This window comes from Campylobacter sp. RM16704, assembly GCF_000816245.1.
Lineage (GTDB): Bacteria > Campylobacterota > Campylobacteria > Campylobacterales > Campylobacteraceae > Campylobacter_D.
The window spans coordinates 1,494,596-1,552,266 of record NZ_CP007769.1; the positions used below are offsets into that span (position 1 = coordinate 1,494,596).

Here is a 57,671-nt window from a genome sequence, read left to right on the forward strand (position 1 = left end):
TAATTATCTTGTAGTAGCAGATGATGATATACAATTTCAAATTAATATGTATCTGCCTAAAGAACCTCAAAAAGGTAAAAAAACTGATGTTGATGCAAGTGGATTTCAACTCACAAAACATGATAATGGCAAACTTGATATTTCAGGTACAGTTGATAGTGAGGTAGCTAGACCTGGTGATACTATACATATTAAGCTAAAAGATACTAGCGGACAAGAAGAAACAGTCCAAGCCGTAGTTGGAGATGATCAGAAATTTAAAATTATAGGACATACTCCAAGTGTTAATATTTCAACAGCATCAATTGATTCTGCCTATAAATCAGATAGCACTCCTGTAACATTTACTATTTATAACGAAGCAGGAGATCCTGTAAGAACTATGAGTGTTAAAGATATGAGTGCTGGTATGAAGCAAATTGTTTGGGATAGAACAGATGATAGTGGAACCCCTGTTCCATCTGGAAAATATTATGTAAGAGCAAGCTATGTGGGAGAAGATGGCACAACTGTTAATTCAACTTATGGTGCTTACCCAATTACTGGTGTTAAATTTGAAAAAGGTGAAGCCTTAGTTGGTATGGGTGGAAGCTGGGTTAAATGGGAAGATATCAAAGAAATTACAGGATAAAATATGTTTACAGCGTTTTACAATGGAGTCAATGGAGTAAAATCTCAAAGCTATGGTATAGATAATACTGCTCATAATATTAGCAATGTTAATACTGTTGGATTTAAATATTCTGATGTAGCTTTTAAAGATGTATTTTATAGTACCATAACAACGCAATCTTACAATAAAGGACAAGGTGGTTATGGGAGTGTGGTAGGAGCTACAAATGATATTTTTGAGCAAGGACCTTTGATAGCAACTGAAAATGAATTTGATGTAGCAATTGCTGGAAAAGGTTTTTTTGGTGTAAGTAATGGTAATGGAGTTTATTACACTAGAAATGGAGCCTTTAAGCCAGATGCTAATGGAAATTTGGTTGATTCTAATGGAAACTATATACTCGGAACTATGAATCCATCTCTAAAAGAAATTCAACTAAGTGATAGGGTTTCAAATATGTTCGGTCAGCAACTTGGTCAAAAAGTTACAACAGCTTGGACCGGCGCTCCTGGCCAAAATTTTCAAATAGGTGGAGTAAATACACAAGGTCCTATTTCTGTGCCTAAAAACCTTTATTTACCACCTCAACCAACTCAAAATATCACTTGGAGCGGAAATTTAGATACTAGCACGAAAACAGAAGCTGTAAATGTTGATGTTGATAGCTCAAGGTTTAATTTTATAAAAAATGGAGATGGCAGTGTAAAAATTTCAGGTAGCGTTGAAGATGAGCAAATTTATGGTTTAAAACCTGGAGATACTATATATTTTAAAATCAAAGACGAAAGAGGAGCTAGTCAAACATTACAAGCAACTTTAGATGAAAATTTAGCTTTTAGTATTGACAACCAAACACTTAATAAGGTAGATATAGAAACTGCTAGATTGGAATCATCTCATATAAGTGTAGAAAAAGAAGTAGCTGATAGCTCTGAACTTTCTGCAAAATTAATTAATCCTGATGGATCTATTAGCTGGGTAAAAGTGAAATTAGATAGAGTTTTACCTCAAAATGGAACAAATTTAGAGTACAAAGCAGTTGCTCAAGTTTATGATAACAATGGAAACAAAATTGGTGGGACAACTGAAGGTTTAATCACTTTTAACGAAGCAGGAGCTTTGGTTTCAAACACTCTAACTTCAGTTGATAACAACGGGACAAGAGTTAGTATAAATCTTGGATCTTATTATGACCCAAATATACCAAATTCAGGTTATGATGGATTACATGCTTTAAAAAACAAACAGCCTTCAGTACATACAAAAACAGATGGCAAAGGTGAAGGATTTTTAAATAACTACTCTGTTAATTCAGATGGAACCATTATGGCTACATTTACAAATGGAGATCAAATAGCTATAGCAAAACTTGCCCTATATAATTTTATAAACGAACAAGGTTTGGAAAAATTAGGAGAAAATCTCTACGGGCAAACCGGAAATAGTGGCGAGCCAACATTTTTACTTAATACAAATGGAAATTTCAGCACGGCAACCTTTAAAGGTTCTTATTTGGAGCAATCTAATGTAGATTTATCTGTGGCTTTTACCAATTTAATCACTATGCAAAAAGCTTATGACTCTAGCAGTAAAAGTATCACAACAGCTGATCAAATGATACAAAAGGCAATCAATATGAAACGCTAATTATTAGCGTTTTCTATTTGATTGGATATTCTTTGATTTTGCTCTAATATATATTTTATTTCTTGTTCGAAAAATTCATATACTCTAAGTTGCACCAAAGATTCTTCTTCGTTTTTATCTATCAAACGCTCAAACCTATTAAAATTGATTTTCTTTGCATATCTAGGATTTTTCTTCAAAAGTGAAACGATATTTTTTAGCAAAGCATCTAGACTAAGCTCATTTTTTAAAACCCTATCTACGTATTCTTTTGAAGTTTGCACTAAAATTGCTTGCCTGCTTTTATCATTTGGATAAACTTCACTTGCAATATCAGCCAAGACTTGCCAAATTTCAGCTTTTATGTTTTTATTTGCCACGATAATAGCAGCAAAAGATTTTGCTCTAAATTCTAAAGACAAATGACTAGGAACAAAAAATTCTCTAAATTTAGATAAAAAGTTTGCAAATATACTCAACATGTTCACCTCAATGTTTTTTAAGATATTTTAAGATATTATTTCAACTGCCTTCTCTTAGACCTGTGCAATGCTATTTTTAAGCACCGCTTCAGGGTGGGAACACAGCAGAGCACTTAGACTTAGTGTGTGCCGCAGCTATCTGGGAGAGGGTTTAAAGCTTAAAATATTCTTTAATATTCTCGCAAATTTTAATAAAATTTACTCCATTAATAGTCGGATTTGTTTTAAAATACTTATACACTCCATTAAAACCACTTTCTAATTCTTTAGACTTTACTCCATAGCTAATTGATAAAGCCGCCTCTATAAAAGCTGCTAATTTATCACAATACTTTAAAGCTTTTCCATCTATAGCTTTAAAACGATCCTCATTAACCGCATCTAAACTACCACTATAAACACTAGGCTTGTTATTAAAAATGCGATTTTCAAATTCGTTTTTTACAAAAGCACTTTCTCCATTTTGTCCTTCTCTAATACCAAGTATATAACTAAATTCTTCTTTAAAAGAAAGTGGTATAAAAGGTAAAATTTTCTCATTAATAAGCTTCATTTCATATTCATTGATGATTTCATTTAACCCATCTATGCCATATTTTACTGGAGAGATGATATCTCTAGTTAAACTTTCTGGTAAATCATGAAACAAAGCACAATAAAAATTACTCTCTATTCTACCATCACAAGCTTTTATTTCTAAAGAGTAAAAATAAGACAAAATCGCTACTACAAGCATATGTCCCAAAACTGCAGTTTCAGGAATTCTTGGAGTTTGTGCCCATCTTTTTTGAAAACGCAAACGCCCGCTTAAATCGATTATTTTAGAAATTTTTTGATTAAGTGCGATCTTTCTTGCTCCAATTAACTCATAATAATCTTCTAATTCTTCTTCAACCTTAGCCTTAATCTCATCAATATCACTTAAAAACGAGCTAGTTTGATAAACTATATTAAACTCCCACCTTGTCGCAAAATACGAAGCAGCTTTTAAAATAAGCCTTTCTTTTGCATAATCTTTACCTTGTAAAAAAAGCTCATAGCGTTTTAAAAATGCACCATTTTCTATATCTTGAATCATTGGTGCTATTTTACTTAACACCCAAGCACTCACTTGCTCGTTTTTTGCTCGTGTTATCTCATGATATACATCAGGGCGTATATCAGTTACTACAACCCTGCTTAAAAACTCAAAAATTCCTGCTTCTATGATAAAACGCATATTAACATCTTTTTCCATTTTAGCAATAAAATATGCAATGATAAATTTATGTGCTTGTTTATCAAGCTCAACTAAATTTGTCATTCTAGGATAATCATTCCACCTTGATATAGAAGCAGCTTTAAAAATATGCTCTATTAATTCTACACTAATCATTATTTCCCTTTTTTTGTTATGATTTTACTTTATTTTATAATCTTTAGCAAATTTTATGTTTTTTTACTTTATAGTTAATTTTAAAAAATGATAACTTTTTTTGTAGATACAAATAGAGAACTCATAATAAAACCGCATTTAATGATATTGAAAATTTTCCAAAAGACATAAAAGCAGTAATAAAAATTTAAATCCTTTATTTTCTAAATTTTCCTATAAAATTATAAATATCTTCAAATAATTAACAATTTAAAAGTCTTTTATACCATTTAACTCAAGATAAATTTTATCGTTTTTACTAAGCTCTTTATCGTGGTAAATGCTAAAAATATGTCCTTCCAAACTCACACTTAACTCATAAAAATCTCCATAAAACACGCATTCTAAAACGCTAGCTTTTAAAGGAGTTTGTGAAGTTGAAATTTGTATATCATTAGGGCGGAAAATGCCATTTTTATTTTGCAAATATGCTTTAAATTTATCATCTAAAATTGTCTTTGGATCTATAAAAAATGCTTCTCCTAAAAAGCAAGCACTATCTATATTTTTAGGCTTATAAAAAAGCTCTTTGGCACTTCCATAGTCTAAAATTTTCCCATCCTTAATCAAAGCAATATTATCAGATAAATAAAAAGCATCATCTTTATCATGTGTGACAAAAATAGCACTTAATTTATGTTCTTTTAAAATACTCTTAATCTCTTTACGCATTTTCACGCTTAAAGTATGGTTTAAATTAGAAAAAGGTTCATCAAAAAGTATGATTTTTGGTCTTGTGATTATAGTTCTTGCTAGTGCAACTCTTTGGGCTTGCCCTCCGCTTAACTCATTAGGATAACGACATAAAAGCTCATTTAAATTTAAAATATCCAAAAGCTCTTTAAGTCTTTGATTTTGTTCATTTTTACTTAAATGCGAAATCCCAAAACAAATGTTTTCTTTTACATTTAAATGAGGAAACAAAGCATAATCTTGAAACAAAACCCCAACATCTCTTTTTTGAGGTGGTAAATACAATTTTTTTGAAGCAACTAGTTTATCTTGTATATAAATTTCTCCATCACTAATCTCAAAAAAACCAGCAATACACCCAAGCAAAGAACTTTTTCCACAACCACTCTCGCCTAAAATACTTAAAATCTCTCCTTCGTTTAAACTAAACGAAATACCCTTTAACACTTCTACATCTGAAAAAGATTTATATAAATTTTCTACTTTTAACACTTGCATGAATTTTCCTTATGGGTGCTTTTTTCTTGTAAATGATGCATTAAATATGTAGGAATAATACCAAATATAACTATAATCAAAGATGGTAAAGATACATTATAAATTAATTCTGTTTCGCTATACGCAAAAACCAAAGATGAAAGCGTTTGAAAGCCTGATGGTGAAAGTATAGTTGAGATAGGTAATTCTTTTAAAATATCTACACAAATTATCACTACGGCCAAGGCCAAATAATGTTTCATTAAAGGAAAATGAATTTGGGTAAAAATTCTAAATGGACTACTTTTTAATGTTAAATTTGCATAGTCTATATTTTTTGAAATTCGTTCATACCCAGATTGTGTAGCAAAAATTCCAGAAGCTAAAAATCTCACAAAATATCCAAAAAATAATACTAAAAATCCACCTCCAACTGCATATTCAAAAGATAAAAAATCAAAAATAAAATTTAACACACCCAAAATTACTAAAATCCCCACAGCTACAACAGCTCCAGGCAAAGAATACCCCAAAGTTGTAAGCCAAAGGATAAATTTGGAAGTTTTTGTATCGTTTAAACGCACTACAAAACACAGATAAAATGCTACTATTACTATAACAAAAGAACTTACTAAAGCCACGCTAAGACTATAAAATGCCGGTGTTAAGGTATTATATAAATTTTGCATAAAATCAAAACAAGCCCAATAAGCAAGCCAAACAATAGGTACTATAAAAGCTAAAAATGCCACTAAAAAACACCACAAAAATGCCAAAAATGCTTTAAAACCTTTTAACTTATCTTTTGGAGTAGCTATGAAAACATTTTGAGTAAAAGTTTTTCTTCCTCTTTGAATTTTTTCTAAAAGCATTAAAAATGCGATAAAAACAAGTAAAGCCACACTTAAAGCTACAGCACTAACTTCATCACCACCACTTCCCCAAGTTCTAAAAATTCCCGCACTAAAAGTATCTACACCAAAATACGCCACCAAACCATAATCACTTAAAACTTCCATAGCCACTAAAAATAAAGCACCTACTATACCCACACGGCAAAATGGCAAAATAACTTTAAAAAATGTTTTTAAATTTGAAGCTTTGAGTGTTTTTGCACTTAAAATAATATTTCCAAGTCCATAAGCAAAAGTATTTTTAGCAAAAAAATACACATAAGGATAAAGTGCAAAAGATAAAATCACAATCACACCATATGCATTCATAATATCTATACGCTTTTCAACGCCTAAGAAAGTAGGAATTAAACCTTTAAATTCAAACAAATCAATCCAAACAAAACCCATTACATAAGAAGGTATAGCCAAAGGAAGTATCAAAAACCATTCAAAAAATTTGGAACCAAAAAATTTATAAAAGGCGATTAAATAAGCACTTACTAAACCTATAATCAAACAAAGCACTAAAGTACCAAATAATATAAATGCACTGCCAAAAATATAACGCGGTAAGACATTTTTACTTAAATGCTTTAAAGTAGTAAGATCTATAAAAGGCAAGTGTAAGACTACAGCAAGTATAGGTAGTATAATCAAACTACAGAAAAAAAAGGTGGCAAAAGACCACCTTAAACTTAAAAATCTCAAACTATATTTTTCCTTGAATTATTTCCATTTAACTTCATCAAAAATCATCAAAGCTTCTTTAGCATTACCCCAGTAAGCTTCAAAATTTGGTTTTTCTATTTTAAATTCGCCCCAAGATTGTAAAATTTTAGCAGGTTTTACCTCTTTATTTACCGGATACTCATAATTTTGGTTAGTTAAAATTTCTTGTGCTTCTTTTGAAAGCATAAATTCTATGAATTTAATTGCAGCTTCTTTGTTTTTAGAAGTTTTTAAAACACCTATACCACTTACATTGATATGAGTTCCCCTGTCTTCTTGATTTGGAAAAATCACTTTTACCGAATTAGCTGCTTCTATATCTTGTGGATTTTTAGAATTTGCTAAATGTCCTAAATAGTAGCTATTTGATATAGCCACATCACCTTCTTTAGCATAAATTGCACGAATTTGATCACGATCTCCGCCTTTTGGAGTTCTAGCAAGATTTTCAGCTATACCCTTAGCCCATGCTTTTGCTTTTTCTTTACCTAAAGTATCTATCATAGCACCCAATAAAGAGATGTTATAAACATTATTCGAACTTCTTACTAAAACTTTACCTTTAAATTTAGGATCTGCTAAATCCTCATAAGTTTTAATTTCTCCGTCTTTAATTCTATCTTTTGAAGCAATGATAATCCTAGCTCTAGTTGTAAAAGCATACCATTCGTTATTTTTACCTCTTAGCTCTTTTGGAGAAAGCTTTTCTAATTCAGGTGAGCTAACCGAGACAAAAAGATTATTAGTGCGAACTTGCTCTAAATTTCCAGCATCTGCAGTCATAAATAAATCCGCTTTTGAATTCTTACCTTCAACTTCTAACCTTTTTGCAAGCTCATTAGCTTTAGCTTGAACTACATTTATGCTAATGCCAGTTTTCTCTTGAAATAATTTGAAAATTCCCTTATCAGAATCATAATGACGATGAGAATAAATCGTAAGCTCTTGAGCACTTAAACTCATAGCAGTTAGTAATGATAATAAAACCACTTTTGCTTTCATTTGTAATTTTCCTTTTATTTATTTTGAAATTGATAAGGATTATTATATTAATAATTGTCTTTATACTTGCTTAAAATGATAAGTATAATCATTTAAGATAATTTAACATTAATCAAGATATTTTTTCTCCTTTTTATATATAATTTTTTGGAGTTTTCATTGTAAAAGGAGAAAAAATGACTCAAGAACAAATTCAAATCATCAAAGATTGCGTGCCTATTTTGCAAAAAAATGGTGAAGTTTTAACTAAAGAGTTTTATAAAATAATGTTTGAAGAATATCCTGAGGTAAAACCTATGTTTAATATGAAAAAACAAGCTTCAGGCGAACAACCAAAGGCTTTAGCTATGGCTATTTTAATGGCAGCTAAAAATGTAGAAAATTTAGAAAATATGAGATCTTTTGTAGATAAAGTTGCTATCACTCATACAAAATTAAATGTCAAAGAAGAACACTACCCTATAGTTGGTGCTTGTCTTTTAAAAGCTATCAAAGTAGTGTTAAATGCAAATGAGGCTACACTAAAAGCTTGGGAAGAAGCTTATAAGGCTATCGCACAATTTTATATAGATATTGAAAAAGAAATTTATGCAAAAGCTAAGTGACAATAGGCTTTGATTTTCAAAGCCTATTTTAAAAACAAAAGTCCTGCTTTAGCTATTTTTACATCCTCATCTAAGTGTGCTCCACCCACACCTATACCACCAACAACAACACCATCTATAAAAATCGGCACCCCACCAGGCATAATAGAAAAATTATCATCTAAATAACGAATATCCTCAGGTATTTTACCCTCTTTTACACCTTTAAAAATAATCGCTGTTTCTCTTTTTTGCGAAGTGGCTGTGTAAGCTTTTTTATAACTAGCATTAATCGTATGTACACCTGCTTTTTCATCTCTTAACACAGCTAAAATTTGACCGGATTTATCCACTATGGTTATGCTTACATGAAAACCATTTTTTCTTGCTTCTTTTTTAGCCAAATCCAAAATCCCTTCAGCCATTTGCGTAGTCAAAATAGGCTCTTTCACAAGCTCAAAAGATTTTGCCATCAAACTTACTCCTAAAAATAAACATAAAAATATAATTTTTTTCATTTTTTTCCTTTAAAATTTTTCAACCACATTTTTAGCTAATTCTTTTATATCGCCTTTTAATTCACAAATTTCACCATTTTGTGCAAGTAAAATTCTATCAGCTATATCAAAATACACATCATCATGGGTAATTGCAAATATAGTAATACCTTTTTGCTTTAAAAGTGGTAAAAGCTTAGTATAAAAAAATTTTCTAAACATAGGATCTTGATCAGCTGCCCACTCATCTAAGATTAAAATATCTCTTTTTTCAAGTAAAGCATTAAGCATAGCAAGACGCTTTTTTTGTCCTGCTGAAAGTTTTATGGTGCTAAAAGTATTTCCTACAAGTTCTACTTTTTCGCTTAATTCTAAAAGCTCAAGCCAATAAGCTAAGTCCTTTTTGCTAAATTTATCATCTTCTAAAACATGCTCAAACAAATGAAAATCACTAAAAATAGCACTAATTAAGCTTCTATACTCATAAATATTTTCTGCTGTAATTTTTTCATCATCTAAAAAAATCTCCCCTTTAAAATCCGTAAAAAGCCCTGCTAAAATCATAGAAAAAGTAGATTTTCCACTACCATTTTTTCCTATTAAAAATACACATTCACCTTTTTCAAGCTCAAAATTTACAGGTTTTAGAGCAAATTTTTCATTATATGCAAAAGACACATCTTTAAAGCAGAGTTTTTGCCAAGCTTTTTTGTTTTGATTAAACTTAAATTCATGAGTATAGTTTTCTAAGTTTAAATTTGAAATTTTATCTAAAGCTATTTTTGCCATTAAAAGCGTAGGAAAACTTCCTATCATAGTAGCCAATGGTGCTCTTAAAAAAAGCACACTTAAAGCAATGGTTGTAGCATTTTGCAAACTTGCAAGTTCGTATCTTAATGCAAGAAAAAATTCAACTCCTACTAAAGCTAGCATAGCACTATTGCTCCAATTGTTTGACAAAATATGCAAGATATTTCCCATAGTAGAACTTTTTTTCTTTTTTAGAGCATTTTTTTCAAATTCATTTTCATAGTAATGCTTTGCCCTTAAAGGATTAAGTATTAATTCCTTATGACCTTGTAAAATATTTTGATAGTTTTTTTGTAAAGCATCATCATTTTCCCTAGCATTTTTAAAATAAAAATACACCTTACCCATTAAAAAATTATCCACTATAAAAACACAAATTATCCATACCACACATAAAAAGAAAATTTCTAACGAAAGATAAGCTATATAAGCACTTACGCAAACAATCAAAACACTTGATTGTATAAATTCAGGAAGTCTTAAAAGCCCAAAAGAAATACTACGCACATCATTATTTAAAGAGGCTAAAATCTTTGCTTTTGTGGTATTTAAAATGCTTAAAACACTAGTATCTAAAATTTGTTTTACAACTCTTCTTTGCATTTTAAAAATAAAACTTTGCCCAAAAGCACTTAAAACAATCTCCACGCAAGAAGAACTAGCAAAAAACAAAAACAATAAAAGCACAAAATAAACAATAACACTAGAATTTTCAAGACTAGACTTTAGTAAAAACTCGTTGATAAAAACTAAAGTTAAAACCCCTAATATACTTGTCAATATACTAAAAATCAAAAAAACTATAATTTTAAATTTATTTTCTTTAAATAAAACCAACAAAAAAGCCACAAAACACCTTTCAAATTTAAACGGCTTAGATTTATAAATATTATAACTAATTTTCAAATCCTTATTTATTAGTCATTATATTTACTCCATAAAAGCGATATTAATTCACTATCAATCATTCCTAAGCTTAAATTTATAAACATAATATTAACATTTCCTAATATAAACTATTAATTAGTTATTATTATTAATACTATTAATAATTTATATAATTACAAACATAAACACACAACAATAAATATTTTTTGAAAGGACTTTTTCAATGAATACAAATTTATCTAAAAAATACTCTATGGGGGGGGGGAACGATAGTTTTCGTTTTAGCCTAACTTCTTTACATTATAAAAAATCCAATCTTTTAAAACTTTCTTTATTAACCATTCTTTCAATCAATTCTTTATATGCAGCTACCCAAGCAAATTATGATAAAACTTTAAATGCTTATGTAATTAAAAAACATAGTTTTAATAATGAAAGTGTATATGATTATACTAATAATACTTATAAATTTTTAAATGGTATAAATTATTATGGTCAAATGGCTACTAATAAAAACCTTTCTAATATTACTTTAATTTATGATAATCCTAAATCTGCAAAAAACAATAATATAAGTGATATGATATTAAAACAAGAAATCCTTACTCCAAGTATTAAAGAAGATATATTTGTAGTTAATGGCTTTCATGGAGCATATTCTATTAATGATATTATTAGTCAAGTAAGCTATATACCTTTTTTAGTTTCTGCTTATGTATTTAATGCTAAAGCTAATAATAATACTTTAATGTTAAAAACAGGAGAGCTTTCTTCAGTATATTATTTAAAACCTAGCAATAAAGATATAATGAATCCTAAAGCTAGTGGATATGATAATAAATATAATTTCTTAATCACTCCAGCTATAGCTAGAAAGGGTGAAGCTAATAATAATACTTTAATTTACTCCAAAGATACCTATGTTAATATGGGTGTTGAAAACACCTATACTCTTCCTTTAAATGGTGCTCCTTATGTAGTAGGTGCTTTTGGTATTGATGCTAATGTAAATTATAATAGTGTTATACTCAATAAAGGAGCAAAACTAGACTTTCATGCTACCCCCTATAAGCAAAACATCTTAGGTGATAATGTATTTGATGAGAGAATGACTCATATAGTAGGTGCTATGACTTATAATGGGAATGCTAAAAATAATAAAGTTGTATTAGATGGAGCTACTTTAATTATCCATGGACCAAGTGGATCTTATTCAACATCAGCTGCTACTCATTTAGCAGGAGCCTTTGTAGATGTAAATAATAACCAAAACTATGAAGTAAGTAATAATAATGTATTCATTAATGATTTAAAACTAGATTTAAGAGTAGATACTAAAAATACTCCATTAGCTTATAATGCTGTATTAAATGGAGAAGTTTATGGTGGTAAGATAGTTCAAGGTAGCTCTAATAAAAATACTATAGAGATTAAAGACTTACAAACCTTACTTGCTCTTAATACCAATGTAGAAGTAAAAGCACTCTTAGACTTTTATGCAGGTATTACTAAAAATGGTTATGCTAATGATAATAGCATTAATGTTCATCTTAAAAAACCTTTTGAAATTAATGCTAATTTTACAGGTAAGAATGAATTTAATTTTTATGGTGGAGTAGCTACTAAAGGTGCTAATAGAAATAGTATTAATATAAAAGGAGATTTAACTCAAGAAAGTGTAGTAGAAAACTACCAAGATAAAATTCAAATCACAGCAGCTACTACAGCTAGTGGTAAAGCAAATAATAATAAAATTACTCTAAGCTCTTCTAATATCTCTATGCCTTTATATTTATATGGAGTAGCTAAAACTACTTTAGACAATAAAGACTATTATGCAAATAGTGCTAATGCTAATAGTATAACTTTAGATAATGTAAAATCAGGTAGAAATCTAACTACTATTATAGAAGCTGATAATTTAGAAAAAAATACTATACATTATAATTTAGTCCAATCTTTATCTAATGCTTCAAGTATAGATAAAGGCTCTAAAATCATTTTAAGAGCTAATGAAAATGCAAATGAAAATATTTTTAATATAAAAGATTATTCTAGTGCAGCTCATGATAATGTATATATTATTAGAGCTTATAACGAAAGTGCTAATAATAAAATCATTTTTACAAATATTGCACTAGGAACAGCTTCTGATACAAGAGAAGGAGATATATTAATTAGTGCTGGTATTGCTAAAAATACTCATGATAATTATACTCATATAACTAATTTAAATATAGATGAGTATAAAAACAATTCTACTATTTTTATAACTGCTTCTGGTATATATAATCAAGATGATAAAAGTTATAATAATAGCTTATACTTAAGTGGAACTACTAATATTTATAAAAATACTAATATAGATGTATTAGCAGGTAGCTTTTTAAGAGAAAAAACCAATGATAATACTTATATCTCAAAAGCACTTACTCATAAAAGTGGAACTAATAATCATCTTTATTTAAATACTAATATTAATGCTAAATTAGTAAATTACTTTGATCATTATAGCTTTATACTAAAAGATAATACTAAAAATTATTTAAATACTAAAGAAGCTATTTATCTAAGTGAAAAAACTTCTATTAATGTTTATACCAATAATACTTTAAAAAATAAAAGTTTTATTCTAATGCAAAGTGAAAAAGGCTTTGTAGATGAAAACAATAAACACTTAGATAAAAAAGATTTACAAAAACTATTAAATCAAATACATAAAAATCAAAAAGCCTTAGATAAAAACATTAAAGAAAAGGTTCAAAGAGCTACTTATACTTTAAGTATTAGTGATGATGCTAAAAGTATCATAGTAAATTTAAATTAAAACTACAAAAGGAGCAAATATGAAAACAACAAAACTAACTCATCATATTATACTTTCAGGTATAACAGTATCTTTACTTTTTTCTCCACTAATGGCTTTACCTAGTGGAGGTAAATTTACTCATGGAACAACAGGAACTATAAACATTAATGGTAATACTATGAATATTAATGGTCATAAAGTTAGTTCTGTCATTCAATGGGGTGGTGGATTTAGTATTAATCAAGGTGAGAGTGTAAATTTTGGAGGAAGCAATAAAAACTATCTAAACATTGCTCATGGAACAAGTAAATCTACTATAGCTGGTTTATTAAATGCTAATGGTAATAATGTATTTTTAATCAATCCTAATGGAGTAATCATTACTAAAACAGGAACTATCAATGCTAATCGCTTTGTGGCTTCTACTTCATCTATGGATAATACAACTATGCAAAACTTTGCTAATATGAATAATTTCAATGATGGTTTAAGCTTTTCACCTGTATTTAAACCTAATAAATTAGGTAATGTGGTTAATATGGGTAATATTAATGCTAATAAAGTATTGCTTATAGGCAATAAAGTAGATATACAAGGTGGTAAGCTAGGTAATGCTAATTCTACTACACATTTAGTAGGAAATAATGTATATATAGATGCAGATAGTGCTAATTTAAATTCAACTATAAATGTAACAGCTACACAAAATGGTTACATACAAAGACAAATGAATAAATTTGCTAATGATAATTATAATTTTGGAAATAACACCAATATACAAAATACAAACTACACAGAAACTAACGGACAAACTCATAATGGAAGTAATAACTTCAAAAAAGTCCTAACTATAGGCAATATGGAAAATGAAAAAGCCAATGCTACAGAATGGTTTTACTTTGCTAAAGGGTGGAATGAAAACAGAGGCGATACACAAAGTGTTGATGAGTTTAGATTAGTAGGGAATGTGGATTTTAGTGGTAACAAAGGACAAGGAGTAGAAGGTAGAGACTGGCAAAACTATGCTAATTATTGTTTAAGTGCAGGTAATTGTACTAATATGATAGTAGGATTTAGCGACAAAACTATATTTACAAAAACCTTTGATGGACAAGGTTATACTTTAAAAAATATTAATATAGATATAACTAAATTAAGTGATGAGCTTAGATATATTGGATTATTTGGTGCTGTGCGAGATACTATTAAAAATATTAATGTAGATTATATGGGCGGTGGGATAAAGACTGATATTAAGCATTTTTATATTGGTGGTTTTGCTGGCTATACTGACTACGGAACTTTAACAAATATTTCTTTAAAAAATATAGGTAGTATTAATGGTGGTCATTATACTGGTGGCTTTATTGGTGGTACTCATTATAAAGGAAATTTATCTAATATTTCTTTAGATAATATAGGAGATATTAGTAGTAAAAATGGTAGTGCCGGTGGTTTTGCTGGTAGTGCTGGTGGAACCTATAGTAATATTTCTTTAAATAATATAGGGAATATTAGTAGTTATAGTAAAGCTGGTGGTTTTGCTGGTCATGTTGAAAGAGGAATTTTTACTGATATTTCTTTAAATCATATAGGAAATATTACTAGCAAAAACAATGGAACTGGTAGTTATGTTGGTGGTTTTGCTGGTTATGTTAATGCTTGGTATGATGATGGTTTAGAAGCCAATATTTTTACAAATATTTCTTTAAATAATATAGGAGATATGAGTAGTCGTGCTAGTAATTACACTCGTTCTGGTGGTTTTGCTGGCTGGATTAGAATAGGGACTTTTTCTAATATTTCTTTAAATAATATAGGCAATATTTATAGTGGTAGTGATAATAGTGCTACTGGAGGTTTTGCTGGTCAGATTGGTAGAGGAAATTTTACTAATATTTCTATAAATGACTTAGGAAAGATTACTGGTGATCCAAGATGGCCTTTTGGTGGTTTTGTTGGTGATATTGATTATGGAACTTTCAAAAATATCTACATATATTTTAATCCAAATATGAGTATAGGTGAATATTCAAAATTAGCAGGCTTATTCTTTGGATATGGAATTAGTGGAAATGGTCATGTTAGCTTTGACAATGTCCATATCTACCATAAATATGGAGAATTAGCTAATGCAAATAAAGATCAAAAACACTGGAATGATTTTAACCAAAACGGCTATAAGCAAGATAAAATAAACATTCATACTTATACAGATGAAACTCAAGAGAGTTTTTATCAAGACTTTTTATCTAAAGCAAACACTATAGAAAAACCTAATATAACACCACCATCTAAACCAACAAATCCAACTGATTCAGAAGTTATCTTAGGTAGTGATGATTTATATTCTGATATTATTATGGAATGGATTATCAATGAAATAAGAAATGAAAAATATACTATAAGTATTGAAAAGCTAGTTGGCTTGATTAATGTTTTTAAGGGATTAAGCAAAAATTCTAGCGAGGATGAGATTAAAGCTATTGTAAAAACACATTTAGATATAAAAGATGATGATAAAGCTTTAAGTATGGCTCAAGGTATTAGCTTTTTACTAAACTATAAAGAACACAATTTTGATAAAAGATTAAATAATGAAGCCTTAGTTACTTATAATGGTATTATTAGACCTAATGTTAGCAATACTTTAGAGATAATCTCATACTTAGATAAAAATAAAAATGAACTCCAAAAACAATATGATGATTATCTACAAATTAAAGATAATTTTAACAAAGCTTATCAAGCTTATAAAAATGCAGAAGCTGAATTTAATAAATTATTAGATTTAGTCAATAAAGGCGAATTAAAATACAATGATCCTAAATTCACTCAAGCTTTTGATAATTGGACTAAGGCTTATAATGATTACAATGCTTTGTCAAATGATATTACTAAGCTTAATGATAATGTTTTAAATATTGCTAGTGCTATTACAGATAAAGATAATGGTTTAGGTTATACAAATTTTAGTTTTGCTAAATTTGATGATATTACTAAGATTGATTTGATTAAACCAGAACTTCCTGATATAGATAATTCTCAAGGTGGAGATTTGCCTGTATTCGAACAAACAGCCTCACTTAATCTAATAGGTGATAATGCTTTAGAAGATGATGATGAAAAAGAAGAAGTAGAAGAAGCTTCTATGAAACAAAAATCAATAACTTGCATAGTAAGTGATAATTATAAAACTATGAATCCTTGTGTAGTAGGGGGAATGTAACTATGAAAACAACAAAACTAACTCATCATATTATACTTTCAGGTATAACAGTATCTTTACTTTTTTCTCCACTAATGGCTTTACCTAGTGGAGGTAAATTTACTCATGGAACAACAGGAACTATAAACATTAATGGTAATACTATGAATATTAATGGTCATAAAGTTAGTTCTGTCATTCAATGGGGTGGTGGATTTAGTATTAATCAAGGTGAGAGTGTAAATTTTGGAGGAAGCAATAAAAACTATCTAAACATTGCTCATGGAACAAGTAAATCTACTATAGCTGGTTTATTAAATGCTAATGGTAATAATGTATTTTTAATCAATCCTAATGGAGTAATCATTACTAAAACAGGAACTATCAATGCTAATCGCTTTGTGGCTTCTACTTCATCTATGGATAATACAACTATGCAAAACTTTGCTAATATGAATAATTTCAATGATGGTTTAAGCTTTTCACCTGTATTTAAACCTAATAAATTAGGTAATGTGGTTAATATGGGTAATATTAATGCTAATAAAGTATTGCTTATAGGTAATAAAGTTTTATTACAAAGTTCTTTTAATACAAAGAATAAAACTTTCAATCAAATCAAAGCTTCAAATATACATTTAGTAGGTAATGAAATACATGCTGATATTGCTACTTTAAAAGATATAAATAAATTATATATCACAGCTAAAGATAAAGGCTCACTTTACTTAAATGCTACTGGATATTATTATAATCCATCTTCATTTAGTCATTTTAATAATTATGAAAGTAAAGCTTATAATGGTATAAATCATAATAATACTAATTTTTCTAATATGCGATATGTAGGTATAGGTTCTGATGTAGATTGGTGGCATTTTGCTAAAGGGTGGAATGAAAACAAGGCAGGATTTAGAACTAGTGCTAGTGAATATAAACTAACTAATGATATAGATTTTAAAGGTAACAAAGGACAGGGGGTAGAAGGTAGAGACTGGCAAAACTATGCTAATTATTGTTTAAGTACATATAATTGTACTTCTATGATAGTTGGCTTCTCTAATGCTTTTAACAAAACCTTTGATGGACAAGGATATACTTTAAAAAATATCAATATAGATATAACTTCTTTAAGTAATAAACCTGAATATGTTGGTATATTTGGTTCTATTTATGGTGCTACTTTTAAAAATATCAATGTAGATTATATGGGTGGTGGGATAAAGGCTAATGATGTTGGTGATTATTTCCGTGTTGGTGGTTTTGTTGGTTGGGCTTATGGTGGAACCCATAGCAATATTTCTTTGAATAATATAGGCAATATTAGTACTAGTGGTGGTGGTTATGGTAGAATTTATGTCGGTGGTTTTGCTGGTTATGTTGAAAGAGAAACTTTTAGTAATATTTCTTTAAATAATATAGGGGATATTAGTAGTAGTGGTATTAGTAGTAGTTCTGCCTCTGCTGGTGGTTTTGCTGGTGGTGCTATTCGTGGAACCTTTAGCAATATTTCTTTAAATAATATAGGTAATATTAGTAGTAGTGGTAGTTCTGCCTCTGCTGGTGGTTTTGCTGGTAGTGCTGGTGGAACCTATAGTAATATTTCTTTAAATAATATAGGCAATATTAGTGCTAGTGGTGGTTATAATGATAGCCAAGCTGGTGGTTTTGCTGGTGTTGTTCTTGGAACCTTTAGTAATATTTCTTTAAATAATATAGGTAATATTAGTAGTAGTGGTGGTAGTAGATATACTAGAAGCCAAGCTGGTGGTTTTGCTGGTAATGCTGGTTATGGAACCTTTAGCAATATTTCTTTAAATAATATAGGCAATATTAGTGCTAGTGTTGATAATAATTTTGTCTCTGCTGCTGGTTTTGCTGGTATCATTACTGTTAATTCTACCTTCAAAAACATTTATATATTTTTTAATCCTAATATGAGTATAAGTGCAAGTGGTAATTGGCAAAATTATATAGGTAAATTCTTTGGTTATATAAATGGAAGTCCTAATCTTACCTTTGACAATGTCCATATCTATCATCATACAAATGATTTAGCTAATGCAACATACGATCAAAATTACTGGGGTAGTAGCAATGATAAAATCCAAATTCACACCTACAACAACTCAAACCAAGAAAATGTCTATCAAGACTTTTTATCTAAAGCAAATACTATAAGCAGACCTACCCCACCAACTAACCCATCTAACCCTGATGTAATCTTAGGTAGTGATGATGTAATTAGTGCAAATGATTTAAATACTTGGTTAGGAGAAATTCTTGCAGGTAATTACTGGATAGATATAAATGATCTTAGTTCAATCAAAGGAATAAGTGAAGAACTAAAACAAAGTATATCTTTCCTAGAAGCCTTATATGGTCAAGAAGGTATGAAAGAAATACTAGAAGGTTTTAGCAATGACTATAAAATAAATTATAGAAATTATCAAAGATTTGCTACAAATAAAGCAAATCTTTTAGCCTTTATCAATGATAAATTAAAACCTTTAGTCAAACAATCTAACAAAGCCTTTATAGATCTAAAAACAGCTCAAGAACAATTAAAAACAGCTATAGCTAAATATAATGACTATGTTAAAAAAGTCAATGAAAATCCTAGCTTAAAAAATGATGCAACTTTAAATTCTTTAAAAGCTGAAGTAGATAGATTAAACAATCTTAGTAAAGAACTTTTTGCTAGTATAAATGATAATCAAGAATTATTACAAACTTGGCAAAGCAAAACAAGCACTGATTCAAATAATCACTTTAAAATAAAAGGTGAGTTTAAAAACTTAGCCTTACTTACACCTAATTTAGATGAAGTAATAGTTAATGGTAATGAAAATGAAGACTATAAAAAAGTATCACGCCAAGTAGCTAATGCTCAAAAACAAACACCTACTTTTGAATATGAAGAAAACGAAAAAGAAGAAGTAGAAGAAACAGCCCTAATGCAAAAAGGAAAGATTTGTATAGTAAGTGATAATTTTAAAACTATGAATCCTTGTGTTACTGGAAGTTTTTAAAAACAATCTATATAAACTACTAATTTTTAGTAGTTTATATAATTAAAAACAAATAAATAAAAAAAACAAAAACTCTTAACTTTAAAATAAAAGATTAATTAAAATAAAGGAAAAAACCAATATGAAAAAACTTTTACTTAGCACCATAGCAATTAGTTCTTTAGTTTATGCTAATAATGGAAGTATCACTATAACTAAAAATGATATAGGAAAAATTATAGAATTATCCCCTGATAAAAACATCCCTCAAAACAAAGCTATCAAAGAAAATCTAAAAACCCAAGATGATTATAAAAAAAGCCAAGAAGCTAAAAAAGACTTTGAAGAAAAAAAACAAGAATTAGAAGAAAAATTTAAACAAGAAGATGAAAAAGCTAAATCATCTACTAATAACTTAAACAATCAAACTAATACCAACCCAACCACTAATACAAACAATAATAAAACTAATACTAATTCTAATACAAAAGATAAAACTAATTCTAATACTACTAATAAAACCAATACTACCAAAGAAAATAATACTAATATAAATAATAATACTAATACTTCAAACAATAAAGTTAATAATACTACTAATAATACTAATTTAACCAATACTACTACTAATAAAAAAATACTCACTCAATATAAATTTGTTCTTACTAATGAAAACACTAGCTTTGAAAAACTAGGTATTAAAGAAGAAGATTTACAAAGCTTAGTGAGTGAGTTTAAAACAAGAAGATTTAGCTTACAAGATTTACAAGATATATCTAATATCATTGCTTATTATTTTCAAGTAAATGGTTATCCTGCAGCAACAGCTTATATTCCTCAACAAGAATTTGATGGAAAAAACATTCAAGTTAATATTTCTTTAGGAGTATTAGGTAAGTATATAATAAAAAATAAAACTACTATAAAAGATCATTTTTTAGAAAGTAAGCTCAATCAAAGAATCAAAGGTAAAATCATTTCTACTAAATTAATAGAAGATAGTGTATATAAAGTCAATGAAATGTATGGACTTCAAACCTTAGCAGGTTTACAAGCAGGAGAGAATGTAGGTGAAACTGATATTCTTATAGAAGTAGAACCTGATACTAAGGCTAATGTATTAATATATAGTGATAATTATGGTATTAAGAGTGCAGGAGAATATAGAGCTGGTATTAGTATGGGATTTAATTCTATACTTAATATGGGAGATTATTATAATTTTTACTTACAATCTAGTGATGAAAAACAAATCAATTATGGAGCCAGTTATACTTTCTTTGTAGGTAATTTAAAAATTACTCCTAGTATATCTCAAGGAACTTATTATTTAGGAAGAGAATATGAGGGTTTAGGTTTTAGTGGTACTTCTAGGAATTTTGGTATAGATTTTTCTTATCCTATATGGATTAATACTAATTCATCTTTTTATATAACTTCTAGTATATATCATAAAATACTTAGTGATGTAACCTTAGATCTTTTAACCTTTGATAAAAGTTCTAATGTAGGAAGTATGGGTTTAGAAGGTTTATTTAGAGGCTTTGAAAACAATACCTTAAGTTATAGTGCTAAAATAAGCATAGGTAAGGTAAAAGATGATGGAACTACTATATTTGGAGATACATCTAAAAGTGGTGGTAATGGCTTTGGTTGGTTTAGAAAACTCAATGCTAGTTTGAATAATTATTATAGTTTTAATGAGTATATTACTCATACTATTAATATAAACTATCAAAAGGTATTAGGGAATTTTGAGCTTGATTCTTCTGAAAGTTCATCTTTGGGTGGAGCTTATGGAGTAAGAGCTTATGATAATGGAGAAGGTGATGGAGATAATACCATAGTAGCTAACTTTGGTATAAGAATAAATATACCAAATACTAATTTTTATTTTACTCCCTTTTATGATATAGGTTATGCTTGGTATGAAAAAGATTCAGGTAATAGATTAGTAGATGATCATTTCTTAGATGCACTAGGCTTACAAATACTTTATAATAAAGCTAATGAGTATTATATAAAACTTGATGGAGCAAGAGCATTACACAAATACAAATTAGATGATGATCATAGAATGAAATTATATTTAAGTGGTGGGGTGTATTTTTAGGAGGTTAAAAAATACACCCTAGTTGCTAAGTCTTTAAAAGTTTTAGAGTGAATTAAATTTTGGCAAGATTTGGATTTTGAAGTGCTTGTAAATTCACTCTCACTTAAAGACTTTAAAACCTCATCAAGTTGGGTTTTTATACTTTGATTTTTAGGATTTTTTGTTAGCTGATTTTTTAAATTTGCTATATTTTCTATTTTACTTTTTTGCGAAGCATCTGGTGCAAAAGCTAAAAGTAAAACACTTTCTTTATCTACAAAAAATACTTTAAAACACTGCTCATCATTACCCACACTAAAATCAAGTTCTTTGGTAGCATTTTGCAATGAAGATAAATCTTCATTTTTAACATTGGCTACATTACTCATCAACGCTATACTTGAAAGACTTTCGTTTTTTAAAACATAAGCATTAATATCGCTAATAAAAATTTTAAGATTACCTAATGCTTGAGTTGTACTAGCTTCATCTTTGCTAGAGCTAAATTTAGGCAAAGCTATAGCTGCCAAAACTCCAAGTATAATCACAACAAACACAAGTTCTATAATAGTAAATGCCTTTTTCATAATCTGCCTTGTAAATTTTTTACCTTAGGGTTTATAAGATCATCTTCAATACTTACAAATTCTTTACGCTTATAAGCTTCACAAGCTGCTCTTGCTATCATCAAAGCATTATCAGAGCAATACTCAAATGGTGCAAGTAAAAGCTCGCATTTATAGTTTTGACATAAATGTTCTATTTTACTTCTTAAGCTCAAATTTGCACTTGCACCGCCTACTATGCCAAAGCGTTTAAAATTATACTCTTTAAAAATTTTTTCAAGTTTATTCATAATATGAGCAATAGCTGCTTTTTGAAAAGCAAAAGCAATTTCACTTTTTCGCTCGTTTGTGAGTTCTTGTTTTAAAATTTCTAAACGGACTTGATTTTTAAGTCCTGAAAAACTATAAGCTAATTCTTTAGAATGAAGCAAAGGTATGCTAAATTCTAAATCACTTTCCTTTGCATTTTTAGCTAAATTTTCTATGATAGCTCCACCTGGATAACCTAAATTCATCATCTTTGCTACTTTATCAAAACTTTCTCCAAAACTATCATCATTTGTTCTTGCTAGTTCTGTGATTTGCCCTTGTTTATCAATAAAAAGCACCATAGTATGTCCGCCACTTACTAGCAATACCCCCATATCAAATTTTGCTTTTTTATCTAAAAACATAGAGTAAATATGCCCTTTTAGATGATTAATTGCAATAAGTGGCAAATTTAAACTAATAGCGAGCATTTTTGCCATAGCCACCCCACCTACCAAACTCACACTAAGACCAGGTTCATTAGTAACTGCTATAGCACAAAGTTTGTCAAAATACTTTTTGCATTTTTCTAAAATTTTTGGCAAAGCTTCACTATGTAATCTTGCTGCAAGTTCAGGCACTACTCCACCATAAGGACTATGTGCATTTTCTTGAGAAATTTTTGTATGAAAGATACATTTAAAATCATCTTTATTTATAATAGCAATGGAACTATCATCGCAAGAGCTTTCTATAGCAAGAATTAAGTTTTTCATTGAAATTCCACTAATATCATACCAATAAATTTATCTTTCTTTTCCGCTTTTTCTATATCTTTTACGGATATATTTACTTTTTTAATTTCCTTAATATCAGTTTTCTTTTCCAAGATTTGTTCGGTTAAATTGGCATTTTTTAACTCATAAAATTCCACTCTATAAATCTTTCTTTTTTTATCTATAGAATATTTTGTTTGCATTTGGTTTTTACTAATTAAAATATCACTTTCATCTAAACCTCTATCAAAACCTATAACATTTACTCTAACACCTGCAATAGAAGGAATTTCAAAATTTTTATTTACTAGAATTTTTTGTGCAAAATTTGTTTGCATATTTTTACCATCAACTATTATTTCAACACTATCTAGTGCATTTGAAAATTCAAAATATTCAGGATAAAGTCTAGTTTGCAAACGATTTCCATAATTTATAGAAAAAGAATTTGCTTTTGAAACAATTGCAGTAATTTCATTGCTTGCTTCATAATTTAAAGCTTGATTAATAGGAAAAGGTAAAAATTTTATAGCATTGGCAGGTTTATCAAGATAGAGCAAAATTTTATCATTAAAAAGTCTTACTTCTAAAGGTTTTTCAATAGCTCTATAAACTCCATTTGGAGTTAAATCAAATGTTCTACTAAATTCTATATTTGCTTTTTTTAAATAATACTCCACCGCTAAAAGATGATAATATACCCTTAAATGTGTTGGTAAATTTTTACTTGCTTCATTTGCAAAAGCTGCTTTGTGATTTGAAACAACAAAATAAGTTAAAGCTTTTAACATGTCTTTATCATTAGTTTCTTGAGTTTTAGTATTTTTCAAATGATACTGATGTTCTTCTTTAATTAAAGCTTTGTTGATATTTTCCACTGCTTCTTTGGCTATATTTTCTAAATCTGCATATTTAGTAGAATTTACTTCACTTTGATCAATAATGCTAGTATTGCCCCAGCGATTTGGATTTTTATCTTTGTTTTCATATTTTGGTCTATAAAATCCACTTCCATCGTGCAAATTTATAACCATATTTACTTCAGGATCTAAAATAAGTTTTTTAATGCGTTCTATGGTTTGAAAATCAGGATCACTTTCATCTATATGAGCAAATTTTCTATTTAAATCTCCAAAATTACCTCTATTTCTAGCGATAATACTTTCAAAAGCAAGGTTTGGTGCAACGATAATTTTACCTTTAGTAATATTATAATCACTCAAAAGCAAACTAGCAGCATGAAATCCCCCTGGCTCATCTCCTTGAATTCCTCCAAGAATTAAGACCGTGTTGTTATCATCTAAACTTTTACCATTTTCTTTAACACTAAATTCCAAAGCAAATATTACATTTGTAAAAAACAAAATACTTAAAAAAAATTTCATAACATTTCCTTACTTAAATAAAGCCTTACTTGTTTATCATACTCAAAAATATCTTCAATTTGGTTAATTTTAGGAACCCCAAAATGATCTAATGCTTTAAAAATTCCTTTAGCTATGTCTAAAAATTGTGCCTTTTGAGCTAAAAATTTATATACCATATACTCATTTGCACTATTTATAATCACGCCCAAATCAGGTTCATTTAACAAATCTTTTTTAAGTGAAAATATAGGATATTTTTTTAAACTAATTTTTTCAAATTTTAAACTTGGCATAGATAAAAGATCTAAATTCTTTATGAAACTTTGATTATGTGTATTTAAAATTGCTTGAGCTATAGATAAACGCATATTTGCATTAGATATATACGCACTCATACCACCATCTTTAAATTCACACAAAGCATGCACTAAAGACTTTCTTTCTATCAAAGCATCTATTTGCTTAATGCCATATAAATGATAAGCTTCGATGATTTCAAAAAGCTTATTACACATACTCGCACTATCTATGGTGATTTTAGCCCCCATAGACCAGTTAGGGTGCTTGAGAGCTTCTTTTACACTAACATTTTTTAAATCTTTGATTTTATATTTATAAAAGGCTCCACCACTTGCTGTAATAAAAAGTTTTTTTATATCTTTTCTTTTATCTATTAAACACTTTAGTGCTGCGTGTTCGCTATCTATAGCTTTTATTTTAGATGTATCAAAAAATTTCCCTGCAACTACTAGACTTTCTTTGTTTGCCAAAGCTAAAGTTTTACCAAGTTTTTGTGCTTTTAAACTTGAATTTAATCCTGCAAAACCTACTATAGCATTTACCACCAAAGGACTTTTACATTCAGTTATCATCGTTTTTAAGCCATCTTGACCACAAAAAACCTTATCATGATTAACTAAAGCTTTATTTTTTTCATCTTGAATGCATACAAATTTAGGCTTAAAAAGAGCTATTTGCTCATTTAAAAGCTTGATATTTTTACCGCAAGATAAGGCTTCTATTGGTTTATTTTTTTTCTTGGCAATAAAAAGAGTATTAACCCCTATACTTCCTGTGCTTCCAAGGACAATCATACCAAAGTTGCCATTGCAAATGCTGCAATGATAACAGCATCAATTCTATCTAAAATTCCCCCATGTCCTGGAATTAAATTACTACTATCTTTGATACCTGCTTGTCTTTTAAAATAACTCTCAAGTAAATCACCTATCACAGCAAAAACAGCTACAATCAAAGATATATAAATACTTTTTATCACACCAAATTCAAAAGTCCCTACTATGGTTCCTATAATACCTGCACAAGCCACTCCACCTACAACCCCTTCTAAAGTTTTATTTGGACTTGTTGGAGAAAAAGCTCGCTCACCAATTAGCTTTCCTATAAAATACGCCCCACTATCACAAGCAACTACAATCACAATAAGCCAAAACAATACAAACATACCCTCATAACTCAACACTTGATAAAGCATTAAAACAGGCAAAGTTGGATATATATAAGGCATAAGTTCATTTAAATTTTCACTTTTTTTATAAACTAAAAATCCCAAAATCAAAATTAAAGCCATAATACCTATAAAAAAAGGTTTGTCTAAAAAAGCTCCTATGATTAAAATACATACTCCGATAAAAGCATTTGCGTATTTGCTTTTAAACATAGCTTTTGCTTCATTAAAAGCTAAAAACAATAAAATAGCAAAAATAGCAAGATTTATAATAAAATTATTTATCAAAGCAATTATAATAATTGCTACTATCATTGCAATAGCACTAATAATTCTTGTTTTTGAAAACATTTTAATCCTTTTATATACTTAAATCCAGCAAGTGAGAATTTTTTTTAGGAAATTCTTCTTGTGTTTGTTGTTGCTCTTCTTCATCTTCACTAGCTTGTGCTTCTTGATGTTGTTTAGAGTGTTTTTTTTCCTCTTCTTGTCTTTCTTTTACCTCATCGCTTACTTCATGAGTTTGATTGACTTTTTCAAGTTTTTCAACTGCTTTTTCTTTTGCTTGAAATTCACTCATATTTACCAAAGTTGCAAAAGAATCTTTTGCAAGTTCATTACTTACTTGTGCTGAATGTACCGGCGCATTTTGATTGACATAATTTACGCCACCTATGGGACTTATAGGCATATTCACTCCTTTAAAATGCTTATAGTCTTGTAATTTGTATAATTTACATAAGCTTTTTCTTTAATTTTTACAAAATTCTTACTTGTATAATCGACCAAATAAACCCCTGAGCTTAGCTTAGAAAATTCAACACAAAGTTTTGCAGCAAATTCTAACACCACTTGACTTATTTTTAATTTATTTGAAGTAATAATCACATGTGCACTAGGATAATCTTTTACATGCAACCATATATCATCTTTTTTTGCTGTTTTTAACAAATACTCATTAGCTTTTTCATTACGGCCTACACAGATTTTAAACTCATCAAAGTAAAAACTACTTACCCCTGCGTTTAATTCTTCTTTTTTAGCATTTTTGGTTTTTTTAGGCATTAAAATTTCAAGTTCCCTTAATGAAGTGCTTTTAAAAATCAAATCTTTCAAATTCATTAAAAAATCAAGTTTTTCATTCAAAACATCCCGTTCTATGTTAATATTCTTTGCTTTTTGTTTCAATTTTTTAGCCATTTTATAAAATTCATTAGCACTATTTTTAGGAGTATCTTCGAGTTTAAAAACAAGTTCTTTAGTGTCAAAATCTTGCAAAACAAACTTCCTTTGATACTCTTTTAATGTACTTAAATTCGCAAACAGCACATCTGCTTTTTGACTTAAATTTTGTGCTTTTTTTAATAAAAAATCCTCTTGCTCTAAATCCTTTATGCTTTCTTCTAAGTTAGTAATTTTTTTATTTATATTTAAAAGCTTATTTTCTTTGATTTCTTTTAAACGATTTTGTTGTAATTTTTTAGCAATTTCTTTAAAATAAACACTAAAATCATCAATTTTTATAAATTCTTCCTTAATATCATAAGCTTTTAAAGCTTGTAATTTTTCGCCTATTTTTACAATACGATAGCTTTTATCTATATGGCGTAATGCTTCTATGATAGTATCATTAGTATCTGTGATAATGGCATTAGTATTTTTTCCTGTAAATTCAAAATAAATCTTAGCCTTATAAGCTTTGTAAGATTTTTCGGATAAAGCTTCAAAAGATAAAATTCTGTTATTTTCTAAAATTTCTATGCTTAAAATTTTTGCATTAGAGAAATATTTTTTAAGCATAAAATCAAAAGGTGCATTATATGTTTTTGCTCGAATTTTGTCTTGATAAATTCCACTTTTACCACGCGTTAAATCCACTATGAAGGTATGATGATCTAAACTAAGCTCTAAAACATTATCATCAAGTCTTTTAAGATAGTTTATTCTTTGGAATTGTTTAAAATAATCTTTTATTTGTATTAAATCTGTATATTTCATAAATGTATTATAAAATATTTTGATGAATTTATGAGGTTTTTATGAGTAAAAAAATTCCTTATCCTTGTGTGATTTTATGTGGTGGCAAATCTTCACGTATGGGAGAAGATAAAAGTTTATTACAAGTTGATGATAAAAATTTAACTTTTTACCAATATGAAAAAATGTCAAAAATATTTACTCAAGTTTTTATAAGCACAAAAAAAGATAAATTTCATTGTCAAAAATTACCACTTATTTTAGATGAGAATAACACTTCTTATTCTCCACTTATTGCTCTAAATTCTATATTTAAATCTTTTAAAAATACTTATATATTTATTATTAGCGTAGATACTCCAAACATAAACAAAGAAAGTATTTACAAACTTTTCAATCATCTAAAATCACAAAATATACTCTTAGCAAATACAAAAAATCATAAACATTATTTATGTGGTTTTTACCATAGTAAAAATTATGAAAAATCTTTGCAATTTTTACAAGAAAATAATCATAAACTAGCTCTTTTTTGTGATACAATGAACGCTGAATTTATAAATTTTGAAAATGAAGATGAATTTATAAATTTAAACTATATTGATGATTATAAAAAGTGGCTTCATGAAAAAAACCATACTATTTTTTAGTGCTTTAAGTGTATTAGCAAATGATGATTTGATCAACCAAGCTTTAGAGTATGAAAAGCAAGGCGAATACAAAAAAGCTATGCAAATTTACAAAAATATAGTCTTAAAAAATACAAAAGAAAATATCTCTTTGCAATATTCTTTAAATACTGAGCAAAATACCACAAAAACAACTTACAAAATGGAAGATTTTAATCCTAGAAAAGAAGCTTTAGCAAACTATCTTGGCACAGAAAAATCTTACAATCCTTTTGGTATTAGCACGCATAATCTTAGCTATTTTATGCCTGTTTCTTATAATTTTAACAAGAGAGATTATAAAAGTACAGAAACTAAATTTCAAGTTAGTCTTAAAAAAACTCTTTTTGAAAATCTTTTAGGATTAAACGAAAGTTATAATATAGGATACACTCAGGTTTCTTGGTGGCAATTATATAAGCATTCTTCCCCATTTAGAGAAACTAATTATCAACCTGAATTTTTTATAAATTTTCCAATAAATGGACATGAAATTTTTGAAAATTTAAAAAATGTGCGTGTTGGTTTATTACACGAATCAAATGGACAAGATGATCCAAAATCAAGATCTTGGAATAGAATTTACCTAAGTAATGCATGGTTTTTTGGAGATTTTGTTTTTATACCAAGAGCTTGGGTAAGAATTCCTGAAAAAAGTTCAGAAGATGATAATCCTGATATAGAAAAATACTTAGGAAATTTTGATATTAACCTAGCTTATACTCAAGATAAGTATTTCATTAATATTTTATGGCGTAATAATTTAAATTTTTCTTCTAACCGCGGTGCCATAGAAATAAGTGGTGCTTATAAAATATCTAATAATGGTTTATACCTCTTCACTCAATATTTTAATGGATATGGCGAAAGTCTTATTGAATATAATAAATCTTCAAGCAGACTCTCAAGTGGAATTTTGCTAATGTATTAAAGTAAGCAAAATGCTATAACGCTACCTAAGATAAGTAAGGAACCATTAAAACATAAAAAGGTCGGTATACAAGTATCTTTAATATGATCTCCTTGCTTATCTGCACTAAGCCCCACACTAACCCCTAAAGTCGTTTCACTAGCAGGTGATCCTGCATCACCTAAAGCACCAGCAACACCTATAATAAAAATAATCGCAGCAGATGAAAAACCAAGCTCAAGACAAATTGGACAAAACAAAGCGGCGATAATAGGAATAGTCCCAAAAGAACTTCCTATACCTATGGTAATTAAAAGCCCTATGGCTAACATGATAAAAATAGCTAAAAAGTGACTTTGCTCCATAAAAGGCACACTTGCTTTTACAAGCTCAGCTATACCCCCACTTTGCTTTAAAACCTCTCCATACCCAGAAGCAACAAGCATCACAAAGGCTATATAACCCATGATTTTAAGTCCATCATCAAAAACTAGATTAACTTTGTTATACTCTACTCCACCTAAAATCACCATCAAAACAAAACCTAAAAGCCCCGACAAAGGCAAATTATGTGTTAAAATTTGCAAAATCAAAGTTAAAGTTAAGCCAGCTAAAACACCCCATTCTTTTTTACTCATTTTTAAATTTTCAAAATCCATTTTGGCAATTTGTTCTTCTTGATATTCTCTTGGTTTAGCATAAAATACAAACACAGCCAAAAATAAACCAACTAGCATACAAATAGCCGCAAAAGCCATAGTTTGAGAAACTTCTCCTAAACTAATTTGCACTCCATTTGAATTTAAATTATCTACAAGCAGAGTTTGAAAAATAAGCCCAAAACCTAAAGGCACTACCATATAAGGAGTAGTAAGCCCAAAAGTTAAAGCACAAGCTATAGCTCTACGATCTATTTTTAATTTATTAAAAAGTTTTAACAAAGGTGGGATTAATAAAGGCACAAAGGCCACATGGATAGGGATTAAATTTTGTGAAAAACAAGCAATAAAAGCCAAAGAAAGTATAAGTAAATATTTTTTATGCGAAATATAATGCGATACTATTTTAATCAAATATGCCGTTAAATTAGTTCTAGATATAGCAGCAGCCACCGCTCCAAGTAAAATATAACTTAGTGCTGTTTGCAAATTTCCTTGCATACCATCGATTAAAACTTTCATAGAATCCATCATAGCCTGTGGAAGCTGTGTAAGAAATTCCATCAAAGTTAAATGCTCTACATTCATAAATTTTGACCAAATACCAACAAAAAGTCCAGAAAGCAAAACACTAAGTAAAACATTAAACCTAAAAAAACACAAAAGCGTCATTAAAACAACGCCTATAAAAACCGGATTAGTTAAAAGCATCGCATTCCTTGAATCAAAATAATTTTACATTTTAAGTAATTTTCTTTAAAATACCATTTAAGTTTCAAAAATTTAAGCAAAAATTGCAAAATAAAAGCATAAAATGATAATTTTTACTTTAAAAAGGATTTAAATGAGAAGTGATGCAATCAAAAAAGGACATTTAAAAGCACCAAATCGCTCTTTACTGAGAGCTTGTGGTTTAAATGATGAAGATTTCAATAAACCTTTTATAGGTGTAGCAAATAGCTATATAGATATCATTCCAGGGCATTTTTTCTTAAATGAATATGCGAAAATTATTAAAGATGAAATCCGTAAAAATGGTTGCATTCCTTTTGAATTTAATACTATAGGTGTAGATGATGGTATAGCTATGGGGCATGATGGTATGCTTTATTCTTTACCAAGCCGCGAAATCATCGCAAACTCTATAGAAACGGTTATGAATGCTCATCAACTTGATGCATTAATTTGTATCCCAAATTGTGACAAAATCACTCCAGGTATGCTTATGGGAGCTTTAAGGGTCAATGTACCAACCATTTTTGTTAGTGGTGGACCTATGAGAGCTGGAGTAAATAAACATGGAGAAAAAATCAGCTTAAGTTCTGTTTTTGAAGCAGTGGGGGCCTATGAGGCTAAAAAAATCAATGAAGAGGATTTAAAAGATATAGAATGCAAAGCTTGTCCTAGCGGGGGATCATGCTCAGGTATGTTTACTGCAAATTCTATGAATACTTTATGCGAAGCTATGGGTATAGCACTTGAAGGAAATGGAACTATTTTGGCTCTTAGCAAAGAAAGAGAAGAACTTTTAAGAAAAGCTGCACGTAGAATTTGTGAAATTGCTCTAGATGAGCATTTTAAAATTCGCAATATCATTACTAAAAAGTCTATTAACAATGCTTTAGTTGTAGATATGGCTATGGGTGGAAGCTCAAATACTATCTTACATATGCTTGCTATTGCTTATGAAGCAGGTGTAAATTTAGATATAAAAGAACTCAACCATATCAGTGCTAATGTAGCCCATATAGCTAAAATTGCTCCATCTTTAAACACAATATATATGGAAGATATACACAAAGCAGGCGGGGTAAGTGCAGTAATGGCAGAAATTGCTAAAAAACCTGGCCATATTTTAGAACTTGACACTCTAGATATTAATGGAAAAACTTTAAAAGAACGCATTGAAAATGCTAACATTAAAGATGAAAACATTATAAGAAAAATAGACAATGCCTATTCAAATGTAGGTGGGCTTGCTATACTTTTTGGAAATTTAGCAAAGCAAGGCTGTGTGATAAAAACTGCAGGTATTATGGGTGAGCGTAAATTCAAAGGCAAAGCGGTTTGTTTTAACTCTCAAGAAGAAGCTATAAAAGGTATTATAAAAGGAAAAGTTAAAGAAGGAAATGTATGTGTGATTCGCTATGAAGGACCAAAAGGTGGACCTGGTATGCAAGAAATGCTTAGTCCAACTTCTCTTTTAACAGGTATGGGGCTTGGTGCTAAAGTAGCACTTATAACAGATGGTCGCTTTAGCGGAGCTACAAGAGGACTTAGCATAGGTCATATTTCTCCCGAAGCTGCAGAAGGTGGGCTTATAGCACTTTTAGAAGATGGCGATGAAATAGAAATTGATGTAGATACTTATAGTATTAATGCAAATTTAACTCAAGATGAAATCACCAAACGCAAAGCACAATTTAAAATACCAGATAAACAAGTAAATTCAAGATGGCTTAAAATGTACCAAAAACTTGTAAGTAATGCCAGTAAAGGCGGGGTTTTAGATATAGAATAATTTTCTTAATTTCTTAAAGAAATTAAGAAATATCTTTTTAAATGTGAAAACAAAAATATGAAAATTATGTTAAAGTGGCCGGGAGAAAGGGATTCGAACCCCTGGAGGTGTGACCCTCAACGGTTTTCAAGACCGCCGCTTTCGACCACTCAGCCATCTCCCGAAAAATAATGTAAATATCAAATAATATCGCATTGGAGGCGACATCCGGATTCGAACCGGAGATCAAGGCTTTGCAGGCCCATGCCTTACCGCTTGGCTATGTCGCCTTGAGTTACCAAAAGTGGTGCCCGAGGCCGGACTTGAACCGGCACGGAAGAAAAATTCCGAGGGATTTTAAGTCCCTTGTGTCTACCAATTCCACCACCCGGGCGGGTGATAATGGAGCGGGAAACGAGATTCGAACTCGCGACCCCAACCTTGGCAAGGTTGTGCTCTACCCCTGAGCTATTCCCGCTTATTTAAAATACAATGAGTTGAAATTATACATTTTGAAACTTAAATTTATATAAAAATACTTTCTAAAGGTTGTATTTTTATGTTTTTTTAACTTTATAGTACTATAATAGTCAGTTTAAATCTTAAATAAAGGAAGTTATAATGTTAAAATTCAATAGTCTTTCTGCTAGACTGACAATGATAGTCTGTTTTCTAATAGCTATTATATTGATAGTTGTTAATATAATTAATTATTACGAATCAAAAACTAACACAGCTCATTATTTAGAAGAAATACAAAAAAAGACTATGTTTGATGTAAATGAAGCATATAGTATTTATTCTCTTTCTAAAAGAAATAGCGTTGCTTCTGTTGCATCACTCGTATCAAAAAATCCAAATTTAAGCACTAATGAAATATTTGATTTACTAGAAGTTACAAAAATTTCATCTGGTTTTGATGTGGTTTATATTGGGTTTGAAAAAGATGGCAATTTATATCAGTCAAACAAAATTGTTAGAAGTCCTGAAAAAACAGGATTTGATGCAAGAACTAGACCATGGTATCAAGAAGCTAAAAAAACTGGAAAATTAACAGTAAGCGATCCTTATAAAAGCATAGAAGATGATTCAATAACTATTTCATATACAACTCCAGTTTATCATAATGGTAAATTTATAGCTGTTGTTGGTGGTGATTATAATCTACATACATTTTCTAAAGATGTTTTAGCTATAGGTCACTCTAATAGCTCTTATGCTGCAGTGTATGATAGGGAAGGTGCAATAGTATTCCACGAAGAAAAAGATAGAATGCTTGCTAAAAATGACTTAAGTATTAATATAGCTAATGCAATAAAAGCAAATCCTGATTTAATCGATCCTACTAAAGAAGAAACTTTATTTTACGCAAAAGATGGTCAAGGTAAAACTCAAGTGGTAACTTGTACTCAAAGTTTAAATCCTAAATACATAGTATGTTCTATCACAGAAGAATCTGTATATACTGATGCAGTAAATAAAGTATTATTTCAACAAATCATCATTGCCATTATCGCTATTATTATAGCTTTAATACTAGTAAGATTTGCTATTATTAAAAATTTAAAACCAATAGCAATTATTACTACCGGTCTTAACTCTTTCTTTGATTTTATCAATCATAAAACCAAAGATTCAGCTATGATTAATGTAAATACCAATGATGAACTTGGTGCTATGGCTAAAGCCATCAATGAAAACATCACTAAAACTAAAAATGCATTAGAACAAGATTCTAAAGCAGTAGAACAATCAGTAGAAACTGCTAAAGAAATAGAAAGTGGTAATTTCACAGCAAGAATTACAGCAGTTCCAGCTAATCCTCAATTAATAGAATTAAAAAATGTTTTAAATGAAATGCTTAATGTATTAGAAGCAAAAGTTGGTTCTAATATGAATGAAATTAATAGAGTATTTGATAGCTATAAAGCATTAGACTTTACCACTGAAGTTAAAAATGCTAAAGGTGGTGTTGAAGTAACAACTAATACCCTAGGTAAAGAAATCATTGATATGTTAAAACAATCATCTGAATTTGCTTCTTTATTAGCTGATGAGAGTGGTAAATTACAAAATGCTGTTAAGAACTTAACTGATTCTTCATCTAGCCAAGCTTCTTCTTTAGAAGAAACAGCTGCTGCTTTAGAAGAGATTACTTCTTCTATGCAAAATGTATCTCATAAAACTAGTGAAGTTATAGCTCAAAGTGAAGAGATTAAAAATGTTACTTCTATCATAGGAGATATTGCTGATCAAATCAATCTACTTGCATTAAATGCTGCTATTGAAGCTGCACGTGCAGGTGAGCACGGACGTGGCTTTGCTGTTGTTGCTGATGAAGTAAGAAATCTAGCTGAAAGAACTCAAAAATCTTTAGGTGAAATAGAAGCTAATACTAATATCTTAGTTCAATCTATTAATGAAATGGGTGAAAGTATTAAAGAACAAACTACAGGTATTACTCAAATAAATGATGCTGTAGCTCAAATTGATCATGTAACCCAAGAGAACTTAAAAATAGCAAAAGATAGTGCTGCAATATCTGAGAATGTAAATCAAATTGCTAATGATATCTTAGAAGATGCTAGGAAGAAGAAGTTTTAATAAACAATTAGCAAGCTTTAAGCTTGCTAATTTTAATCATCAAATTTTTGACCTAGAATATTACCTTTAAAATCTGTATAAATTTCCATCATATTACTTGTTCTAAACTTGTAACCATTGATTTTTTTATCTACTTCTACAATAGCTGTATTTGGTTGTGCTGTTTGTACTTTAGCAATAACTTCTTTTGAGATAAATCCTGTTGGAATTGCCTTATATTTTCCATCAACTTCTTTCCAATCTCCATTAATGATAAAATCAATTTCAGTTCCATCAGCTAAATTTACTTCATAAGAATCTACATCTTGCTTTACATAACCTATATTTATTCCTTTAAAATGAGTATTTAAAAACTCTTGAGCCTTTTGAGGTAGAGCATTTGGACTAACAATCATATCCGCAAACATAGAACTAGCACAAACTAAACTTGCCAACATTAATTTCATTTTCATTTTTTCTCCTTTAGATAAAAGTTAAAAGAATGATATTGAATGCTTGTGAAATTTATGTGAATTTAATTTTTAAAACCGACTATCTTATTTTTATCAAAAGAAGATTCTATTTCTTTTTCTATAGTTTGTAAAAAATCATTCATTTTAAAAATGCCATCTTTAGAAATAGCTGCCTTTAACGCAGTATTTTTTACTACCATAACAATCTGTGCTCCACTTAGCTCGTAAGATGCTAGTTTTTCTATATCAACTTCATTATCAAATTTAGCATTTTTAGGTAAAGATTTTTGCCATATCATTAAACGCTGTTCGTAATTTGGCTTTTTAAATTCTATTTTATAGTCAAATCTTCTCGAAAAAGCCACATCTAGACTTTCTAAAAAATTAGTAGTAGCTATAATAACTCCACTAAAACGCTCAATTTGCTCTAAAAAAATATTTTGCATTTGATTATGCATTTTATCAGCACCGCCACTACTTTCTACTCTAGTGCTTAAAAATTGATCAGCTTCATTTAAAAGCAGTATAGGGCTTTGCTTGCTTGTTTGACAAAGCTCTTTATAGGTGTCAAAAATTTTTCTTACATTTTGTTCACTTTCTCCAACATATTTACTTAAAATTTTAGAACAATCAAAACTTAAAATGGATTTTTTCATTGCTTTTGCTAGACTTAAAGCACTCATTGTCTTGCCTGTACCAGCAGGACCATAGAAAATTATTTTTGCTTCTATATTTTTATTTGTTTTTATACCCCACTTGTTTAATCTTTCCAATACTTTTTTATCTTGTTGTTTTAATATACTTTCTAATAAATCTTTAGTGCTTTGAGGCATAATAACATCGTCAATATTAATATTTGGCTCTATAAGTTCAAAAATATCTTGGTTTTTTACTAAATTTTGGAGTTTTATTTTTTTATTTTTTTTAGGCTCCTTAAAATTAATAATTCTTTGCAAAATATCATCACTCAAATAAAATATCTTAGAAATATCCCCTAAAGAATTTATAAACTCATCATATTCTAAAAGATTAGAGCTTAAAAGCTTTGAATCTTCTTCTAATAAAGCTTTGTTTTCTTGTTTTTGTGCTTCATCTTCACTAATTAAATGAAGTAAAAAATCAAAATCTCTATTATAAGAATTTTCAGTATTTAACAAGTATTCTTCTTTTAATAAGCTAATAAATATCAAACACTCTTTTTCATTTAAACCATACTCTTTAAATATATCTTCTACAATATTAGGAATTTTACTTTTTTTTAAACACTCTTTAATGTAAGTTTCAAAAGTATTGATATCTTTTTTAATGCTTTTATTTTGAGAACTTTTAGTAAAAAAACGCAATCTTTGATAAAGTTCAATTTTAAAAAATTCATCTTTTAAATATGCAATATGATCTTCATAGATCTTATCTTGCATAAAATCTTGTATAGTTTTACCTTCTAAAACTTGTAAAAAAACTTCACTTAAACTTACCTCGCATTGCAATAAATTCAAAAATAGATTAGAATTTTTGCTTGCTTTAAAATCAGAATAAATTTGAACAATAAATCCTCTTTCTATAAGATTTTTAAGATCATTTAGGTGATCTAGGTATTCATATTCACTACTTTTAAAAACTTCACTAAGCAAGTTATAAACATTTATATTTGTGTTAGCCTGTAAATAATTTTTACATAGATATTTTAGAATTAAGATTTCATCTTCACTGCATTGTAAGTTTTTATAAATACTGCTCTTAAATGTATCATTTAAAAAAAGTTTTAAATCTTTCATATTTTCCTTTATATTGATTTTATACTAAATTTTATTTTTGATTTTTTATCACTAAAATTTATATTACCATTACAAACTTCATAAAAAATATCATAATTTTTACTTAATAATTTTTGACTAAAACCACAAGAATTTATTTGTTTGTTTTTACCGCTAAAAATAGGCTTTTTAAGGATTATGTCTTGTAAAAAATCATCATAATATTCATAATTAAAAAATCTTTTATTAAAAAGCTTTTTTGTATAACAAACACCGTTGATACAAATTTTATCAGTAATTTTTAATTCAAATAAAGCTTTAGAAGCATTATAAAGCTCTAGTTTAACTGATTTTTGTCTCTCATATAAAAAACCATAATCGGCAAATTTCATTTGAGGGGTTTTTAAAACAACATAAACTCCTTGTGATTGCGGCTTCTTTAAAGTACAAGAGCTAAAAAATACACATAGAAAACATAAAAAAAATATTTGAAATAAATTTTTCATTTGAGATTTTTAAAACTAAGATTAAGCTCTAAATTTAATTCTTTAACTATTTTCATCACATTTTGCAAGTCATCAATTTGTTTACCAACTACTCGAATTTCATTACCTCTAATACTTGAAGTTACTTTTAGCTTACTATCTTTTATAGCTTTATTTATTTTTTTAGCACTATCAGTATCAATGGCATCATTAACTTTCAAATTCAGTTTAAAATTTGCTCCGCTTTCTCTGCTTAGCTCTTTTATGCCATTAGGATTTATCCCTCTTTTAATAAGCTTTGAAATAACAATGTCTTTTAACACTTCAAGCTTTGCTTCACTTGAGCAAGTAAGCTTATAAACACTTTCCTTTTCATTTAGCTCTATTTCGCTTTTAATACCTTTTAAATCATATCTACTATCAAGCTCTTTTTTAGCTTGTTCTAAAGCATTTTTTAACTCTTGTTTATCGATTTCTCCACTTATATCAAAACTATGTTCACTTGCCATTTTCTATAAACTCCTTAAGGTTGTTAAATACAATTTGAATTAAATTTTGTATAGATTCTTTACTTGCCCATGCAACATGCGGGGTAATGATTAAATTTTCTTTATTTTTTATACTAAGTAATGGATGATTTTTAGTCATAGGTTCTATTTCAAGCACATCAAGTCCTACTTTGATATTTTTTTCATTCATAACCTTGGCTAAATCAAACTCATTAACAATACCACCACGACCCACATTAATCAAAATAGCTTCATCTTTTAAAAGCATTAATTCTTTTTTAGATAATAAATTTTTTGTTTTTTCATTTAAAGGTGCATGGATACTAATTATATCGCAAGTTTTTAAAAGCTCTTCAAGGCCTATTTTATCATACTCATCATTAAAATTAGATCCTGAAGTAGAATAATAACAAATTTTAGAACCAAACATTTGCGAAACTTTAGCCACTTCTTTACCTATAGCTCCAAGTCCTATAATTCCGTGTTTTTTGCCTGTTAAAGTATGTAAAGTCCTGCTAAAATCGCAAAACATTTCACTCTCACACCATCTACCCTCTTTGCTCCATTTATCATAATATGGAATTTGGTTTAAAAAAGCAAAAAGTAAAGCAAAAGTATGACTTAAAACACTTTTAGTAGAATAACTAGCTGCATTTTTTACCACTATGCCTTTAGAATTTGCATACTCTACATCTATGTTATTTACCCCTGTGCCAAGCTGCAAAATAAGCTTTAGGTTAGTTTTATCTATCACTTCTTTATCGATGATGATTTTATTAATCATCACAACTTGTGCATTAGCTATTCTTGCAATAACATCGCTTTTAGAAGTTAAATCATAACTTACAAACTCGCCAAAACTTTTAAAAATAGATAAATCCACCCCACCCAAAGTAGCAGCATCTAAACATACTATTTTCATTAATTTTTTATCATATGTCCTACAAATTTAGAATAATTATCAAGCACTAAGCCACCTTTTCTAAAGCCCAAGCCACAACCCTCATAAGCAAAGAAAACTCCTGCTTGATAATAATCATTTTCATTTTGATTAAACTCGGCAAATTCTTGATATACAAAACGATTATTTTGATAATCTCCATCTGTTTTAAAGCTTACATCTCCATTAGCTTCTATAATAGAAATATTTGCCCCTTCTCTACCAAAAACTGGCTTTTTGACACATTTTTTACCTATTAAAGGCTCATCACTTGCTTCTAGCAATAAAGGATGATTTGGATAAAGCTCCCATAAAATCTTCATTATACCTTTGCTTTGAAAAAGTAAAGTATAAGCAGGGTTTAAAATGATTGCTTTTTGATTTTGCATAATTTGAGTTAAAAGCATAGCAAGTTCACCTTCTTCTATAGCTATACTCTCCCAAGGAATGAGTTTGAAAAAATACTCAAAATTTACTTCATTTTTAAAAATACCTTCAGGTGAAAATTCTACCTCATCTATAAAAGAAAACTCACTTTCAAAACCAGCTTCACTTGCAATATGTGCTAGAAATTTTGTTGTGATCATATCCTCATCACTACCCGCAATTGAAGAAAACAATATCTTCCAACCTTCATAATATTTTTCAAATCCACTCACATCCTCTTCTAAGGTAATAAGTCTTTTAAAATTATCTCTTAAAGCCTCATAAATATTGTTAAATTGCGAACTTTCATCTAGATTATTTTGTTTTAAAATAGCCCATTGCAAAATAGCACTCTCAAATAAAGAAGTTGGAGTATCAGCATTAAATTCGATTAGTTTTATAGGTTTACCATCAAGCCCACCTGCTAAATCAAATCTACCATATAAATGCCAATGAACATCATTTTCCCAGCTCATCTTAATAGCTTCAACTAAATTAAAAGGAATTCCAAGCTCATCAAAGCGGTTATTTTCAATCACTTCTTGTGCAGCAGCTGTATACATATCATAAAGCTCATTTACTGCTTCATAATAAGCATTTGCTTCACTTTCTTTAACACAAACCAAATTAGAATCTAAATAATCACTTCCATCATTATCTGTATGCCATGAAAAACCAATTTTCTCTAAATATGCTTTCTCTAAAGGATTTACTTTTAAAAATTTCATTTTTTTTCCTAATCTTAAGACCCAAAAGAACCAGAAGAATTTGAAACAGCTTTGGAGCCACCACCAAAAAATCCTGATTTTTTAGCATTTGATCCAGAAGTTGCACTTGTCCCTGCTTTATTAAAGCTATTTACGCTTCTTTGATAAGCACTTTGATTTGAAAAAGCTCCTCTTTGTTGGTTAGCGAAATTTTGATTATTAAAAAGTTTTGACCCTATCCAGCTTCCCAAAATGGCTCCAGCTGCACTTGCAAGCAATGTTTCACCCAAAGAAAGTCCACCACTACTCATTTGAGCATTGTTTGGATTTGTTAAATTTGAAGTTCCATTGTCTATTTTAGCAGCTTCTTCTTGGATTAATTTATCCATTTCTTCTTTGCTTAAAACTCTTTCTGTGCCATCAAGCTGCTTTAAAACAACCCTAGTTTCATCACTTGGAAATTGATCTTTAATTTTATATTGATTTGGTGCAGTTTCTTCAATAATAACAAAAGCACCTTGAGTATTTGCAGCTTGGCTTAAAGCATTATTAGAATCATTTGTATTATTACTACAAGCACTCAAAGCACCACCGCTTATAGCAGCAATACCACTTATCATACTAAGTTTAAGTATAGTTTTAATATGTTTCATAATCTTTCCTAAAATTACAAGTTTAATTAATGAGATTTTAACAAAATAAATATTAATAAAAATTAATTGCTTTAATTCATTATAGTCATTAAATTATTACTTAAAACAAACACAGCAAAAGCAAAAAATATAAAAGCGCTTAAATAATCAATCGATTTTGTATTTTTTTCATAAATTCTTGTCATAAATGGCTTAGAAAACAACAAAGAAATCAAAGAAAAATAAATAATAGTTTCAAAAATCAAAACAAAAATCAAAACTGTCAATATTTTAGTGTTTTGTATAAAATTAAAATTCGCAAATACACTGGCAAAATAAAAAATTGCTTTTGGATTGGATAAATTAGTAATTATTCCACTTAAAAATGCAGATATACGAGTATTTTGCGTTTTTAATTTACCATTTTTTGCGTTTTTATAAATTATAAAAGACAAATACAAAAGATAAGATGCTCCAAAACTTGATAAAATAATTTGCAAAAACGGGAACTGGTAAAAAATAACACTCAAACCAAGTATAGAAAGTATAATCCACACACTCATAGCCAAACTTACACCCAAGCTTGCTTTCAAAGCACTCTTAATCCCTTCTCTTAGTGCATATGAGCTTACTAAGAAAAAATCAGGTCCTGGTAAAATAAGTCCAAAAAAATGAATGATTAAAATCCAAAGAAACATAACGATTAGCGAAGAAAAGCCGATTTCTCGGCTTTTTTGGTATTAGAGTCTTGACTCATAGCGTCTAAGCATATAGAGTCTTTTAAGCATTTTTTTACGAGCTGAAATTTTTTGTTTTTTACGAATTTCAGTCATAGGCTCAAAAAATCTTCTTGCGCGAACTTCAGTAACAACTAGATTTCTATCCACTTGTTTTTTGAATTTTCTATATGCTTCATCAAAAGACTCGTTAGGATGTACCTTAATTCCTGGCACGACCCTCACCACCTTTCTTTTTTAGAATAGAATTTTTATTGTAACATAATTTTATTGAAAATAAAATTTATTTTTAGGTAATTACATAAACAAAAAATAAACAATTAATTATTAATTAAGACTAAATTTGGTTTAATTTTCAAAAGCATGACTTAAATTTTTTATCTTTTAAAGGAAACAAAATGGGTGCCTGTATTACTAGTTATACTAAAAAGAGATATATTGCTTATACCATATCTATGATAGTATTTGTTATATTGCCTTTTATAAAAATTAACGGAAATCATTTCTTCTTATTAAGTTTTGATCACAAAAAGCTCAATTTATTTTTTATAGCTTTTGATACTCAAGAGCTTTATTTGATGCCTTTTGTTATCATGGGTATGTTTTTAACTATACTTTTTGTTACTACACTAGCTGGTAGAATTTGGTGTGCATGGACTTGCCCTCAAACTATAGCTAGAGTAATATATAGGGATTTTTTACAAACAAAAATTTTTAAAATTAACAAAAGCACCGCTAATAAGCAAAAATACACCGATGGGTTGTTTATCCAAAAAATTTTAAGTATTTTGGTTTTTTATATTTTTTCATTATTAATGATGAGTGCATTTTTATGGTATTTTGTACCACCTGAAGATTTTTTTGTGTATATCCAAAATCCTGAAGATCATTTATTACTTTTAGGAATTTTATTTTGTGCTTCTTTGGCTTTTACTTTTGATATAGTTTATTTGGGTGAAAAATTTTGTGTTTATGTATGTCCTTATGCAAGAATTCAATCTGTAATGTTTGATAATAATACTATTCAAGTTATTTATGATGATAAAAGAGGTGGAATAATTTATGATGGACACACAAAGCTTTATCAAAAACCACCACAAGGTGAATGTATAGGATGTGAAGCCTGTGTAAAAATTTGCCCAACACATATAGATATACGTCAAGGTATGCAACTTGAATGTATCAATTGTCTTGAGTGTGCTGATGCATGTTCGAAGATTCAAGCTAAATTTAATCGTCCTAGTTTGATTAATTGGACAAGTGCAAAAGCTATTGAAACTAGAGAAAAGGTAAAATATTTTAGGTTTAGAACTATTGGTTATTTGGTAGTTTTATGTGGGGTGCTTACCGCTTTAGTTTTAGTAGGAAGCAAAAAAGAAAATATGCTTTTAAATATTAATCGCTCTAGTGAGCTTTATCAAGTTAGAAAAACACACGATGGGGAATTATTAATTACAAATGCTTATGTATTTTTGTTTCAAAACACTGACAATAAAACTCATGAATATTATTTTGATATACAATTACAAGGTATTGAAAATGGTTTAGAAATCATTAGACCTAAAAAACCTTTTAAACTAAAAGCTGGTGAAAAAGATAAACAAATTGTTGTCTTAAAAGCCAACAAACAACTAGCAAACAACAATAGAAAAGACACGGTAATCCCTTTAAAAATCAAAGCTTATGCCTTAGATGATAAAAATATTATTGTAGAAAGAGAAAGTAATTTTGTGTATCCAAAAAACTCTGTTTTAGAGCGAAAAAATGAAAAATGAAAAAAAGCTTTCTTCAAAGTCTCAAACGAGACTTGATAAGATCAAACAAATTGCTACGGAGTCGTTTTTAGAAAATGGCTACGAAGCAACTAATCTTAAAGATATCATTAAACAAGCAGGTGGATCTTTTTCTTGTGTATATGAACATTTTGAAAGCAAAGAGGGGTTGTTTGAAACTATACTCAATGATTTTGCAGAAAATCATTTTCTAGCTTCCTTAAAAAGAAATATACATTCTTCAGATGATATTGATTTAAAAGAATTTTTATATCAATTTGCCCTAGCGTATTTAAAAATTTTTAATAACAAAAAAACCATTGCCATAGTGAGACTTTTATATTCTCAAATTTATAATGATAAATTTGATTTTGCATCATGGTTTAAAGGTAATAGTCGAAAAGAAGTAGAATACGTACTTCAAAAAAAATTTGAAAAGGAAAATGATTACTTAGCTACAAATGCCGAATTTCTAAGTGTTACTTTTTGTGCTATGTTAAGAGGAACTTTTTTTATGCAAAGTATTTTTGGAAATAAAGTATTAATGAATAAAAAAGAACAAGAAAAGCACGCACAAAAAATTGTTAAACTTTTTACAAATGGAATTATTAACTTTAATTAACTATATATTGATAGAATGATTATTTAAAAAATTTTGTAATACAAATTACTTTTTTATTTAGCCAAATAAAATTATTTAAGGAAAACAATGAAAACAAAAATTTTAACTCTAGCTTGTGCCTCTTTGATTTTTACTGCCTGCTTTGATGATAAAAATACACAGGTTAAAGAACTCCCTCCACAGCCTGTTAGTGTTATGACTATGCAAAGTGCTGATTTACCTTTAGAATTTACCTACCCTGCAAGACTAAGCACTCAATTAGATGTTATAATCAAACCTAAAGTCAGTGGCGAAATTAAGCAAAAATACTTTATAAGTGGTCAAGCAGTTAAAAAAGGAGATAAACTTTTTCTTATTGAACCTGATAAGTATCAAGCTAATGTAAATATAGCCTATGGTGAAGCTTTAGTCGCAAGAGCAAACTTCGATGATGCGGAAAAAAATTTTAAAAGAGATAGTATTTTAATAGAAAAAAAAGCTATTTCTCAAAAAGAATTTGATGCAAGTTTGGCTAAATTTAATTCCTCGAAAGCTAATTTAGAAAGTGCAAGAGCAAAACTTGCCAATGCAAGATTAGATTTAAAATATACCATGGTAAGTGCCCCGTTTGATGGAATTTTAGGTGATGCATTGATGGATATAGGTGATTATGTTAATGCCTCAAATACTGAACTTGTCCGTATTACTAACATTAATCCGATTTTTGCAGATTTTTATATTTCAGATGTTGATAAAATCAATATGAATAAAAATATAAAAGATGGAAATTGGCAACTTGAAAATATCCAAGTACAAGCTAATGTTGGTGGTGAACTTTATAATGGAAAATTATATTTTATAGATAGTGTAATTGATACTCATAGTGGTGGCGTAAAAGCAAAAGCTATTTTTGACAATAATGCTTCAAATTTAATGCCTGGATCGTTTGCTAATGTTCATGTTGGTGGTTTTGTACAAAAAGATGGTTTTGAAATTCCACAAATTGCACTTTTACAAGGTGATAATACTACTTATGTTTATACTCTAGTAGATGGAAAAGTGGTTAAAAATAATGTTAATGTTATTTATCAAACTGCAGATACTGCCATAATCAACCAAGGATTAAAAAATGGAGATAAAGTAATTTTAAATAATTTTAAAAAAATCCGTCCTGGTTCAAGTGTTAGTATAATGGAGAATAAATAATGTTTTCTAAATTTTTTATAGAAAGACCCGTATTTGCATCAGTTGTTGCAATTATTATTTCTTTATCTGGCATTATAGGACTTTATTCTTTACCTGTAGAGCAATATCCTTCTCTAACTCCACCAGTTGTTAAAGTAAGTGCAAATTATTCTGGTGCTGATGCTCAAACCGTAGCTCAAACCGTAGCAATTCCTCTTGAAGACGCAATCAATGGGGTTGAAAATATGATTTATATGGATTCAACTTCAAGTTCTTCAGGAGATATGAGTTTAAGTGTATATTTTAATATAGGAACTGATCCTGATCAAGCAACAGTTGATGTCAATAATAGAATTTCAGCTGCTATGGCAAGGCTACCTGAAGATGTTAAAAAAACTGGTGTTAGTGTTAGAAAAACCGGTTCGAGCATACTTGAGGTTGCTACTTTATATTCTCCTAATGGCTCTATGAATGCTTTAGAAGTATATAATTATGCTGCATTAAATATTCTAGATGACCTTGCTAGAGTTCCAGGTGTAGGAAATGCTGTTGCTATTGGTTCAAAAAATTATTCTATGAGAATTTGGCTCAATCCTGACTTGTTAAATAAGTATCAAGTTACAACCACTGATGTAATTGCAGCGGTTAGCGAACAAAATGCTCAATATGCTACTGGTAAAATAGGTCAAGAACCTGTAGTAGAACGATCTCCTTATGTGTATTCAGTAATTATGCAAGGAAGATTAAAAAATACCAAAGAATTTGAAAATATCATTATAAGAACAAATAATGATGGCTCCTTTTTAAGATTAAAAGATGTAGCAGAAGTTTCGCTGGGAGCAAGAGAATATACTTTCAATGGTAGATTAAATGGAAACAATGCTACACCTATTTTAGTTTTTTTACAAACTGGAGCAAATGCTGTAAGCACAGCTGAATTAGTGCAGAAAAAATTTGAAGAACTTTCTAAAAGCTTTCCAGAAGGCTTAACTTATAAAGTACCTTATGATACAACTTTGTTTATTAAAGCATCTATTAAAGAAGTTGTAAAGACTTTTTTTGAGGCTTTAATTTTAGTTGTAATTGTAATGTATTTATTCTTAAAAAATTTCCGCTCTACTATTATACCTATGATTGCCGTTCCTGTTTCCATTTTAGGAACTTTTGCAGGCTTATATGTTTTAGGTTTTAGTATTAACTTGCTTACTCTTTTTGCACTGGTATTAGCTATTGGTATTGTTGTTGATGATGCAATTATTGTGGTAGAAAATATCGATAGAATTATGCATGAAGATCCAAATATAAGCATAAAAGATGCAGCCATTAAAGCTATGGATGAAGTTGCTGCTCCTGTTGTTTCCATCGTTCTTGTACTTTGTGCAGTTTTTATACCAGTTTCATTTATATCCGGCTTTGTAGGTGAAATTCAAAGACAATTTGCTATTACATTAGCAATTTCGGTTGTAATTTCAGGTTTTGTAGCTTTAACTTTAACTCCTTCTTTATGTGCAATTTTCTTAAGAAGAAATGAAAGTGAGCCATTTTATTTAGTTAAAAAATTTAATAATATTTTTGATTGGTCTACTGAGGTTTTTGGAGCCGGTGTTGCTTATATACTAAAAAGAACCATACGTTTTGTAATTATTTTTGTTATATTTTTAGTTGGATTATACGGGTTATTCAAAATAGTACCAAATTCTTTAGTTCCTAATGAAGATCAAGGAAGTTTTTTATCGGTTGTAAATTTACCATCAGCTTCATCTTTAAATCGAACAACACAAACCATGGATGCCATGGCAGAAGAAATTATAAAAAATGAAAATATTACAGATGTAGTTGGCTTAATAGGATATGATCTTTTCACAGGATCTTTAAAAGAAAACGCTGGGGCAATGTTTGTAAATTTAAAAAACTGGAATGATAGAGATATGAGTAGCTTTGATTTAACAAGAATGTATAATCAAAAGCATTTTCTTGATCCTAACTCTCAAACTTTCTTTGTTAATCCACCTCCAATTCAGGGTTTGAGTTTAACAGGTGGCTTTGAAATGTATGCACAAAATCGAGGTGGTAAAAACTACGATGAAATTCAAATAGATGTAAATAAGCTAGTAGAAGCGGCAAATAAACGTCCTGAACTTAGCAATGTAAGAACAACTCTTGATACTAACTTTCCTCAGCTAAAGTTAGAAATTGATCGTGATAAAGTGAAACTTTATGGCTTAAATTTAGCTGATGTGTTTAGTACACTTAATGCAACTATAGGAACTTATTATATTAATGATTTTTCAATGCTTGGAAAAAATTATCGTGTTAATATTAGCGCAATTGGTGATTTTAGAAATACCCAAAATGCATTAAAAAATATTTTTGTTCGATCAAAAGATGGCTCTATGATAGCATTAGATAGTGTTTTAACACTTTCTAGAAGCGTTGGACCTGATGATGTTAAACGTTTTAATATGTTTCCATCTGCTTTAGTGCAAGGAGATCCTGCACCTGGATTTACTTCTGGTCAAGCTATTGATGCAATTGCACAAGTTGCAAAAGAAACCTTAGGAGAAGATTATTCTATTGCATGGTCTGGATCGGCCTATCAAGAAGTTACAAGTAGTGGATCTGGAACAATAGCATTTGTCTTAGGACTTTTATTTGTATTTTTAATATTAGCCGCACAGTATGAAAGGTGGCTTATGCCATTAGCAGTAATTACTGCTGTACCTTTTGCTGTATTTGGCTCTTTGCTTTTTGTATGGCTTAGAGGAATAGAAAATGATATATATTTTCAAACCGGACTTTTACTTCTTATAGGGCTTTCTGCAAAAAATGCAATTTTAATTGTAGAATTTGCAATGGAAGAACATCTTAAAAAAGGAAAAAGCATTTTTGATGCCTCTATTAGTGCAGCAAAATTAAGATTTAGACCTATTGTAATGACTTCATTAGCATTTATTTGCGGTATTTTACCACTTTTCTTTGCTTATGGAGCAGGAAGTGCGAGTCGCCATGCAATAGGTACAGGTGTTATAGGTGGAATGATAGCTGCTTCTACTATAGCCATTTTCTTTGTGCCTTTATTTTTCTATCTTTTAGAAAGTTTTAATAAATGGCTTGATGAAAAAAGAGGTAAAAAACATGCATAAACTAACAATATTTGCAATTTGCTTTTTTATAGCAGGTTGTAGCTTGAAACCAAATTTAGAAATAAAAGATATAAACTATACTAAAAGTTTGGATCAAAATATTAGTATTGATAAAAAGTGGTGGAAAGCTTTTGATGATAATTATTTAAATACTTTGGTTGATCAGGCTTTGAAAAATAACAATGATTTACAAATTGCATATATAAATTTGCAAAAGGCCTACGAAGCTTTAGGTATAGCAAGAAGCGATTTGCTTCCTAAGCTTGATGGCAGTGCAAGTGGAGCAAGAGCAAAAACTAGTATTAATGCACCAGGTAATAAAGGAGATGAATTTATTTATGGAAATGATTTTAATCTAGGTTTAAATTTAAGCTATGAAATTGATTTATGGGGCAAATATAGAGATGCCTATAATGCTTCAAAAGCAAAATTACATGCAAGTGAATTTGACTATGAAAGTGCTAGACTTAGTTTAATTTCTAATGTTATAAAAACATATTTTAATCTTGCAAGTTTAAGCGAACAGGTAAAAATTTTAGAAGAAACCACTCAAAGCTATCAAAAAACATATGAATTAAAACTAGAGCATTTTGAACTCGGAGTAATTAGCGGCTATGAACTAAATAAATTTAAAGCTGAACTTGAAAATTCAAGAGTTTTACTAACTAATGCCAAAATTCAAAAAGAAGCCAATATAAAGGCATTGAAAATATTAACCTCCAATGATATTGATGATATACTTTATAATAATATAGAATATAAAAAAATAGGACAATATAAACTTAATATACCCGAAGGTATAGGAAGTGAAATTTTACTTCAAAGACCTGATGTACAAGCTAGTTTAAAAGTTCTTGAAGAAAAAAATTATCTTGTTGGAGTAGCTAGAACCGCATTTTTACCAAATATTTCTTTAACTGGACTTTTAGGTTTTCAAAGTAATGATTTAGATCTTTTGGTTAAACATGGTAGTAATACTTGGAATGTAGCAGGAAATTTTGCCATGCCAATTTTTCATTGGGGTGAAATCGTAAATAATGTCAATATTGCAAAACTCACTAAAGATGAAGCTTTTTTACAATATGAAAATACTTTAAAAACAGCTTTTGGAGAGATAAGACTTGCTTTATTTAACCGCCAAAGTTATTACGAAAATGAGCAAAATTATAAAAATTTATTTCTAGCCCAAAGCAAAATCTATGAAATTTCTACTTTAAGATATGAAAATGGAGTAATTAATTTGGCTGATTTTTTACAAGATCAAAGAAATTATTTAAATGCCAAACTTTCCTATACCAACTCTTCTTATGAGCTTGCAAACTCAATTGTAGATGTTATAAAAGCTTTTGGTGGAGGATTTAATACTAAAGAAGAATCTAAAGAAAATATCAAAGCTATGGAAAAAAATTTAAAAGAAAACCTTTACAACAACTAAGTTTTTAAGACTTAGTTGTTAATGCATTTGAATTTGAATTCTTTGGTTAAAATTATTATTTCCTCTATCTTTTGGATTGTTGTGCTCAAAACGATAACGCACGCTACCTGAAACATTAACATCTTGAAAAATTTCATCTAAAGGTGCAGAATTTGACATACTTATAAATCCTAGCAAAAAAATAAAAAATGCTATAAAAATCTTTTTCATTATTAAGCCTTTATAAAAATATGATACAATTATATTCTTTTTTAAACAACTACAAAATAAAAACTAGGAAAACAATGAATTTTTTACAAAACTTAGCTCTTTCTTACTCACACAAGGCTATGCAAAAATCTTTAGAAAATGGTTTTAATGTTAAACTTTTAAAAGAAGGGCAAGAAAAAAAAATTAATCCAAAAAAATCTTATATGTTATATGCCCATATACCATTTTGCCATACTTTTTGTCCTTATTGTAGTTTTCATAAATACTATTATGATGAAAATTTAGCAAAAAGATATTTTGAAAGCTTAAGAGAAGAAATTAAACAAATTAAAGATAAAGGATTTGATTTTACTTCTATGTATGTTGGTGGTGGAACCACTTTAATCAATGAAGAAGAACTTGCCAAAACACTAGAACTTTGTAAAAAACTTTTTAATATCAAAGAAATTTCTTGTGAAACTGATCCAAATCACATTAATCCAAAAAAATTAGATATGTTTAAAGGGCTTATAGATCGTTTAAGTTGTGGTATACAAAGTTTTGATGATGATATATTAAAAAAGGTCGCAAGATATAATAAATTTGGATCAAGTAAAGAATTACAAGAAAAATTATCTAAAGCCATTGGTATACTTCCTATTATGAGTATTGATTTGATTTTTAATTTCCCTTCTCAAACTAAAGAGCAATTACTCAATGATTTAGAAATAGCAAAAAATTTAAAACCTCAACAAATTACTACTTATCCTCTAATGAAATCAAATCTCACAAAAGATAATATTGCTAAAACATTAGGTGTAAGTTTTAAAGATAATGAATTTGAATTTTATAATATCATTACGGATTATTTTAAAGACTATGAAAGAAATAATGCATGGTCTTTTTCATTAGAAAAAAATACTTTTAACGATGAATATGTTAGTTCTCATCATGAGTATCTAGGTGTAGGAAGTGGGGCTTTTAGTTTTTTAGATGGAGAGCTTTTAATTAACGCCTTTAATTTAAACGATTATTCTAAACTCGTAAAAGAAAAACAAAATGCAAATATTGCTAAAGCTAATTTTGGTAAAAAAGAAATTATAAAATATGTTTTTTTAACCGAAATGTTTACAGGAAAGATTGAAATAGATAAATTTAACAAAACCTTAAACTGTAATTTAGAAAAAGATCTTTTCGTCGAACTTTTAGGTCTTAAACTAAGCGGGGCTGTAAAAAAAGAAAATAATACTTTATATACAAGTGAATTTGGGCAGTATTTGTTTATGGTTTTAATGAAAGATTTTTATACGGGTATGGATTTAGTTCGTGCAGTATTTAGAGATGACAAACGCCTTCAAAATAAAGATCATATTAGCATAATGCATGAAAATATAGATCCGCTTAATTTTAAAAGTATGGAATTTAATCAGTAAAAGCTTTAAAAGCTTTTACTGATTTATTAAAATGGTTTTATTATCATCATTATAGCGATAATGATGAATAAAATCGTTGGAACTTCGTTATATGCTCTAAAAAATTTTCCACTTTTTTGATAGTTATTATTTTGAAGCTGTTTATAATAATAATAATTTTGAAAATGATAAAAAACTAACAATAATGCACAGGTTAATTTAACATGCATATATCCACCTATTTTTAACAAATCTACATTAGCTACTATCATTAAAATTCCAGTAATTACAGTAACAACCATTGCAGGGGTTTGAATGTAAAAATATAATTTTTTTTCTTGAATTTTTACCACTTCTACAAAACCTTTATTATCTTTATGTTCTGTATGATAGACAAAAAGTCTCGGTAAATAAAACATTCCAGCCATCCATGAAACAAATGCCAAATAATGCACCATTTTAATCCATAAATACCATTCATTTAAAAAATTTAACATTTTTCTCCTTTATTAAAAATTTCTTTTATTAAAATCAAAGCTACGCTTATATTTATCATCACATCAGCTAAATTAAACACAGCAAATTCAAACCATTTATGCCAAAATACAAAATCCACTACACCTATATGTATGAAACGATCAAGTAAATTTGAACAACCTGCAGAAAGCATAATAGCAAAAGCGATTAAATGTGTTTTAAAAAAATCTTTTTGGTATAACAAATATCCAAATAAAACCAAAATAAAAACAAGCTGTATATATTTTAAATACTCACCTAAAAAGGCAAACATCGAAAAAGCTACACCAGTATTATAAGTTAAAACTAAATCAAAAAATTCACCCCTGTATTCAAGTCCTTGTAAAAATAAATACTTACTAACCTGATCAAGCATGAAAACTATACAAAAAGTTAGATAAAATTTTAAAGATAAAATTTTAAGCATTTAACGCTTTCATAAAAAAGCTTTCCACGGCTTTCATTTCTTTTTCTAAAAGCTTAATGTCTTTTGCTTCCAGCAATAATCTTATCAAATTTTCAGTTCCTGAGTACCTAAACAAACTAGCAATTCCTTTTTTTTCTAAATCTTTTTTCAACTCATCCAAGCCTGCAAGTTTGCTTAAGTCTTTTTTCTCTGAAATTTTAAGATTATGCAAAAGTTGTGGATAAGGCTTAACTTGATTTAAAATTTCACTTGCACTTTTTGCCTCACTAAGCATTAAAGCACTAAATTGCAAAGCAGCTACCAAACCATCTCCAGTTTTTGCATAATCACTAAAAATTATATGCCCACTTTGCTCCCCACCAAAATTTCCACCACATTCTTTGAGTTTTTCAAGAACATATTTATCACCTACATTGCAAGTTTCATGCGTGATTTTATGTTTATTTAAAAACTCTTTTAAAGCACCATTGCTCATTATAGTGCTAACTACGCTTGATTTTAACTTGCCTTGTTTTTTCAAAAATAAAGCTAAAACACCCAAAAGACTATCCCCATGAGCAACTTCGCCTTTTTCATCCACAACAACTAAACGATCTGCATCTCCATCAAAAGCAAAGCCCACATCTGCTCTAAATTTCTTCACTTCCAAAGCTAAATTTAAAGGATGCAAAGCCCCGCAATTTTCATTGATATTTAAACCATTTGGCTTATCATTGATCACGATTACATCTGCACCAAGTTCTTTAAAAACTGTAGGTGCTACTTTATAAGAAGCTCCATGAGCCACATCTAGCACAACGCGTAAAGATTTTAAAGTTAATTCCTTAGGGAAAGAATTTTTAATTGAAACAATATATCTTCCTATAACATCATCAATTCTTTTTGCTTGGCCAATTTGTGACTTTATGGTTCTTGCTTCTTCAATAAGTTTATCATTAAAATAAATTTCTTCTATTTTTGTTTCTGCTTGCTCATCAAGTTTATTTCCATGTGCATCAAAAAACTTAATACCATTATCATAGTAAGGATTGTGTGAAGCTGATATCATAATACCTGCATCACAACGCATATCTTCAGTTAAAAATGCAATAGCAGGTGTTGGCATAGGACCTATTTGTATCACATTATAACCTATAGAAGTAAGCCCTGAAACAATAGCATTTTCTATCATATAACCACTTCTTCTTGTATCTTTTCCCACTAAGATATTATTTGTGACTGCTTTATCTTTAAAATAAATTCCAGCAGCCATAGCTAAACGCATAGCTAAAAATGAATCTAAAAATTCTCCTGCTTTACCACGCACTCCATCAGTTCCAAAAAGTTTCATTTTTTTACCTTTATTTTAAATTATAAAATTATAAGAAAAAAAGTTAAGTAATATATAAATGCAAAAAAGTTATAAGCATTAGTTAGTAATAAAAATATATAATTTTTAAAATTTTACTTAAGGAAAATGAATGAAAAAAATCATTGCAGGAGTTGTTGTATTGGTTTTATTAGTTATGGGATTTTTTACTTCAGCTTTTTATATTAATTCCACAAATGAAAAAATATTTGCTCAAATGAGTCAAGATACAATGTATTATGATGTCGAAGATGCTAATTATACTAAAGGATTTTTAAATTCCAAAGGAAGTTTTATAGCTACGCTTAATGATTTATCTTATAGCTTTAAGATAAATGTTGATTTTTCTAATAATTTTTTCGCAAGCAATAATGCTGTAGTATCTATTATAAATGAAAATGAAGATCTAAAAGGAATTTTTCCAAATGAAGAAATTGCAAAAATTCTCATAGGAATAAAATTTGGAAACAAAACAACAATCAATGCTAAAGTTAATGATATAAATACCACTCGAAATAATGTTAATATCATAATTAATAATTTTAATTTTGTCGCTAATACACAAGATGAATTCATAAAAGATATGTACTTAAATATAAGTCATTTTTTGCTAAAACAGGCTGATGAGAGCTTTGAATTAAAAAATATCAAAATTTCAGAAATTCCTATTGGAAATTTAAATTTTAAAGATATTTTTAACCCGACACGCAGTAGTGAGCAAAAAATTAATATAGAAGCTATTAAATTTATTGATGAATTACTATTAAACAACTGCAACATATATGCAAAAACAATATCAAACACACAAAACAATTATGATAGTATATTGAAAATTAATATTAAAGATTTTCAACTACCAAAACAACAATTAACTTTAAACAACATTATCTTAGATACTAATTTTAATAGCATTTCTAAAGAAGCATATGATGCTTTAGTGCAAAATTCAAACACTGATATTTTTTCTATGATGCTTTTAGCAAGTCAATTTTTAAAAGCAAATCCTGAAATCATTTTAAATACGCTTAGTCTTGAAAAAGAAAACAAAAAGTTTAACGCAAATGGAAAAATTCTCTTTACAGAAAATGTCATAAAATCCCAATTTCATGCAAATACTCAAATACTTCCTAGTCAAATTTGGTCTGAATTTGCAAATTTTGACACATATTTTATAGATAATAATGGTTCATATGTGCTTGATTTTATTTATGATGATTCTAATAAAACAGATGTTAAAACTATCATTAATGGTGAAAACCTTATCATAAATCAACCATGACAAATCTAAGCTTAGTCTTTCGTCCTAAAACTTTAGATGAGGTTTTAGGACAAGAAAATTTAGTAGAAATTTTTAAAAAATTCATACAAGTTTCAAAACTCCCTCATAGTGTATTTTTTGGCCCGGCAGGTTGTGGAAAAACTTCTTTTGCAAGAGCAATAGCATATGAATATAAGCTTAATTTTTATGAATTTGATGGGGGAAATTTTAAGCTTGAAGAACTTAGAAAAATACTAGGTAATTACGAAAATTCGTTATATAAACCTTTAATTTTTATCGATGAAATACATAGACTTTCAAAAACTCAACAAGAAATGCTTTTAATCCCTTTGGAAAATCAAAAATGCCTTTTCATAGGTGCAAGTACTGAAAACCCTTACTTTACTTTAACTTCTGGCATAAGAAGCAGAAGTATGCTTTTTGAATTTAAAGGTTTAGAATATAAAGACTTAGAAAAACTTGCCACAAAGGTGCAAGAAAAATTCCAATGTAAAATTAATGATGATGCAAAAGACTTTTTAATCACTTCTAGTGCAAATGATGCAAGAAGTTTTTTAAATTTATGCGAGTTTGCTTTAGCTTTAGATAGCACTCATATCACACTTGAAACCTTAAAAAAACTAAGAGCAAATGTTTTAAGCGATGGCACTTCAAGTAAAGATACGCATTATAAACTTGCAAGTTCTATGATAAAAAGCTTAAGAGGAAGTGATGTAGATGCAAGTTTGTATTATCTTGCAAGATTGATTGATGGGGGTGAAAGTGCGGATTTCATCGCTAGAAGATTAGTGATATTTGCAAGTGAAGATATCTCAAATGCAAACCCACAAGCACTTAACCTAGCCACAAGCACACTCATAGCAGTAAAAAACATAGGCTATCCTGAAGCTAGGATCATCTTAGCTCAATGTGTGGTATTTTTAGCAAGTTCGCCTAAGTCAAACTCAAGCTATCTTGCTATAAATGAAGCACTAAATTATGTACAAAACAACCCTGCATTAAAAATACTCCCTTATCTTGATAATAACAACCCACAAAGAAAAAACTACCTTTATCCGCACGATTTTGGAGGCTGGGTTAAGCAAAGATACCTAGAAAAAGATTTGAAATTTTATCATAGCAAAGGCATAGGTTTTGAAGCACAGCTAGACTTATGGTTAAAAGATATGAAAAAAACTAAAGGCTAAATTTAAGCACAATGTAAAAATATTTTTATATAATTTTCATTTTTTGGTTCCGTAGCTCAGTTGGTAGAGCACCACCTTGACATGGTGGTGGTCGTTGGTTCAAGTCCAATCGGAGCCACCATTTTTTATTTCTTTCAATCGGATCTATGAATTTAATTTTTTAGTTTATCTTTTATATATTTTTCATACCATTCATCAGCATCCAATTCATCTAAATTAGCTTTATATGCTTCATCAAACAAAGAATAAAGTTCACTATATTTTTTATTATTTTTTATGATATTTTTTAATTCAATTGTTTCCAAAGGTATAATTTTCATTCCTTTAATTTTATTTGTACTATCACAAGTATCATAATATGTAGAATTTTTACGATTTCTAAAATCGCTTAAAACATTTATGTCTAAATGTGTAGTTGAAAAAACACAATAAGAATTTATGTTTCTTGTTGCTAAAAGATGTTGTCCCAAATGTCTTGAAACAGGCTCCATTTCTGCTCTTCGTTGATTTGTTTTATCTGTGAGTGTTGCTTCTAGAAGCAAAGCATGTTGCGGATAAAATTCACTTTCTTCATATTCATAAACAATGTCTGCTTCACCACCACCTGCGTGAGATATGGGAAGAAAATCTGCATCCATAGATAATTTCATATAATCTAAAATTTTACCTTTTCTTTCACTTATTTTGTACCATATAATACCTAATAAATATTCATATATAGTAGGAACATCAGCATTATTTGTAATATATTCTTTTATTACCTTATCTTCTCTTATTTCAAGATTATTTAACAATTCTACAAGTTTTCCATCATTAAATTTTTCATCAATCAACTTGTTAAATCTTTCATATTTTTGCTTTTCATACTCACTCATTGCATCATCAAGTGTTGAAATATTAAGTCCAAACTCACTATTTATAGAATCTATAATAATATTATCATTTGATACAAAAGATGAT

48 protein-coding genes, 5 tRNA genes, 1 other RNA gene and 1 pseudogene (2 of these 55 running past the window's edge) are annotated in these 57,671 nt (G+C 28.9%); 22 read left to right on the top strand and 33 right to left on the bottom strand.

What is annotated here, in order from left to right; translation table 11 throughout:
- Positions 1-631, top strand: partial view of a flagellar hook assembly protein FlgD gene (locus CAQ16704_RS08275; RefSeq protein ID WP_052245039.1) — the 3' portion only. 365 nt of this gene lie to the left of the window's left edge; 631 of the gene's 996 nt are visible here — the last part of the coding sequence; its start codon lies beyond the left edge, outside the window; the stop codon is at positions 629-631.
- Positions 632-634: 3 nt separating this feature from the next.
- Complete coding sequence (locus CAQ16704_RS07610; RefSeq protein ID WP_039667608.1) at positions 635-2,260, top strand: flagellar hook protein FlgE; 1,626 nt, start codon at positions 635-637, stop codon at positions 2,258-2,260.
- On the opposite strand, the gene CAQ16704_RS07615 is transcribed toward CAQ16704_RS07610, so the two are convergent.
- Positions 2,257-2,721: a hypothetical protein gene (locus CAQ16704_RS07615; RefSeq protein WP_052245040.1), complete on the bottom strand. Its 465-nt coding sequence runs from the start codon at positions 2,719-2,721 to the stop codon at positions 2,257-2,259. The two genes, CAQ16704_RS07610 and CAQ16704_RS07615, sit on opposite strands and share 4 nt — an antisense overlap.
- Before the next feature lie 51 nt (positions 2,722-2,772).
- On the opposite strand from CAQ16704_RS07615, the gene ffs reads away from it, so the two are divergent.
- Positions 2,773-2,870: signal recognition particle sRNA small type (gene ffs / locus CAQ16704_RS08095), an RNA gene on the top strand.
- Between the two features lie 2 nt (positions 2,871-2,872).
- On the opposite strand, the gene CAQ16704_RS07620 is transcribed toward ffs, so the two are convergent.
- From CAQ16704_RS07620 to CAQ16704_RS07635, 4 genes are all read right to left on the bottom strand, one after another.
- Entirely contained in the window at positions 2,873-4,096 is a 1,224-nt protein-coding gene (locus CAQ16704_RS07620) for an HD domain-containing protein (protein ID WP_039667609.1), read from the bottom strand.
- A 249-nt stretch (positions 4,097-4,345) separates the two neighbouring features.
- Positions 4,346-5,326 carry an ABC transporter ATP-binding protein gene (locus CAQ16704_RS07625; RefSeq protein ID WP_052245041.1) on the bottom strand — a complete coding sequence of 327 codons (981 nt, stop codon included), beginning with the start codon at positions 5,324-5,326 and terminating at the stop codon, positions 4,346-4,348.
- Positions 5,314-6,909 (bottom strand): ABC transporter permease, encoded by a 1,596-nt coding sequence (locus tag CAQ16704_RS07630; protein WP_052245042.1) that lies wholly within the window; start codon positions 6,907-6,909, stop codon positions 5,314-5,316. Before CAQ16704_RS07630 ends, CAQ16704_RS07625 begins: the two co-directional genes overlap by 13 nt.
- A gap of 18 nt (positions 6,910-6,927) precedes the next feature.
- Positions 6,928-7,932 carry a Fe(3+) ABC transporter substrate-binding protein gene (locus CAQ16704_RS07635; protein WP_039667610.1) on the bottom strand — a complete coding sequence of 335 codons (1,005 nt, stop codon included), beginning with the start codon at positions 7,930-7,932 and terminating at the stop codon, positions 6,928-6,930.
- A gap of 176 nt (positions 7,933-8,108) precedes the next feature.
- On the opposite strand from CAQ16704_RS07635, the gene cgb reads away from it, so the two are divergent.
- Positions 8,109-8,537, top strand: a complete 429-nt coding sequence (cgb, locus tag CAQ16704_RS07640) for a single-domain globin Cgb (RefSeq protein ID WP_039667611.1) — start codon at positions 8,109-8,111, stop codon at positions 8,535-8,537.
- Positions 8,538-8,560: 23 nt separating this feature from the next.
- Here cgb and CAQ16704_RS07645 read toward each other — a convergent pair whose 3' ends face one another.
- Both CAQ16704_RS07645 and CAQ16704_RS07650 read right to left on the bottom strand, forming a co-directional pair.
- The gene (locus CAQ16704_RS07645; protein ID WP_039667612.1) at positions 8,561-9,034 is read right to left on the bottom strand and encodes a GlcG/HbpS family heme-binding protein; all 474 of its coding nucleotides are present in this window, start codon (positions 9,032-9,034) and stop codon (positions 8,561-8,563) included.
- A 9-nt stretch (positions 9,035-9,043) separates the two neighbouring features.
- On the bottom strand, positions 9,044-10,672 hold the full coding sequence (locus tag CAQ16704_RS07650) for a multidrug ABC transporter permease/ATP-binding protein (protein ID WP_039667613.1): 1,629 nt from the start codon (positions 10,670-10,672) through the stop codon (positions 9,044-9,046).
- 262 nt (positions 10,673-10,934) lie between these two features.
- Between CAQ16704_RS07650 and CAQ16704_RS07655 the strand changes: the two genes are divergently transcribed.
- The 4 genes from CAQ16704_RS07655 (at position 10,935) to CAQ16704_RS07670 (ending at position 21,852) form a co-directional block, all read left to right on the top strand.
- Positions 10,935-13,538 carry a hypothetical protein gene (locus CAQ16704_RS07655; RefSeq protein WP_052244977.1) on the top strand — a complete coding sequence of 868 codons (2,604 nt, stop codon included), beginning with the start codon at positions 10,935-10,937 and terminating at the stop codon, positions 13,536-13,538.
- A 19-nt stretch (positions 13,539-13,557) separates the two neighbouring features.
- A complete protein-coding gene (locus tag CAQ16704_RS07660) occupies positions 13,558-16,749 on the top strand; it encodes a two-partner secretion domain-containing protein (protein ID WP_039667614.1) in 3,192 nt (1,063 codons plus the stop codon).
- A 2-nt stretch (positions 16,750-16,751) separates the two neighbouring features.
- The gene (locus CAQ16704_RS07665; protein WP_039667615.1) at positions 16,752-19,760 is read left to right on the top strand and encodes a two-partner secretion domain-containing protein; all 3,009 of its coding nucleotides are present in this window, start codon (positions 16,752-16,754) and stop codon (positions 19,758-19,760) included.
- Positions 19,761-19,881: 121 nt separating this feature from the next.
- Positions 19,882-21,852, top strand: a complete 1,971-nt coding sequence (locus CAQ16704_RS07670) for a ShlB/FhaC/HecB family hemolysin secretion/activation protein (RefSeq protein ID WP_039667563.1) — start codon at positions 19,882-19,884, stop codon at positions 21,850-21,852.
- Here the strand turns inward: CAQ16704_RS07670 and CAQ16704_RS07675 are convergent.
- Genes CAQ16704_RS07675 through CAQ16704_RS07705 form a run of 7 tightly spaced genes read right to left on the bottom strand, consistent with a single transcriptional unit; the run spans position 21,849 to position 28,255 of the window.
- Entirely contained in the window at positions 21,849-22,418 is a 570-nt protein-coding gene (locus CAQ16704_RS07675; RefSeq protein ID WP_039667616.1) for a type II secretion system protein, read from the bottom strand. The genes CAQ16704_RS07670 and CAQ16704_RS07675 overlap by 4 nt on opposite strands.
- Complete coding sequence (tsaD, locus tag CAQ16704_RS07680) at positions 22,415-23,422, bottom strand: tRNA (adenosine(37)-N6)-threonylcarbamoyltransferase complex transferase subunit TsaD (protein WP_039667617.1); 1,008 nt, start codon at positions 23,420-23,422, stop codon at positions 22,415-22,417. Before tsaD ends, CAQ16704_RS07675 begins: the two co-directional genes overlap by 4 nt.
- Positions 23,419-24,807 carry a M99 family carboxypeptidase catalytic domain-containing protein gene (locus tag CAQ16704_RS07685; RefSeq protein WP_039667618.1) on the bottom strand — a complete coding sequence of 463 codons (1,389 nt, stop codon included), beginning with the start codon at positions 24,805-24,807 and terminating at the stop codon, positions 23,419-23,421. The genes tsaD and CAQ16704_RS07685 overlap by 4 nt, the downstream gene beginning before the upstream one ends.
- Entirely contained in the window at positions 24,804-25,883 is a 1,080-nt protein-coding gene (dxr, locus tag CAQ16704_RS07690) for a 1-deoxy-D-xylulose-5-phosphate reductoisomerase (protein ID WP_039667619.1), read from the bottom strand. The genes CAQ16704_RS07685 and dxr overlap by 4 nt, the downstream gene beginning before the upstream one ends.
- Positions 25,880-26,608: a phosphatidate cytidylyltransferase gene (locus CAQ16704_RS07695; RefSeq protein ID WP_039667620.1), complete on the bottom strand. Its 729-nt coding sequence runs from the start codon at positions 26,606-26,608 to the stop codon at positions 25,880-25,882. Before CAQ16704_RS07695 ends, dxr begins: the two co-directional genes overlap by 4 nt.
- 10 nt (positions 26,609-26,618) lie before the next feature.
- Entirely contained in the window at positions 26,619-26,948 is a 330-nt protein-coding gene (locus CAQ16704_RS07700) for a hypothetical protein (RefSeq protein ID WP_039667621.1), read from the bottom strand.
- 2 nt (positions 26,949-26,950) lie between these two features.
- Positions 26,951-28,255 (bottom strand): NFACT RNA binding domain-containing protein, encoded by a 1,305-nt coding sequence (locus CAQ16704_RS07705; protein WP_039667622.1) that lies wholly within the window; start codon positions 28,253-28,255, stop codon positions 26,951-26,953.
- A 41-nt stretch (positions 28,256-28,296) separates the two neighbouring features.
- Here CAQ16704_RS07705 and CAQ16704_RS07710 point away from each other — a divergent pair, with 41 nt between their 5' ends.
- Together CAQ16704_RS07710 and CAQ16704_RS07715 are read left to right on the top strand one after the other, a co-directional pair.
- On the top strand, positions 28,297-28,884 hold the full coding sequence (locus tag CAQ16704_RS07710) for a molybdopterin-guanine dinucleotide synthase (protein ID WP_039667623.1): 588 nt from the start codon (positions 28,297-28,299) through the stop codon (positions 28,882-28,884).
- Positions 28,859-29,833, top strand: coding sequence for a phospholipase A(1) (locus CAQ16704_RS07715; protein ID WP_039667624.1), 975 nt, complete (start codon positions 28,859-28,861; stop codon positions 29,831-29,833). The genes CAQ16704_RS07710 and CAQ16704_RS07715 overlap by 26 nt, the downstream gene beginning before the upstream one ends.
- On the opposite strand, the gene CAQ16704_RS07720 is transcribed toward CAQ16704_RS07715, so the two are convergent.
- The gene (locus CAQ16704_RS07720; protein ID WP_039667625.1) at positions 29,830-31,182 is read right to left on the bottom strand and encodes a Na+/H+ antiporter family protein; all 1,353 of its coding nucleotides are present in this window, start codon (positions 31,180-31,182) and stop codon (positions 29,830-29,832) included. The two genes, CAQ16704_RS07715 and CAQ16704_RS07720, sit on opposite strands and share 4 nt — an antisense overlap.
- A 133-nt stretch (positions 31,183-31,315) precedes the next feature.
- Here CAQ16704_RS07720 and ilvD point away from each other — a divergent pair, with 133 nt between their 5' ends.
- Positions 31,316-32,992, top strand: a complete 1,677-nt coding sequence (gene ilvD, locus CAQ16704_RS07725) for a dihydroxy-acid dehydratase (protein WP_039667626.1) — start codon at positions 31,316-31,318, stop codon at positions 32,990-32,992.
- A 75-nt stretch (positions 32,993-33,067) separates the two neighbouring features.
- On the opposite strand, the gene CAQ16704_RS07730 is transcribed toward ilvD, so the two are convergent.
- The 4 genes from CAQ16704_RS07730 to CAQ16704_RS07745 all read right to left on the bottom strand — a co-directional run bounded on the left by CAQ16704_RS07730 (position 33,068) and on the right by CAQ16704_RS07745 (position 33,449).
- Positions 33,068-33,155, bottom strand: a tRNA-Ser gene (locus CAQ16704_RS07730).
- Positions 33,156-33,187: 32 nt separating this feature from the next.
- Positions 33,188-33,261: transfer RNA gene (locus CAQ16704_RS07735), tRNA-Cys, on the bottom strand.
- A 15-nt stretch (positions 33,262-33,276) separates the two neighbouring features.
- Positions 33,277-33,365 (bottom strand) — tRNA-Leu (locus CAQ16704_RS07740).
- Positions 33,366-33,374: 9 nt separating this feature from the next.
- A tRNA-Gly gene (locus CAQ16704_RS07745) sits at positions 33,375-33,449 on the bottom strand.
- 290 nt (positions 33,450-33,739) lie between these two features.
- On the opposite strand from CAQ16704_RS07745, the pseudogene CAQ16704_RS08655 reads away from it, so the two are divergent.
- Together CAQ16704_RS08655 and CAQ16704_RS08660 are read left to right on the top strand one after the other, a co-directional pair.
- Positions 33,740-34,360, top strand: a pseudogene (locus CAQ16704_RS08655) (cache domain-containing protein); the annotation flags it as partial.
- Between the two features lie 774 nt (positions 34,361-35,134).
- Complete coding sequence (locus tag CAQ16704_RS08660; RefSeq protein ID WP_442856714.1) at positions 35,135-35,575, top strand: methyl-accepting chemotaxis protein; 441 nt, start codon at positions 35,135-35,137, stop codon at positions 35,573-35,575.
- 32 nt (positions 35,576-35,607) lie between these two features.
- Here CAQ16704_RS08660 and CAQ16704_RS07755 read toward each other — a convergent pair whose 3' ends face one another.
- The 9 genes from CAQ16704_RS07755 to rpsU form a co-directional block, all read right to left on the bottom strand.
- The gene (locus tag CAQ16704_RS07755) at positions 35,608-36,027 is read right to left on the bottom strand and encodes a PepSY-like domain-containing protein (RefSeq protein ID WP_039667628.1); all 420 of its coding nucleotides are present in this window, start codon (positions 36,025-36,027) and stop codon (positions 35,608-35,610) included.
- Between the two features lie 62 nt (positions 36,028-36,089).
- Positions 36,090-37,802 carry an ATP-binding protein gene (locus tag CAQ16704_RS07760; RefSeq protein WP_039667629.1) on the bottom strand — a complete coding sequence of 571 codons (1,713 nt, stop codon included), beginning with the start codon at positions 37,800-37,802 and terminating at the stop codon, positions 36,090-36,092.
- An 8-nt stretch (positions 37,803-37,810) separates the two neighbouring features.
- Complete coding sequence (locus CAQ16704_RS07765) at positions 37,811-38,287, bottom strand: hypothetical protein (RefSeq protein WP_039667630.1); 477 nt, start codon at positions 38,285-38,287, stop codon at positions 37,811-37,813.
- Positions 38,284-38,775, bottom strand: coding sequence for a YajQ family cyclic di-GMP-binding protein (locus CAQ16704_RS07770; protein ID WP_039667631.1), 492 nt, complete (start codon positions 38,773-38,775; stop codon positions 38,284-38,286). The genes CAQ16704_RS07765 and CAQ16704_RS07770 overlap by 4 nt, the downstream gene beginning before the upstream one ends.
- A complete protein-coding gene (locus tag CAQ16704_RS07775) occupies positions 38,765-39,697 on the bottom strand; it encodes a D-2-hydroxyacid dehydrogenase (protein WP_039667632.1) in 933 nt (310 codons plus the stop codon). The genes CAQ16704_RS07770 and CAQ16704_RS07775 overlap by 11 nt, the downstream gene beginning before the upstream one ends.
- Positions 39,697-40,869: a glutathionylspermidine synthase family protein gene (locus CAQ16704_RS07780; protein ID WP_039667633.1), complete on the bottom strand. Its 1,173-nt coding sequence runs from the start codon at positions 40,867-40,869 to the stop codon at positions 39,697-39,699. The genes CAQ16704_RS07775 and CAQ16704_RS07780 overlap by 1 nt, the downstream gene beginning before the upstream one ends.
- 14 nt (positions 40,870-40,883) lie before the next feature.
- A complete protein-coding gene (locus CAQ16704_RS07785; protein ID WP_039667634.1) occupies positions 40,884-41,501 on the bottom strand; it encodes a UPF0323 family lipoprotein in 618 nt (205 codons plus the stop codon).
- Positions 41,502-41,572: 71 nt separating this feature from the next.
- Positions 41,573-42,178, bottom strand: coding sequence for a LysE family transporter (locus tag CAQ16704_RS07790; RefSeq protein ID WP_039667635.1), 606 nt, complete (start codon positions 42,176-42,178; stop codon positions 41,573-41,575).
- Between the two features lie 42 nt (positions 42,179-42,220).
- Positions 42,221-42,433, bottom strand: a complete 213-nt coding sequence (gene rpsU, locus CAQ16704_RS07795; protein WP_002780697.1) for a 30S ribosomal protein S21 — start codon at positions 42,431-42,433, stop codon at positions 42,221-42,223.
- Positions 42,434-42,615: 182 nt separating this feature from the next.
- Between rpsU and ccoG the strand changes: the two genes are divergently transcribed.
- From ccoG to CAQ16704_RS07820, 5 genes are all read left to right on the top strand, one after another.
- A complete protein-coding gene (gene ccoG, locus CAQ16704_RS07800) occupies positions 42,616-43,992 on the top strand; it encodes a cytochrome c oxidase accessory protein CcoG (RefSeq protein ID WP_039667636.1) in 1,377 nt (458 codons plus the stop codon).
- Positions 43,982-44,611 (top strand): TetR/AcrR family transcriptional regulator, encoded by a 630-nt coding sequence (locus CAQ16704_RS07805; RefSeq protein ID WP_039667637.1) that lies wholly within the window; start codon positions 43,982-43,984, stop codon positions 44,609-44,611. The genes ccoG and CAQ16704_RS07805 overlap by 11 nt, the downstream gene beginning before the upstream one ends.
- Positions 44,612-44,698: 87 nt before the next feature.
- Positions 44,699-45,796, top strand: a complete 1,098-nt coding sequence (locus tag CAQ16704_RS07810) for an efflux RND transporter periplasmic adaptor subunit (RefSeq protein WP_052245043.1) — start codon at positions 44,699-44,701, stop codon at positions 45,794-45,796.
- Positions 45,796-48,918 (top strand): efflux RND transporter permease subunit, encoded by a 3,123-nt coding sequence (locus tag CAQ16704_RS07815; RefSeq protein ID WP_039667638.1) that lies wholly within the window; start codon positions 45,796-45,798, stop codon positions 48,916-48,918. The genes CAQ16704_RS07810 and CAQ16704_RS07815 overlap by 1 nt, the downstream gene beginning before the upstream one ends.
- Positions 48,911-50,353 carry a multidrug efflux system CmeABC, outer membrane lipoprotein CmeC gene (locus CAQ16704_RS07820; protein ID WP_039667784.1) on the top strand — a complete coding sequence of 481 codons (1,443 nt, stop codon included), beginning with the start codon at positions 48,911-48,913 and terminating at the stop codon, positions 50,351-50,353. The genes CAQ16704_RS07815 and CAQ16704_RS07820 overlap by 8 nt, the downstream gene beginning before the upstream one ends.
- 18 nt (positions 50,354-50,371) lie before the next feature.
- Here CAQ16704_RS07820 and CAQ16704_RS07825 read toward each other — a convergent pair whose 3' ends face one another.
- On the bottom strand, positions 50,372-50,563 hold the full coding sequence (locus tag CAQ16704_RS07825) for a mini-MOMP protein (RefSeq protein WP_052245044.1): 192 nt from the start codon (positions 50,561-50,563) through the stop codon (positions 50,372-50,374).
- 20 nt (positions 50,564-50,583) lie between these two features.
- On the opposite strand from CAQ16704_RS07825, the gene CAQ16704_RS07830 reads away from it, so the two are divergent.
- Positions 50,584-51,975 carry a coproporphyrinogen III oxidase family protein gene (locus CAQ16704_RS07830; protein ID WP_256375731.1) on the top strand — a complete coding sequence of 464 codons (1,392 nt, stop codon included), beginning with the start codon at positions 50,584-50,586 and terminating at the stop codon, positions 51,973-51,975.
- A gap of 26 nt (positions 51,976-52,001) precedes the next feature.
- On the opposite strand, the gene hemJ is transcribed toward CAQ16704_RS07830, so the two are convergent.
- The 3 genes from hemJ to glmM are packed head-to-tail and all read right to left on the bottom strand — an operon-like array spanning position 52,002 to position 54,227.
- Complete coding sequence (gene hemJ, locus CAQ16704_RS07835) at positions 52,002-52,451, bottom strand: protoporphyrinogen oxidase HemJ (protein ID WP_039667640.1); 450 nt, start codon at positions 52,449-52,451, stop codon at positions 52,002-52,004.
- Positions 52,445-52,897 carry a signal peptidase II gene (lspA, locus tag CAQ16704_RS07840; RefSeq protein ID WP_039667641.1) on the bottom strand — a complete coding sequence of 151 codons (453 nt, stop codon included), beginning with the start codon at positions 52,895-52,897 and terminating at the stop codon, positions 52,445-52,447. Before lspA ends, hemJ begins: the two co-directional genes overlap by 7 nt.
- Positions 52,890-54,227, bottom strand: coding sequence for a phosphoglucosamine mutase (gene glmM, locus CAQ16704_RS07845; protein WP_039667642.1), 1,338 nt, complete (start codon positions 54,225-54,227; stop codon positions 52,890-52,892). Before glmM ends, lspA begins: the two co-directional genes overlap by 8 nt.
- 130 nt (positions 54,228-54,357) lie before the next feature.
- On the opposite strand from glmM, the gene CAQ16704_RS07850 reads away from it, so the two are divergent.
- The 3 genes from CAQ16704_RS07850 (at position 54,358) to CAQ16704_RS07860 (ending at position 56,832) form a co-directional block, all read left to right on the top strand.
- Positions 54,358-55,524 carry a DUF945 family protein gene (locus CAQ16704_RS07850; protein WP_039667643.1) on the top strand — a complete coding sequence of 389 codons (1,167 nt, stop codon included), beginning with the start codon at positions 54,358-54,360 and terminating at the stop codon, positions 55,522-55,524.
- Positions 55,521-56,711: a replication-associated recombination protein A gene (locus CAQ16704_RS07855; RefSeq protein ID WP_039667644.1), complete on the top strand. Its 1,191-nt coding sequence runs from the start codon at positions 55,521-55,523 to the stop codon at positions 56,709-56,711. The genes CAQ16704_RS07850 and CAQ16704_RS07855 overlap by 4 nt, the downstream gene beginning before the upstream one ends.
- A gap of 45 nt (positions 56,712-56,756) precedes the next feature.
- A tRNA-Val gene (locus CAQ16704_RS07860) sits at positions 56,757-56,832 on the top strand.
- 31 nt (positions 56,833-56,863) lie between these two features.
- Here CAQ16704_RS07860 and CAQ16704_RS07865 read toward each other — a convergent pair.
- Positions 56,864-57,671 carry the 3' portion of an AlwI family type II restriction endonuclease gene (locus CAQ16704_RS07865; RefSeq protein WP_052245045.1) on the bottom strand. It continues 1,187 nt past the right edge of the window, so only the last 808 of its 1,995 coding nucleotides appear in the window; its start codon lies off the right edge, out of view; its stop codon occupies positions 56,864-56,866.

Bases quoted from the DNA above. Each gene is read 5' to 3' on its own strand.
- CAQ16704_RS07610 (WP_039667608.1), top strand. From the start codon at position 635: ATGTTTACAGCGTTTTACAATGGAGTCAATGGAGTAAAATCTCAAAGC.
- CAQ16704_RS07615 (WP_052245040.1), bottom strand. From the start codon at position 2,721: ATGTTGAGTATATTTGCAAACTTTTTATCTAAATTTAGAGAATTTTTT.
- CAQ16704_RS07620 (WP_039667609.1), bottom strand. From the start codon at position 4,096: ATGATTAGTGTAGAATTAATAGAGCATATTTTTAAAGCTGCTTCTATA.
- CAQ16704_RS07625 (WP_052245041.1), bottom strand. From the start codon at position 5,326: ATGCAAGTGTTAAAAGTAGAAAATTTATATAAATCTTTTTCAGATGTA.
- CAQ16704_RS07635 (WP_039667610.1), bottom strand. From the start codon at position 7,932: ATGAAAGCAAAAGTGGTTTTATTATCATTACTAACTGCTATGAGTTTA.
- cgb (WP_039667611.1), top strand. From the start codon at position 8,109: ATGACTCAAGAACAAATTCAAATCATCAAAGATTGCGTGCCTATTTTG.
- CAQ16704_RS07645 (WP_039667612.1), bottom strand. From the start codon at position 9,034: ATGAAAAAAATTATATTTTTATGTTTATTTTTAGGAGTAAGTTTGATG.
- CAQ16704_RS07655 (WP_052244977.1), top strand. From the start codon at position 10,935: ATGAATACAAATTTATCTAAAAAATACTCTATGGGGGGGGGGAACGAT.
- CAQ16704_RS07660 (WP_039667614.1), top strand. From the start codon at position 13,558: ATGAAAACAACAAAACTAACTCATCATATTATACTTTCAGGTATAACA.
- CAQ16704_RS07665 (WP_039667615.1), top strand. From the start codon at position 16,752: ATGAAAACAACAAAACTAACTCATCATATTATACTTTCAGGTATAACA.
- CAQ16704_RS07670 (WP_039667563.1), top strand. From the start codon at position 19,882: ATGAAAAAACTTTTACTTAGCACCATAGCAATTAGTTCTTTAGTTTAT.
- CAQ16704_RS07675 (WP_039667616.1), bottom strand. From the start codon at position 22,418: ATGAAAAAGGCATTTACTATTATAGAACTTGTGTTTGTTGTGATTATA.
- tsaD (WP_039667617.1), bottom strand. From the start codon at position 23,422: ATGAAAAACTTAATTCTTGCTATAGAAAGCTCTTGCGATGATAGTTCC.
- CAQ16704_RS07685 (WP_039667618.1), bottom strand. From the start codon at position 24,807: ATGAAATTTTTTTTAAGTATTTTGTTTTTTACAAATGTAATATTTGCT.
- dxr (WP_039667619.1), bottom strand. From the start codon at position 25,883: ATGATTGTCCTTGGAAGCACAGGAAGTATAGGGGTTAATACTCTTTTT.
- CAQ16704_RS07695 (WP_039667620.1), bottom strand. From the start codon at position 26,608: ATGTTTTCAAAAACAAGAATTATTAGTGCTATTGCAATGATAGTAGCA.
- CAQ16704_RS07700 (WP_039667621.1), bottom strand. From the start codon at position 26,948: ATGCCTATAAGTCCCATAGGTGGCGTAAATTATGTCAATCAAAATGCG.
- CAQ16704_RS07705 (WP_039667622.1), bottom strand. From the start codon at position 28,255: ATGAAATATACAGATTTAATACAAATAAAAGATTATTTTAAACAATTC.
- CAQ16704_RS07710 (WP_039667623.1), top strand. From the start codon at position 28,297: ATGAGTAAAAAAATTCCTTATCCTTGTGTGATTTTATGTGGTGGCAAA.
- CAQ16704_RS07715 (WP_039667624.1), top strand. From the start codon at position 28,859: ATGAAAAAAACCATACTATTTTTTAGTGCTTTAAGTGTATTAGCAAAT.
- CAQ16704_RS07720 (WP_039667625.1), bottom strand. From the start codon at position 31,182: ATGCTTTTAACTAATCCGGTTTTTATAGGCGTTGTTTTAATGACGCTT.
- ilvD (WP_039667626.1), top strand. From the start codon at position 31,316: ATGAGAAGTGATGCAATCAAAAAAGGACATTTAAAAGCACCAAATCGC.
- CAQ16704_RS08660 (WP_442856714.1), top strand. From the start codon at position 35,135: ATGCAAAATGTATCTCATAAAACTAGTGAAGTTATAGCTCAAAGTGAA.
- CAQ16704_RS07755 (WP_039667628.1), bottom strand. From the start codon at position 36,027: ATGAAAATGAAATTAATGTTGGCAAGTTTAGTTTGTGCTAGTTCTATG.
- CAQ16704_RS07760 (WP_039667629.1), bottom strand. From the start codon at position 37,802: ATGAAAGATTTAAAACTTTTTTTAAATGATACATTTAAGAGCAGTATT.
- CAQ16704_RS07765 (WP_039667630.1), bottom strand. From the start codon at position 38,287: ATGAAAAATTTATTTCAAATATTTTTTTTATGTTTTCTATGTGTATTT.
- CAQ16704_RS07770 (WP_039667631.1), bottom strand. From the start codon at position 38,775: ATGGCAAGTGAACATAGTTTTGATATAAGTGGAGAAATCGATAAACAA.
- CAQ16704_RS07775 (WP_039667632.1), bottom strand. From the start codon at position 39,697: ATGAAAATAGTATGTTTAGATGCTGCTACTTTGGGTGGGGTGGATTTA.
- CAQ16704_RS07780 (WP_039667633.1), bottom strand. From the start codon at position 40,869: ATGAAATTTTTAAAAGTAAATCCTTTAGAGAAAGCATATTTAGAGAAA.
- CAQ16704_RS07785 (WP_039667634.1), bottom strand. From the start codon at position 41,501: ATGAAACATATTAAAACTATACTTAAACTTAGTATGATAAGTGGTATT.
- CAQ16704_RS07790 (WP_039667635.1), bottom strand. From the start codon at position 42,178: ATGTTTCTTTGGATTTTAATCATTCATTTTTTTGGACTTATTTTACCA.
- ccoG (WP_039667636.1), top strand. From the start codon at position 42,616: ATGGGTGCCTGTATTACTAGTTATACTAAAAAGAGATATATTGCTTAT.
- CAQ16704_RS07805 (WP_039667637.1), top strand. From the start codon at position 43,982: ATGAAAAATGAAAAAAAGCTTTCTTCAAAGTCTCAAACGAGACTTGAT.
- CAQ16704_RS07810 (WP_052245043.1), top strand. From the start codon at position 44,699: ATGAAAACAAAAATTTTAACTCTAGCTTGTGCCTCTTTGATTTTTACT.
- CAQ16704_RS07815 (WP_039667638.1), top strand. From the start codon at position 45,796: ATGTTTTCTAAATTTTTTATAGAAAGACCCGTATTTGCATCAGTTGTT.
- CAQ16704_RS07820 (WP_039667784.1), top strand. From the start codon at position 48,911: ATGCATAAACTAACAATATTTGCAATTTGCTTTTTTATAGCAGGTTGT.
- CAQ16704_RS07825 (WP_052245044.1), bottom strand. From the start codon at position 50,563: ATGAAAAAGATTTTTATAGCATTTTTTATTTTTTTGCTAGGATTTATA.
- CAQ16704_RS07830 (WP_256375731.1), top strand. From the start codon at position 50,584: ATGATACAATTATATTCTTTTTTAAACAACTACAAAATAAAAACTAGG.
- hemJ (WP_039667640.1), bottom strand. From the start codon at position 52,451: ATGTTAAATTTTTTAAATGAATGGTATTTATGGATTAAAATGGTGCAT.
- lspA (WP_039667641.1), bottom strand. From the start codon at position 52,897: ATGCTTAAAATTTTATCTTTAAAATTTTATCTAACTTTTTGTATAGTT.
- glmM (WP_039667642.1), bottom strand. From the start codon at position 54,227: ATGAAACTTTTTGGAACTGATGGAGTGCGTGGTAAAGCAGGAGAATTT.
- CAQ16704_RS07850 (WP_039667643.1), top strand. From the start codon at position 54,358: ATGAAAAAAATCATTGCAGGAGTTGTTGTATTGGTTTTATTAGTTATG.
- CAQ16704_RS07855 (WP_039667644.1), top strand. From the start codon at position 55,521: ATGACAAATCTAAGCTTAGTCTTTCGTCCTAAAACTTTAGATGAGGTT.